This window comes from Duganella sp. P38, from assembly GCF_050859475.1.
Classification (GTDB): Bacteria; Pseudomonadota; Gammaproteobacteria; order Burkholderiales; family Burkholderiaceae_D; genus Rugamonas.
On sequence record NZ_CP193936.1, the window covers coordinates 4,529,367 to 4,585,742 of the forward strand.

At 62.2% G+C, this 56,376-nt stretch carries 48 protein-coding genes, 3 tRNA genes and 5 pseudogenes (2 of these 56 running past the window's edge); 15 read left to right on the forward strand and 41 right to left on the reverse strand.

All coding sequences use genetic code 11. The annotated features are described in order from the left end of the window. The 4 genes and pseudogenes from ACRQ5J_RS21050 to ACRQ5J_RS21065 all read right to left on the reverse strand — a co-directional run. Positions 1-86 (reverse strand): annotated as a pseudogene (locus ACRQ5J_RS21050) (Hcp family type VI secretion system effector) (it extends 407 nt beyond the left edge of the window). A gap of 28 nt (positions 87-114) precedes the next feature. Beyond that, on the reverse strand, positions 115-1,599 hold the full coding sequence (tssC, locus tag ACRQ5J_RS21055; RefSeq protein ID WP_432379507.1) for a type VI secretion system contractile sheath large subunit: 1,485 nt from the start codon (positions 1,597-1,599) through the stop codon (positions 115-117). Between the two features lies 1 nt (position 1,600). Continuing rightward, the gene (tssB, locus tag ACRQ5J_RS21060) at positions 1,601-2,101 is read right to left on the reverse strand and encodes a type VI secretion system contractile sheath small subunit (RefSeq protein WP_432379509.1); all 501 of its coding nucleotides are present in this window, start codon (positions 2,099-2,101) and stop codon (positions 1,601-1,603) included. A 9-nt stretch (positions 2,102-2,110) separates the two neighbouring features. Continuing rightward, entirely contained in the window at positions 2,111-2,692 is a 582-nt protein-coding gene (locus ACRQ5J_RS21065) for a tetratricopeptide repeat protein (protein ID WP_432379511.1), read from the reverse strand. Positions 2,693-2,726: 34 nt separating this feature from the next. On the opposite strand from ACRQ5J_RS21065, the gene tssJ reads away from it, so the two are divergent. The 3 genes from tssJ to icmH are packed head-to-tail and all read left to right on the forward strand — an operon-like array spanning position 2,727 to position 5,489. After that, positions 2,727-3,350 carry a type VI secretion system lipoprotein TssJ gene (gene tssJ / locus ACRQ5J_RS21070; RefSeq protein WP_432379513.1) on the forward strand — a complete coding sequence of 208 codons (624 nt, stop codon included), beginning with the start codon at positions 2,727-2,729 and terminating at the stop codon, positions 3,348-3,350. 13 nt (positions 3,351-3,363) lie between these two features. Beyond that, the gene (tssK, locus tag ACRQ5J_RS21075) at positions 3,364-4,710 is read left to right on the forward strand and encodes a type VI secretion system baseplate subunit TssK (RefSeq protein WP_432379515.1); all 1,347 of its coding nucleotides are present in this window, start codon (positions 3,364-3,366) and stop codon (positions 4,708-4,710) included. Further along, a complete protein-coding gene (gene icmH / locus ACRQ5J_RS21080; RefSeq protein ID WP_432379517.1) occupies positions 4,707-5,489 on the forward strand; it encodes a type IVB secretion system protein IcmH/DotU in 783 nt (260 codons plus the stop codon). Before tssK ends, icmH begins: the two co-directional genes overlap by 4 nt. On the opposite strand, the gene ACRQ5J_RS21085 is transcribed toward icmH, so the two are convergent. From ACRQ5J_RS21085 to ACRQ5J_RS21100, 4 genes are all read right to left on the reverse strand, one after another. Next, entirely contained in the window at positions 5,490-6,245 is a 756-nt protein-coding gene (locus tag ACRQ5J_RS21085; RefSeq protein WP_432379519.1) for an OmpA family protein, read from the reverse strand. A gap of 12 nt (positions 6,246-6,257) precedes the next feature. After that, a complete protein-coding gene (gene tagF / locus ACRQ5J_RS21090) occupies positions 6,258-7,226 on the reverse strand; it encodes a type VI secretion system-associated protein TagF (RefSeq protein ID WP_432379521.1) in 969 nt (322 codons plus the stop codon). After that, positions 7,223-10,981, reverse strand: a complete 3,759-nt coding sequence (tssM, locus tag ACRQ5J_RS21095; RefSeq protein ID WP_432383702.1) for a type VI secretion system membrane subunit TssM — start codon at positions 10,979-10,981, stop codon at positions 7,223-7,225. Before tssM ends, tagF begins: the two co-directional genes overlap by 4 nt. A 102-nt stretch (positions 10,982-11,083) precedes the next feature. Then, positions 11,084-11,923, reverse strand: coding sequence for a M15 family metallopeptidase (locus ACRQ5J_RS21100; RefSeq protein WP_432379523.1), 840 nt, complete (start codon positions 11,921-11,923; stop codon positions 11,084-11,086). Positions 11,924-12,024: 101 nt separating this feature from the next. Here ACRQ5J_RS21100 and ACRQ5J_RS21105 point away from each other — a divergent pair, with 101 nt between their 5' ends. After that, a complete protein-coding gene (locus ACRQ5J_RS21105) occupies positions 12,025-12,780 on the forward strand; it encodes a hypothetical protein (protein ID WP_432379524.1) in 756 nt (251 codons plus the stop codon). A 1-nt stretch (position 12,781) separates the two neighbouring features. Here ACRQ5J_RS21105 and ACRQ5J_RS21110 read toward each other — a convergent pair whose 3' ends face one another. Next, positions 12,782-13,486 carry a glutathione S-transferase N-terminal domain-containing protein gene (locus tag ACRQ5J_RS21110; RefSeq protein WP_432379526.1) on the reverse strand — a complete coding sequence of 235 codons (705 nt, stop codon included), beginning with the start codon at positions 13,484-13,486 and terminating at the stop codon, positions 12,782-12,784. Positions 13,487-13,691: 205 nt separating this feature from the next. Here ACRQ5J_RS21110 and ACRQ5J_RS21115 point away from each other — a divergent pair, with 205 nt between their 5' ends. Both ACRQ5J_RS21115 and ACRQ5J_RS21120 read left to right on the forward strand, forming a co-directional pair. Continuing rightward, complete coding sequence (locus tag ACRQ5J_RS21115) at positions 13,692-15,179, forward strand: MFS transporter (protein WP_432379528.1); 1,488 nt, start codon at positions 13,692-13,694, stop codon at positions 15,177-15,179. Between the two features lie 12 nt (positions 15,180-15,191). Next, the gene (locus ACRQ5J_RS21120) at positions 15,192-16,205 is read left to right on the forward strand and encodes a glycoside hydrolase family 43 protein (protein ID WP_432379530.1); all 1,014 of its coding nucleotides are present in this window, start codon (positions 15,192-15,194) and stop codon (positions 16,203-16,205) included. Positions 16,206-16,215: 10 nt separating this feature from the next. Here ACRQ5J_RS21120 and ACRQ5J_RS21125 read toward each other — a convergent pair whose 3' ends face one another. Then, the gene (locus ACRQ5J_RS21125) at positions 16,216-17,094 is read right to left on the reverse strand and encodes a class I SAM-dependent methyltransferase (protein WP_432379532.1); all 879 of its coding nucleotides are present in this window, start codon (positions 17,092-17,094) and stop codon (positions 16,216-16,218) included. Between the two features lie 194 nt (positions 17,095-17,288). Here ACRQ5J_RS21125 and ACRQ5J_RS21130 point away from each other — a divergent pair, with 194 nt between their 5' ends. After that, positions 17,289-17,843, forward strand: coding sequence for a flavodoxin family protein (locus ACRQ5J_RS21130; RefSeq protein ID WP_432379534.1), 555 nt, complete (start codon positions 17,289-17,291; stop codon positions 17,841-17,843). A gap of 125 nt (positions 17,844-17,968) precedes the next feature. Further along, the gene (locus tag ACRQ5J_RS21135; protein WP_432379536.1) at positions 17,969-18,298 is read left to right on the forward strand and encodes a DUF2322 family protein; all 330 of its coding nucleotides are present in this window, start codon (positions 17,969-17,971) and stop codon (positions 18,296-18,298) included. A gap of 50 nt (positions 18,299-18,348) precedes the next feature. Here the strand turns inward: ACRQ5J_RS21135 and ACRQ5J_RS21140 are convergent, their stop codons facing one another. The 5 genes from ACRQ5J_RS21140 to ACRQ5J_RS21160 all read right to left on the reverse strand — a co-directional run bounded on the left by ACRQ5J_RS21140 (position 18,349) and on the right by ACRQ5J_RS21160 (position 23,729). Then, positions 18,349-19,593, reverse strand: a complete 1,245-nt coding sequence (locus tag ACRQ5J_RS21140) for a hypothetical protein (RefSeq protein ID WP_432379537.1) — start codon at positions 19,591-19,593, stop codon at positions 18,349-18,351. A 67-nt stretch (positions 19,594-19,660) separates the two neighbouring features. Continuing rightward, positions 19,661-19,736: transfer RNA gene (locus ACRQ5J_RS21145), tRNA-Asn, on the reverse strand. A gap of 57 nt (positions 19,737-19,793) precedes the next feature. Then, positions 19,794-20,213, reverse strand: a complete 420-nt coding sequence (locus ACRQ5J_RS21150) for a hypothetical protein (protein ID WP_432379539.1) — start codon at positions 20,211-20,213, stop codon at positions 19,794-19,796. A gap of 225 nt (positions 20,214-20,438) precedes the next feature. Continuing rightward, positions 20,439-22,628 (reverse strand): TonB-dependent receptor, encoded by a 2,190-nt coding sequence (locus ACRQ5J_RS21155; RefSeq protein WP_432379541.1) that lies wholly within the window; start codon positions 22,626-22,628, stop codon positions 20,439-20,441. Between the two features lie 408 nt (positions 22,629-23,036). Continuing rightward, entirely contained in the window at positions 23,037-23,729 is a 693-nt protein-coding gene (locus ACRQ5J_RS21160; RefSeq protein ID WP_432379543.1) for a DUF3334 family protein, read from the reverse strand. A gap of 429 nt (positions 23,730-24,158) precedes the next feature. Between ACRQ5J_RS21160 and ACRQ5J_RS21165 the strand changes: the two genes are divergently transcribed. The 4 genes and pseudogenes from ACRQ5J_RS21165 to ACRQ5J_RS21180 all read left to right on the forward strand — a co-directional run. Beyond that, entirely contained in the window at positions 24,159-26,744 is a 2,586-nt protein-coding gene (locus ACRQ5J_RS21165) for a hypothetical protein (RefSeq protein WP_432379545.1), read from the forward strand. Between the two features lie 5 nt (positions 26,745-26,749). Beyond that, the gene (locus ACRQ5J_RS21170) at positions 26,750-26,995 is read left to right on the forward strand and encodes a hypothetical protein (RefSeq protein WP_432379546.1); all 246 of its coding nucleotides are present in this window, start codon (positions 26,750-26,752) and stop codon (positions 26,993-26,995) included. Between the two features lie 319 nt (positions 26,996-27,314). After that, a pseudogene (locus ACRQ5J_RS21175) lies at positions 27,315-28,464 on the forward strand (IS3 family transposase). Between the two features lie 18 nt (positions 28,465-28,482). Beyond that, positions 28,483-28,671, forward strand: a pseudogene (locus tag ACRQ5J_RS21180) (transposase); the annotation flags it as partial. An 87-nt stretch (positions 28,672-28,758) separates the two neighbouring features. Here the strand turns inward: ACRQ5J_RS21180 and ACRQ5J_RS21185 are convergent. The 3 genes from ACRQ5J_RS21185 to ACRQ5J_RS21195 all read right to left on the reverse strand — a co-directional run bounded on the left by ACRQ5J_RS21185 (position 28,759) and on the right by ACRQ5J_RS21195 (position 30,340). Further along, positions 28,759-28,834, reverse strand: a tRNA-Asn gene (locus ACRQ5J_RS21185). A gap of 127 nt (positions 28,835-28,961) precedes the next feature. Further along, positions 28,962-29,037: transfer RNA gene (locus ACRQ5J_RS21190), tRNA-Asn, on the reverse strand. Positions 29,038-29,143: 106 nt separating this feature from the next. Beyond that, complete coding sequence (locus ACRQ5J_RS21195) at positions 29,144-30,340, reverse strand: aromatic amino acid transaminase (RefSeq protein ID WP_432379548.1); 1,197 nt, start codon at positions 30,338-30,340, stop codon at positions 29,144-29,146. 114 nt (positions 30,341-30,454) lie between these two features. On the opposite strand from ACRQ5J_RS21195, the gene uvrB reads away from it, so the two are divergent. Continuing rightward, positions 30,455-32,527: an excinuclease ABC subunit UvrB gene (uvrB, locus tag ACRQ5J_RS21200; RefSeq protein WP_432379550.1), complete on the forward strand. Its 2,073-nt coding sequence runs from the start codon at positions 30,455-30,457 to the stop codon at positions 32,525-32,527. 107 nt (positions 32,528-32,634) lie between these two features. Here uvrB and ACRQ5J_RS21205 read toward each other — a convergent pair whose 3' ends face one another. From ACRQ5J_RS21205 to hfq, 11 genes and pseudogenes are all read right to left on the reverse strand, one after another. Then, positions 32,635-33,576, reverse strand: a complete 942-nt coding sequence (locus tag ACRQ5J_RS21205; RefSeq protein ID WP_432379552.1) for an alpha/beta hydrolase — start codon at positions 33,574-33,576, stop codon at positions 32,635-32,637. After that, positions 33,465-34,220: an SdpI family protein gene (locus ACRQ5J_RS21210; protein ID WP_432379554.1), complete on the reverse strand. Its 756-nt coding sequence runs from the start codon at positions 34,218-34,220 to the stop codon at positions 33,465-33,467. Before ACRQ5J_RS21210 ends, ACRQ5J_RS21205 begins: the two co-directional genes overlap by 112 nt. 88 nt (positions 34,221-34,308) lie before the next feature. Then, a pseudogene (locus tag ACRQ5J_RS21215) lies at positions 34,309-34,503 on the reverse strand (metalloregulator ArsR/SmtB family transcription factor); the annotation flags it as partial. 162 nt (positions 34,504-34,665) lie between these two features. Continuing rightward, a complete protein-coding gene (locus tag ACRQ5J_RS21220; RefSeq protein WP_315261389.1) occupies positions 34,666-35,262 on the reverse strand; it encodes a MarC family protein in 597 nt (198 codons plus the stop codon). Positions 35,263-35,316: 54 nt separating this feature from the next. After that, positions 35,317-35,869 (reverse strand): annotated as a pseudogene (locus ACRQ5J_RS21225) (phosphoribosyltransferase). Between the two features lie 12 nt (positions 35,870-35,881). Further along, complete coding sequence (locus tag ACRQ5J_RS21230; RefSeq protein WP_432379556.1) at positions 35,882-37,192, reverse strand: adenylosuccinate synthase; 1,311 nt, start codon at positions 37,190-37,192, stop codon at positions 35,882-35,884. A gap of 4 nt (positions 37,193-37,196) precedes the next feature. Continuing rightward, positions 37,197-38,357, reverse strand: coding sequence for an ATP phosphoribosyltransferase regulatory subunit (locus tag ACRQ5J_RS21235; protein ID WP_432379558.1), 1,161 nt, complete (start codon positions 38,355-38,357; stop codon positions 37,197-37,199). Positions 38,358-38,566: 209 nt separating this feature from the next. After that, a complete protein-coding gene (gene hflC / locus ACRQ5J_RS21240) occupies positions 38,567-39,475 on the reverse strand; it encodes a protease modulator HflC (protein WP_432379560.1) in 909 nt (302 codons plus the stop codon). Further along, complete coding sequence (hflK, locus tag ACRQ5J_RS21245; RefSeq protein WP_432379561.1) at positions 39,475-40,779, reverse strand: FtsH protease activity modulator HflK; 1,305 nt, start codon at positions 40,777-40,779, stop codon at positions 39,475-39,477. The genes hflC and hflK overlap by 1 nt, the downstream gene beginning before the upstream one ends. A 17-nt stretch (positions 40,780-40,796) precedes the next feature. After that, positions 40,797-41,966, reverse strand: coding sequence for a GTPase HflX (gene hflX, locus ACRQ5J_RS21250; protein ID WP_432379563.1), 1,170 nt, complete (start codon positions 41,964-41,966; stop codon positions 40,797-40,799). A 42-nt stretch (positions 41,967-42,008) separates the two neighbouring features. Beyond that, a complete protein-coding gene (gene hfq, locus ACRQ5J_RS21255; protein ID WP_072780809.1) occupies positions 42,009-42,245 on the reverse strand; it encodes an RNA chaperone Hfq in 237 nt (78 codons plus the stop codon). 60 nt (positions 42,246-42,305) lie between these two features. On the opposite strand from hfq, the gene ACRQ5J_RS21260 reads away from it, so the two are divergent. Further along, positions 42,306-42,620 (forward strand): hypothetical protein, encoded by a 315-nt coding sequence (locus ACRQ5J_RS21260; RefSeq protein ID WP_432379566.1) that lies wholly within the window; start codon positions 42,306-42,308, stop codon positions 42,618-42,620. A gap of 112 nt (positions 42,621-42,732) precedes the next feature. On the opposite strand, the gene der is transcribed toward ACRQ5J_RS21260, so the two are convergent. The 9 genes from der to ndk form a co-directional block, all read right to left on the reverse strand. Continuing rightward, a complete protein-coding gene (gene der / locus ACRQ5J_RS21265) occupies positions 42,733-44,079 on the reverse strand; it encodes a ribosome biogenesis GTPase Der (RefSeq protein ID WP_432379568.1) in 1,347 nt (448 codons plus the stop codon). Positions 44,080-44,083: 4 nt separating this feature from the next. Beyond that, positions 44,084-45,223: an outer membrane protein assembly factor BamB gene (gene bamB / locus ACRQ5J_RS21270; RefSeq protein WP_432379570.1), complete on the reverse strand. Its 1,140-nt coding sequence runs from the start codon at positions 45,221-45,223 to the stop codon at positions 44,084-44,086. Between the two features lie 94 nt (positions 45,224-45,317). Next, a complete protein-coding gene (locus ACRQ5J_RS21275) occupies positions 45,318-45,971 on the reverse strand; it encodes a YfgM family protein (RefSeq protein ID WP_432379572.1) in 654 nt (217 codons plus the stop codon). A 34-nt stretch (positions 45,972-46,005) separates the two neighbouring features. Continuing rightward, the gene (hisS, locus tag ACRQ5J_RS21280) at positions 46,006-47,358 is read right to left on the reverse strand and encodes a histidine--tRNA ligase (protein WP_432379574.1); all 1,353 of its coding nucleotides are present in this window, start codon (positions 47,356-47,358) and stop codon (positions 46,006-46,008) included. Positions 47,359-47,423: 65 nt separating this feature from the next. Next, positions 47,424-48,686 carry a flavodoxin-dependent (E)-4-hydroxy-3-methylbut-2-enyl-diphosphate synthase gene (gene ispG, locus ACRQ5J_RS21285; protein ID WP_432379576.1) on the reverse strand — a complete coding sequence of 421 codons (1,263 nt, stop codon included), beginning with the start codon at positions 48,684-48,686 and terminating at the stop codon, positions 47,424-47,426. Next, positions 48,683-49,732, reverse strand: coding sequence for a helix-turn-helix domain-containing protein (locus ACRQ5J_RS21290; RefSeq protein ID WP_432379578.1), 1,050 nt, complete (start codon positions 49,730-49,732; stop codon positions 48,683-48,685). The genes ispG and ACRQ5J_RS21290 overlap by 4 nt, the downstream gene beginning before the upstream one ends. 13 nt (positions 49,733-49,745) lie before the next feature. Continuing rightward, positions 49,746-50,549, reverse strand: coding sequence for a type IV pilus biogenesis/stability protein PilW (pilW, locus tag ACRQ5J_RS21295; protein ID WP_432379580.1), 804 nt, complete (start codon positions 50,547-50,549; stop codon positions 49,746-49,748). Next, positions 50,549-51,721, reverse strand: a complete 1,173-nt coding sequence (gene rlmN / locus ACRQ5J_RS21300; protein ID WP_432379582.1) for a 23S rRNA (adenine(2503)-C(2))-methyltransferase RlmN — start codon at positions 51,719-51,721, stop codon at positions 50,549-50,551. Before rlmN ends, pilW begins: the two co-directional genes overlap by 1 nt. Positions 51,722-51,793: 72 nt before the next feature. After that, a complete protein-coding gene (gene ndk, locus ACRQ5J_RS21305) occupies positions 51,794-52,201 on the reverse strand; it encodes a nucleoside-diphosphate kinase (protein WP_161012909.1) in 408 nt (135 codons plus the stop codon). Positions 52,202-52,450: 249 nt separating this feature from the next. Here ndk and ACRQ5J_RS21310 point away from each other — a divergent pair, with 249 nt between their 5' ends. After that, entirely contained in the window at positions 52,451-53,131 is a 681-nt protein-coding gene (locus ACRQ5J_RS21310) for a Bax inhibitor-1/YccA family protein (RefSeq protein ID WP_432379584.1), read from the forward strand. Between the two features lie 56 nt (positions 53,132-53,187). Here the strand turns inward: ACRQ5J_RS21310 and rlmD are convergent, their stop codons facing one another. From rlmD to ACRQ5J_RS21325, 3 genes are all read right to left on the reverse strand, one after another. Continuing rightward, complete coding sequence (gene rlmD, locus ACRQ5J_RS21315) at positions 53,188-54,531, reverse strand: 23S rRNA (uracil(1939)-C(5))-methyltransferase RlmD (RefSeq protein WP_432379586.1); 1,344 nt, start codon at positions 54,529-54,531, stop codon at positions 53,188-53,190. 77 nt (positions 54,532-54,608) lie between these two features. Next, positions 54,609-55,613 (reverse strand): RNA polymerase sigma factor RpoS, encoded by a 1,005-nt coding sequence (rpoS, locus tag ACRQ5J_RS21320; protein ID WP_432379587.1) that lies wholly within the window; start codon positions 55,611-55,613, stop codon positions 54,609-54,611. Between the two features lie 20 nt (positions 55,614-55,633). Beyond that, positions 55,634-56,376 carry the 3' portion of a peptidoglycan DD-metalloendopeptidase family protein gene (locus ACRQ5J_RS21325; RefSeq protein WP_432379588.1) on the reverse strand. 184 nt of this gene lie beyond the right edge of the window, so only the last 743 of its 927 coding nucleotides appear in the window; its start codon lies beyond the right edge, outside the window; the stop codon is at positions 55,634-55,636.

The following is a 56,376-nucleotide window of genomic DNA, read 5'->3' on the forward strand; positions in this document are numbered from 1 at the left end:
GATTTGCATTCGATCCAGTCCTTGTGGCGGTCATCGTTGGATTCGCCCTTGATGCCATCAATGTACAGATATACGTCGATTGCCATTGCATGCTCCTCTTGGTTTGTTGGGGGATCAGTAATTGGTCGATTGCGGCAGCTCCGCGACCAGACGGAGTGAAACGGACAATTCATCCAGCTGGAAGTGCGGACGCAGGAAGGACACCGCGCGGTACACGCCGGGCCGGCCGGCGACTTCATGCACCTGCACCGATGCCTCGCGTAGCGGGAACTGCGCCTTTTGCTCCTGGCTGGCGTTATCGTCCAGCAGCACATACTTCATCAGCCAGCGGTTGAGGAAGTCTTCCACGCTGGACGCGGAGGCAAAGCTGCCCACCTTGTCGCGCATCATGGCCTTCATGTAATGTGCGATGCGCGACACCGCGAAGATGTATTGCAGCTGCGACGACAGCACGGCGTTGGCGTTCGCGGCATCGCTGGTGTATTTCTTCGCCTTTTGCGCCGACTGCGCGCCGAAGAAAGCCGCATAGGCAGTGTTCTTGCAGTGAACCAGCGAGATGAAACCGAGGTCGCTCAGCTCCTTCTCGCGCCGGTCGGTAATGGCCACTTCGGTGGGGCACTTCAGCGCCACCTCGCCCTCGCCGGTCTTGAAGGTATGAGTGGGCAGGTCGTCCACCAGGCCGCCGCCCTCCACGCCACGGATCGCCGCGCACCAGCCAAAATCGTCGAAGGCCTTGGTCAGCTTGGCGCCAAAGGCGTAAGCGGCGTTACACCACAGGTATTTCTGGTGGTCGCTGCCATCTACCTCTTCGACAAAGTTGAAGCCTTCCACCGTGGTGCCGTCCACCGGATTGAATGGCAGGCGGCCGAGGAAACGCGGCAGCGTCAGGCCAACATAGCGCGCGTCTTCGGATTCGCGGAAGGCCTTCCACTTGGCGTATTCCACGGTATCGAATACTTTCGACAGGTCGCGCGGCTTGGCCAGGTCGCCATGGCTGTCAAGCCCGAACAGTTCCGGCGCGGCGGCGGCGATGAACGGCGCGTGCGAGGCTGCGGCCACGTGCGACATCTGCTCGATGAAATACATATCCTCCGGCTGGCGCGAGATTTCAAAATCGCCCAGCAGCGCGGCATACGGCGCGCCGCCGAAGGTACCGAATTCCTCCTCATAGATTTTCTTGAACATCGTACTCTGGTCGAATTCCAGCGCGGACTGGAAATCCTTCACCAGTTCGCGTTTGGTCGCATTGAGCATGCGGATCTTCAGTCCCTGGCCGCTGGCGGAATTCTTCACAAGGTAATGCAGGCCGGTCCAGCTTTGCTCCAGCTTCTGGAAGGCGGGTGCGTGCATGATGGCGCTCAGCTGCGTGGAGATCAGCCGGTCCAGCTCCGCAACGCGCGCATCGATAGTGGCAGACAGGTTGTTGGACACCACCACAGTCCCCTCCAACACCTGATTCACCAGTTCCGTGATGATGTCCTTGGCGCGCTCGTGCTCCACGCTGGATTTGGCCACTTTGCTTTGCTCGACGATCTGGTCCAGCAAGCTCTCGGCCTCCACCATCCCGGTTTGCGCCATCGGGTTCAGTTGTGCCGACATGTCACTCTCCCTTTCCGGCCTGGATGCTGGCCAGCTTGTCGGTGTTCTGTAGCACCTCGCTGAGGATGTCCTCCAGCTTGTCGTTTCCCGCCAGCTTGTTGCGCAGATCCGCCAGCTTGCCGCGCGCCTCCAGCAACTGCGCCAGTGGTGGCACCTGTCGCACCACCGACTCCGGGCGAAAATCATCCATCGACTTGAAGCGCAATTCGACATTGAAGCTGGTGTCGTCGTCCTTGAGCTGATTTGGCACCTGGAAGCGCGCCACCGGCTCCACGCCGCCCAGCACCTCGTCGAAATTGTCGCTGTCGATGCTGACGAACTTGCGGTCCTTCAGGCGTTTTTTTTCCACATCCGAATTGCCGCCGAAATCACCGATCACGCCCACCACGAAAGGCAGCTCCTTGTTTTCCATTGCGTCGCCAATCTCCACGTCATAGGTCATCTGCACACGTGGCGGGCGCACCTTGGTCAGGCGCTTCTGAATGCTGTCACCGTTAGCCATACAAGCTCCTTATTTCAATCCGCCGAAGGGATCGTTGATTGAGTTGTTGTTCTTTGCGGGGGCGCCCTTCTTCGACGGGGCAGGCGCCACCGGCTTGTTGCGGGCGGTATTTGCTGGCGGCACCAGCACCTCTTCGCCAAGACTGGTGCGCAACAGCCTGGCCAGATCCTGTGCCTCGGAACGAAGCGAGCCACTCAGGTTGTTTTGCCGGCTCAGGTCCGTCAGCGCCTTGGTTGACAGACGCAAGCCGCTAACGGCGACGATGCTGTTCCCCAGCTTGTCGGCAGGGTCGCGTTGCAGGGCTTCCTGCGCGTTCAGGATCGCCTCGCCGTAGTTGGCGCGATCAAACTTGATCTGCGCGATTTGCAGCCACGGCGCTTTATCGGCTGGATAATTGGCAGCGGCGCTTTTCAGGATGCTTTGTGCCTTATCCGTCTGGCCGGCAGCCAGCGCTGCATCCGCATCCGCCAGCGCACGATCCAGCGTAGGTGACTGGGTCCTGTCAGCACGTACGCTGGCGCCATCCGTCGCGCAGGCCGTTAGCAACAGCAGGCTGGCTACACAGGACAGTATTGATCTTGCATCACTCATCGGTTCCTCCTTTCGCGTCACCGGTTGAGAAGAGATGGCCAGTATTCATGAAATGCGCGGATTGGCGATTGCGCTTACTCAAGCGCCGTCTTCTTTTCTCTTTGCTTGCGCCTTCGCAAAAAGTAGCGCCACCGCTTTCGCTCTAATGGATGGATCGCCTGGAGACGCCATGAAATTCATCCTGATCGCGGCACTGCTTGTGCTGCAAGGCTGTGCAAGCCAACGCCTGCCGGAAAGCCAGAAGCCAGCTCGCAATGTGGCGATACGCCTGCATGCAGGCCCAAATCTGAACGCCGGCGATGGCCGGCAGCCCTACGCGCTGGCCGTGCGCATCTACAAACTACGCCAACCGGCGGCGTTCCAGCGGATGAACTCCGACAGCTTTCTCAGCCAGCACAGCGAACGCCAGATGCTCGGCGACGATCTGCTGGAAGTAAAGGAAGTGATGCTGATACCCGGCCAGCGCTACGAAATCACCGAGAAGGTGACGCGCGAGGCTTCCCACATCGGCGTGGTGGCGCTGTTCCGCGCACCAGCGCCCAATCGCTGGCGGACCGTCATTGCCGCCGCAGACGCCGAGAGGAATGGCGTCACGATAGGTCTGCATGCCTGCGCCATCAGCACAGGCGAGTCATTGGCGCCAGTGCGCTGCAATTGAACGAGGAGACAGCATGAGCATTCCATCCAAGGTGCTGTGGGGCGAGGGACTGTTCCTCCGTCCGCAGCACTTCCAGCAGCAAGACCAGTACCACGAGGCCCGCCTGCTGCATACCGTGCAGGCCATGCATCCGTATGGTTGGGGCGTGCGCGAGATCAGCTGGGATTTCGACGCGCTCAAGGCCGGCAAGCTGCGACTCGAATCGTTGTCGCTGATGTTCCGCGATGGCGAGATCATCGACGCGCCATCCAGCACACCGCTGCCGCCGGCAATCGACCTCGCGCGCATTCCTGCCAGCGTAATGGATATCACCTGGTACGCAGCCCTGCCCTCGCTGTCGCCCGCAGGCGGTAACGCGGCATCCATTGGCGAGCAGCATGGCGGCGCGCGCTACGGCCAGTCCAGCCGCCAGATGGCGGACCTGTACACCCAGGCGGTCGGCGCCGACGTCATCTTTCTGAAGAGCGCGGTGCGCCTGCTGTCCGACCTGGAGCCGCTGGGCGCCTTCGAGTGCGTACCGGTGATACGTTTGCGGCGCACTGTCACCGGCGGATTTGAGGCCGATCCGTCGTTCATTCCACCCGGCCTCTCGATCGCTAGCGCACCCGCCCTCAGGGCCATGCTGGACCGGCTGCTGGAAGCCTTGCAGGCGAAGGTCCAGTCGCTGCAAGGCCATATGCGCGAGCCTAGCCGCAATGTGATCGAGTTCCGCTCGGGCGATGTTTCGTCTTTCTGGCTGCTGCACACTGTCAGCACCTCGGCGGCGGCGCTGATGCACTACGCGCGACATCCCGAACTGCATCCGGAACGGCTGTTCGAGGCGCTGCTCGCACTGGCCGGCGCCATGATGACCTACTCGAAACAGTATGCGCTGATCGACCTGCCCAGCTACCAGCACGAAGATCCCGCGTCTTGCTTCTCCGCGCTGGACGACATCATCCGAGACCTGCTGGACACCGTCATCTCGACAAAATATTTTTCCATCTCGCTCACCGAAGAAAAGCCCAGCTACCATCTGGGCAAGCTCGATTCCGGCAAGATTGACCAGCGCACCACGCTGTACCTGGCAGTGGGCGCGGCGCTGCCGGCGTTGGAACTGGTGGAGGTAGTACCGCTGCGCGTCAAGGTCGGCGCGCCGGACGACGTTGAGAAATGCGTGTTGTCGGCCATGCCGGGGGTGAAACTCACGCACGCGCCACAAGTGCCGGCCGCGATTCCGATCCAGCCGGACACTTACTACTTCGCACTGGAGGGCAAAGGCATGTTGTATGAACAGATGCTCAAAGCGCAGTCTATATCGATCTACGTGCCGGCCGGCATACGCGATCTGCGCCTCAACCTGATCGCGGTGACAGCATGACGCCGCAGGTGGAACGCCGCGCCAACCCAACGCTGATGGGTGGCCAGCGCAAGCAAATCCAGCCTGGTTATGGCCACGTGCATACATTGCTCGACTTGCTGCAGGAGGGCTTCTACATGCTGTTCATGCTGAAGAACGGCAGCGTGCCGCCGGGTGAAGCACCGTTCCTCGACACCGTTACCGCCTACCTGGCGGAATTCGACCGCGAAGCGCGCAAGCTGCGCGCGCAGGGAGAAGACATCGACGCCGCCAAGTACGCGTTCTGCGCGGCGCTGGACGAAATCATCCTGTCGTCGCAGTTTCCGATGCGGATGGCGTGGGAACGCCGCCCGTTGCAGCTGGTGATCTTCGGCGACCAATTGGCGGGCGAACACTTCTTCGATCGCCTCGAAGCCCTGCGTAGCGCCGGCGGTTCACGGCTGCCGGCACTACAGGTCTTCCATATGTGCCTGCTCATCGGCTTTCGCGGCAAATACGCATTGGATGCCAGCGACAAGCTGGCCTACCTGACCGCCCGCCTCGGCGACGAGATTGCGCACATGCAGGGCAAGAGCAAAGGCTTCGCGCCGCAGGCCGAGCGTCCCGACCAGATCGTGCACAAGCTGCGCTCCAACACGCCATTGTGGGCAGTTTCGGCGGTGTTCAGCGTGATTGCGCTGGGCGCGTTCATCGGCCTTGAGGCCTCGCTGTCCCGCTCCACGCAGGAATCGCTGGCGGCGTATGCGGACCTGGTCAAGCTGGCTCCGCGTCCCGCCTACGTCACGATCACACTGCCATGACTACTGCGCCACGCGGAACTCGATGCGGCGGTTGCGCGCCCGCCCTTCCGCCGTGCTGTTTTCGGCCACCGGGCGATCCGGTCCCTGGCCGGACACCATCACCATGTCCTGGCTGACGCCCTTGCCGGACAGGTAGGTGCGCACCGCCTCGGCACGCGCCTGGCTCAGGGCCAGATTGCTGTCGCGCAGGCCTACGTTGTCGGTGTGGCCGATGACCTCCACCCTTTTACCCTTGACCTTTTGCAGCGCGGCCGCCATTTCATCGAGAATGGCCTGGCCAGATGGCGTCAGCGTCGCCTTGCCGCTATCGAATTCGATGATGCGCTTGGCCAGCGTGTCGTCGAGCAGATTCTGTTCGGCGGCGCTGACGCGTAGGCCATTGTTGACGGTATAGCTGGGATTGAGGCTGGTGGCGATGTCGCTGGCGATCTGTTGGCGCTGCGCCTCGTTCGCCACCTCGCCGCGCAAGGTGACGTTGGTGCCGTCGATCTTCAGCTCTCCCTTGCTGATCAATTTCAGGTTCGGCGCGATCAGCTTTTGCGCATAGGTGTTCCAGTTGGGCGGCAGCGATACCTGGGCTATGCTGATCTGGTCCACCACGCGCTCTGCGCCGTACAGCGCCCGCACATTAGCCAGCAAGGCCGCCTTGCTGGCTTCATCCGGCACCGCGCCAGTGACGACGATCTGCCCCGGCGTCTGGGCCGCGCTTCCCCCGCTGGCTAGCAGCAGCGCAATCAGCAGCGTTTTCCTGGACATGGCGTGCCCCTTTCAAACAAAGGTTTCATGGAAGAGCGCTTGCACCGAGCGCAAGGAGAGCTGGGTTTGCTCAAGATAGGCGGCGAGCTTTTGCACATTCGGATCGCAGGCGATTAGCTCATCGACCCACCCGGCATAATCAAAGCTGATCTGCTGCTCGGCGCTGCATTGCGGGTCGATGATGGCGGCTAGCGTTTCCGGCGCGGCGCCGCCGAAGCCGATGATCAACGATGGCCGTTCGCCGACGTCCGCGAGAAACAGGCCAAGTTCAAAATCCGCCTGCTGGAGGAAGGGCATGATCAGGTCCAGCCAGAAGGCTGCGACCAGGCAGCGTTGGCGCCCGGCCTGCGGCAACGGCAGGACCAGGCTTTTGTCCAGCCGTTCGGCGCCGCTGCGGCGCACCGGCTGCAACAGCAGACCGATTGCCAACACCGTGCGGCGCACGCAGGCGCTGGAGAGCATCGCTTCCAGCGCGCCGATGTTGTGACGATCAAGGAATTCGAGAAAGTCCGCCTCATGTTGTTCGCTGGCTGGATCGATGTCAACGCGGGCCACGGATAACGCTTGCAGCGCGGCGTCCGGATCTGCGGCGGCTTGCACTTCCGCGCCAAGCGCGCTCAGTTCTTCCCACAGGGGAGCGAGAACCAGCGGGCTGCGGGGAATAAAGGCTGCCGGCGCACCGACTTCGATGGCGCTCATGGTAAGAAACGGATAGCGGCGCTGCGAACTGTCGCTGCTGGCGGCGAGATGGCCGGCGATAGCGCGCCGGCTGCGGGTGCCGACAAAGGCGAAGCTCAGCGGTTCCATGGCGTCGTAGCTAAGCTTCCAGCGCGGGCTCGCGCTGAGAATATTCATTACGTCGGCCAGCCAGTCGTCGAGCAAGGCAGCCAAAGCGACGTTGTCTGCGGCCTTGATAAAGTCGGCGTAAGCGGGCAGCTTGCCGAAGTAGCCGATGCGTGTGGCCTGTGGTCCACGCTTCATTGGGCCGCTCCGGTCATCGCCCCGACAGCGGGCGCTAAAGGAGCCGCCACCGCCGGCGATGCGGCCGCGGAAGTCCCCATCGCGCCAGCGGCGTCGGGCGAGGCGCCAACGATGGTTTCAGGCAGCCGCATGCCACGGAAGCCCTGGTCGTGCGGTGCATTGGCGGTAGCGCTGCTATCCGGACTGCTGACTATCTTCAGGCCCATGGCCACCGTAATCGCTCCACTGGTCCAGCGCAGCTCGAAGGCGCCGCCGTCCTTTTTCTGCTTGACCGCCGCGTCGATCATGCGCTTCAGGCCAAACTGCCCCGGCTCATTGAACACATCGATACTGCGGCCGTCGAAGGCGACGGCGGTGATGCGCGCACCCGGAGCGCCTTGCGGACCGGGGTGCACCATGTTCGCCCATTGCGCCGGCGTATTCCGGTAGCGCAGCTGCTGGCCGTCTATCTCCACCGTATATTCCAGCGTTCCCGGCGCCGGCATCGGCTGGATCTGAAACACCGTCTGCGCGGCGGAGCCGGACGCCACGCCGCCGGCACCGATCGGCGCAATCCACGCCGGGAAGCGCTGTATCGTCTGCGGCGACAGCGTGATACCCATATCCGCCCACGTGCGCGGCGCCAGCACATCGCCACGCCGCAGCACCAAGGGCCCCAGCGTACCAGTGGCAAATTTGGCCACCAGGCCATCCGGACCGAAGAACTGCGCGATCTCCGAACTGGCCGCCTCAATGCGTGCATTCGGCGCGAACGGATACTTGTTGGCCAGCGTCTGCTGGAACGGTTCGTAGACCTGCGCCAGCCAGGTCTTGTTGATCTCCGCCTCGGCTGGCCCGATCAGCACCGCAAAGGTCTGCATCAGCGGCCGCACCAGAATCGGCCGCATGGCCTGCTTCTGCGCGTCCGTCATCCCGGCCAGCATCTGCTCATCGACATGACGCAGCGCGTCGGCCAGTTCCGAGCCGCTGCCTTCCAGGGTCTGCTGCATGAACTGCCGCGCACCGGGTCCGGGGTCGCCCTGGTTTTTCAATTGATTGAGTCGGCTACGCAGCCGGGATAGCACCTCCATATAGGCCCGCATCAGCGACGCATCCTTGTCCTTGACCGCCACCAGCCTGCCGATGCCCGCGAACTCCCGTCCCACCGGTCCAAGCCCGCCGCCCGGGCGTTCCGCCGGCAGATTGATATTGATCTGCGCCGGGGACCGGCGCAACACGCTGTACTTGATCCAGTTGATGAAGCCCGTCTGCGCCTCCCTCACCTGCGCGCTTGCCACCGTGGGATTGTCCCACGAGGTTTGCTGGTGGATCTCCGCAAGAACTTTCGACAACGGAGATGACTGCGGATCGCCAAGCCGGTTCATCGCCGTCACTGCCGCGTCGAAGCCGCCCAGATTGGCGATACTGACACCCTGCACAAACTTGTGCCACTCGCGCACGTAGTCGGTCCGGTACAGATCGGACAATCCTTTCTGAATCTGCTCCGGACTTCCTTCCAGCGTAAGGTCGTCGCGCGCGGCGCTCTTCAGCACCCAGTCGGTGCTTTGCAACTCGCGGTTGGCCGCGTCGCGGAAGGCTTCCTGCACAAACTTCTCCCATGCCTCGCGCGTGTAGGCGCCAGGCACCGCGTGGCTGCCGGTGACCAGGGCCTGATCCTGTTCCCCCACCATGCGCGCCACTGTCATTGCGGCGAAGCGCGTATTGGCACGGGCGCGAATGTCGGCGTACACGCGCTCCCGCGCGGGCATGCCGCGCACCACGCGGCGCAGGTTCTCGCGCGACTGGTCCACCAGCGCCAGCTTCAGGTCGATACGCGGCCAGGCCGGATCGGGAATCTGCGCCAGATAGAACGACATCAGGCGCTCGGCGCTCTGGATCATCTGCTCGCGCGGCATGGCGCCCCGGTTCTGTTCCAGCCATGCGCGCCAATGGCGTGGCAACTGGTCGTTCAGGTGGCTCGCTTCCGCGTGCGATTTATCGGCCAGCATCAGGTAGCTTTTGAGGGCGTTATAGCCATCGTCCACATTGGTGGGCGACGCTTGCTGGAACTGCCCGCCCTGCGCAGGACGCGGCGTACCGGAGGGTTGCAGCTCGCTGGCGTGCGCGTTCATTTCAGACAGCAGCGTTTCCAGATTCTCGACCACGGGCGTCACCATCACGTTTTTCACGCCGGCGAAATATTCTTCGCGCAGCTTGCGCTCCAGCGCCTCTCCCTGGTAAAGCCCCATGCGCAGCGACCAGGGACGCGCCTCGCGGTACTTCTCCAGCTGGCCGATGCGGTCCTGGATAATCTCCAGCGCTTCCAGCCGCGATTGCAGGTCCAGCCGCCTGGCCTGGAGCTTGATGACCTTATCCAGGTCCGCTTGCACATTGCTCACCAGCTGACGGTTGCTCATATAAGACCAGGTCCATCCACTAAGCGATGCGCCCAGCAGCAGTACCGCACCGAAGAAGGCCGCATAGCGCAACCGCACCTTGTTCTTGCTGGCGTATTGGGAAACCAGATCCTTGTCGGCAAAGATTACCTTGCGAAACAGATGCAGCAGGAAGAAGCCGGAGTGTCCCGCCACGCCGGCCGGCGCGGCAACAGGGCTCGCTAGGGCGAAGCGCTTCGCCACACGCTGCGATTGTTCGCTCAGCGGCACCCCCTCCTGCAATGCGCTGGTGAAGTAAAAGCCGCGGAACACGGGCTTGAACTGAAATGGATTCTCTTCAAACAGCGTCACGAGGAAGGAGCGTAGCGCCGTGCGGATCGTCGAGAATTCCAGCGGAAAGGTGAACACCCCAGGCTCCATGCGTTCGCGCCGCTGTTGGCCCATGGTAGCGATACTCATCGCCTTAAGGCCGTCGCATAGCTCATCGAAGGCGTGGTCGAAGAAGGCCATCACTTGCTGGCTGCTCGTCTTGCGCTGATACGGCATGGTGGCGCCCCATACGCGCTCGCGCTCCGCGCGTTCGGACTGCGCGAAGAACTCGCCGAAGCCGGCAATCAGGTCAGCCTTGGTGAACACCACGTACACCGGCGCAAACACCTCCAGCCTTTCGATCAGGTCCTGAACACGCTTGCGCAAGCTGCGCGCCAGCTTGATGCCGGCTTCGGGATCGTCGCCGCGCAGCTCCGCAATGCTGACCGCGATGATGATGCCGTTGATCGGCGCGCGACGGCGGTACTTCTTCAGCAAATCCAGAAAGCCGTACCACTCGGCTCGGTGTTCATCCAGCACCGAGTAACGGCCAGCCGTGTCAAGCAGAATGCCTTCGGTCGTGAAGAACCAATCGCAGTTGCGCGTGCCGCCCACGCCTTGCAGCACCTTGCCATCCGCGAAAGGAAATTGCAGGCCGGAGTTGGTGATCGCCGTGCTTTTTCCTGCAGCCGGATTCCCGATGATCATGTACCAGGGCAGTTCGTACAAGGCGCGTGTGCCGGCCACAATGCCCAGCTTGGATCCCTTGATGGTATCAATCGCCTTCAACATGCTGTCGCGGATCGCATTGACCTCGGCCACAGACGGATCGGCCACCGGCTCCGGCTGGCTGATCGCCTGCCCGAGTTGCCCGGACTCGCGCCGGGCGCGCCAGCGGCGCCAACCCCACACCGCGCCCGCCAGCGCCAGCATGACGGCGGTGGCGATCAGTGCCCAGATCAACGCCAGCTCCAGCACTTGCGCGCCCAGATAAAACAGGGCCGCCATCGCCGCCAGGCCCATGATGGTAAGGTTGCGACTATCGGTCAGAAAGCTCCAGATTCTGCGCATCATAGATGGTGTCCGGCGAAGACGACGACGCCCAGGCAGCAGGCGGACCGGTCAATGGTGCCACCAACAAAGCCTGCTTTTCTTGCGCAAGAACAATGGCGCTTACTTATTCAACGTGCCCGGCACGCGCAGCTCGGCGTGGCCGAAATCCATCATGGTCCAGCGACCGCCCCAGGTAAGGCCGGCCGCCTCGGCCGCCGCGCCGTACAACTGGTAACCCCGCATGGCCCAGGGATCTTTTTCGGAAATCACCAGCTTGCCGCCGCGCAGGAAGGCGCAATCGGCGGCCAGGCCGAACTGGTGATAGCTCTGGAACGCCCTGGCGTTGGTCACGCTCGGACCGGCCGCCGCCAGCGTGTTCTGCCGTTCCGGGCTGCGATAACCTTCGAGGATCGCCATGTCGTAGCCGTGACGCTCCTTCATGATCTTGAAGACCAGCAGCAGGCGCTGCGCAAAAGCGGGATCGAGCAGTTGCCAGTTGCGGTTGGCGCTGTCGAGCATCGGCCGCACCAGCGTCACTTCAGCGGTGGTGAAGACCAGCGGCGGCGGTGGCGTCGGCGCCATCAGCTGCTCGCCTTGCAGCAGGCCGGCGATCTGGTCGTTGATGGCTTGCGTGTCGCTGTCGTACGCGGAAAGCATGTCGCGGCCGCTGAGTAGCAAGGCCAGCAACGGCGGCACGGTCAGCAGCACCGAGGCGGCCAGCAGCAGCGGCCAGCGCCGCTTGAGCAAGCTGGCACTGCGGCGCAGCGCGCCGCCAGCGTCCCGCCCCAGCCCTGCCGCCTGCCTCGCGCCAAGGCGGGCGCCACCGCGCACCCGCTGGCCAACGCGGCGACCGGCCATGCCAAGCGCGTGCGTCATCGCCTCGCGGCCGGCTGGAAAAAGCAACAGCCATGCGCAAAAGCATGTCAATACGAAGAACAGCAGCATAGAAACGAGAAACATGGTGCGCTCCATCAAAACGGGCTGACGCCGCAGACACGACACTTCATCGTAGGCCGTTCGCAGCACAGCGATACCGGCCAGATCAAATACGAGGGGGAAATGTGGAAACGTCGAAGCCTGATCTGATGAGCGCGTCGCCGCGCGTCCAAGGCAAGCGCATTCTGGCGCAACTGGAACATGGCCCGCGCGCGCCGGCAGTAGCGGTGCGCGCAGCCGGCTGGACCATCGATGGGTGGAGCATCAGCCTGTGCGCGCTGCTTTTATTAATGTGCGTGGCGGCCTGGCTGCTGCACGACCAGCGGATTACGCCGGAGACGTTCCGGCCAGGCCCGGCCTACACGACAACACGGGCCACGACATCGCCGGCCAGGGCGGCCAGCATCGCGCATCCGCAGGCTCGGGAACAAGCCGCCGCGATCATCAACGAACCAGGGGAAACTGCCGGGCCGGCCACGGTGCGAGCAGGCGCAGCGCCCACAGGCGTGGCGCCGACACCTACCGCAGTCACCGCCGCGATTGCCAACGCCGCAGCAGCGCAGGCGTCGCCGCGCGTGGTGCAGTACAAGCCGGGCCCGACACGCCCCGCGTCGGCCGCGCCATCAACGACCGCGGCCGCGGGCGACACGGACGTCACCCTGCTGACCGCGCTGGTCGCGCACGCTGGCCAGTCGGCGCCGGTGACGTCAGAGCGCAGTCGTGACGTCGTCGAACGTCAGGACGGCGACACCACGGAGCAACTGCTGGCGCGCTGCAGGCAGCTGGGCATGATAGAAGGGATGCTGTGCCGCTCGCGCATCTGCTCCGGCAGGTGGGAGGCCGACGCCGCCTGCCGCGCGCCGGCGCAAGGCCATCACTGAGTCAGCCGCGCTTGGGAATCTCCAGCCCCCTGGCCACCGCAGGACGCGCGACGAAAGCCGCCAGCACGCGCTGCACATTGCTAAACTTGCTAAACTCCACCAGATCGCCGGCGCCGTAGAAGCCCACCAGATTGCGCACCCACGGCCAGATGGCGATATCGGCGATGGTGTACTCATCGCCCATGATCCATTGGCGCCCTTCGAGCCGCTGCTCCAGCACGCCCAGCAGGCGCTTCGATTCATTGACATAGCGGTCGCGCGGACGCTTGTCCTCATACTCCTTGCCCGCAAACTTGTGGAAGAAGCCCAGCTGGCCGAACATCGGCCCCACGCCGCCCATCTGGAACATCACCCACTGGATGGTCTCGTAGCGCGCGGCCGCATCCTTGGGTATCAGCTGGCCGGTCTTGTCGGCGAGGTACAGCAGGATCGCGCCCGATTCGAACAGCGCCAGCGGCTTGCCGCCCGGACCGTCCGGATCGAGGATCGCGGGAATTTTGTTGTTCGGGTTGAGCGACAGGAATTCCGGCGACATCTGGTCGCTGGTGTCGAAGCTGACCAGGTGCGGCTCATACGCCAGGCCAGTCTCTTCCAGCGCGATCGACACCTTCACGCCATTCGGCGTCGGCAGCGAATACAGCTGAATGCGCTCAGGATGAAGGGCCGGCCACTTGCCGGTGATGGGAAATGCGGACAGGTCTGCCATGGTGCGAATACTTTCAAAATGAACGATTTGCTGATTATGTACCAAGCGCGGCAAACCTGCTGACGGCCGTACATTAATCCGCTTGACGTTGGTTGCCGGAAAAGTCACAATGAAATGGTTGCGCTATTCATTTTGCGCATCGCAACATGGTAATACCATGAAAAGCGCCGTGGAGACCCGGCCGAACACAACAATATCGGACATCATGACCAACGCCACCCCTAGCCCAGCGGGCAAACTCTCGGTCACGGAAAAGATCGGCTACAGCCTGGGCGACCTGGCCGCCAACCTGATCTTCCAGACCTTGCTCACCTTCATCGCGTTTTTCTACACGGACGTCTACAAGATTCCGGCCAACGCCGCCGCTACCATCATCTTCGTCGGCGGCCTGGCGGGCGCCTGCTTCAATCCGCTGATGGGCCTACTTGCCGACCGCACCAGCACGCGCTGGGGCAAGTTCCGCCCTTGGCTGCTGTGGACCGCCATCCCGTTCGGCCTGATCGCCATCCTTGCCTTCAGCACGCCGGACCTGGGCGAGCGCGGCAAGATCATCTACGCCACCCTCACCTATTTGATGCTGATGCTGGTGTACTCGGCCAACAACCTGCCGTACTCGGCGCTTAGCGGCGTGCTCACCGGCAGCATGCAGGAGCGCAACAGCCTGTCGGCCTACCGCTTCGTCGCGGTGATGATCGCCCAGCTGATCATCCAGGTGCTGCTGCTGCCGCTGGTACTGATCCTCGGCGGCGGCGACAAGGTGGCCGGCTTCCAGAACACCATGATCATCTTCGCGGTGGCCGGCACCATCTGTTTCCTGATCACCTTCTTCACCACGCGCGAACGCATCGTGCCAACCGCCGCGCAGCGCTCCAGCGTACGCCAGGACATCGTCGACCTGTTCGGCAACAAGCCGTGGGTGGTGATGCTGCTGCTGACCATCCTGGTGTTCATCACGCTGGCGCTCAAGGGCGGCCTGTACATCTATTACTTCAAGGACTACCTGCAACAGGCGGCGCTGGCGCAGTTCCTCGACGACATCGGTTTCAACGGCTTCATCGTGCACCTGAACGCGGCGCTGAACGGCGTCGGCCTGACCAGGTTCCAGTGGCCCGAGGACCCGGCGACCTCGGCCTTCAGCCTGTTCAACGGCGCCGGCATCGTCTGCATGATCATTGGCATCGGCTTTTCAAAATCGCTGGCCGACCGCTTCGGCAAGCGCGACGTGTACGCCGCCACGCTGTTCGCCTCCACCATGTTCATGCTGGTGTTCTACGGCTTCGCACCGACCTCGATCGGCCTGATCTTCGGCGCGCAGATCCTGCACGGCTTCTTCTATGGCATCACCATCCCGCTGCTGTGGGCGATGATCGCCGACGTGGCCGACTATTCGGAATGGAAGAACAACCGCCGCGCCACGGCGCTGCTGTTCTCGGCGATGATCTTCGGCCTCAAGGCCGGCCTCAGCATCGGCGGCGCGCTGGTCGCCGCGCTGCTGTCGAGCTACGGCTACGACGGCACGCTGGCGCAGCAGGCGCCGGCGGTGGCCGACGGCATCCGCGTTTCGATCAGCGTCTACGCCTCGATCCCGTTCCTGCTGGGCACCGCGATCCTCTACTTCTACCACATCAACAAGGCCACCGAGCGCACCATCGAGCAAGACCTGTTTGCCCGCCGCGCCGCCGCCACCCACTAAGAAGGTCACCCCATGTCCGAACAACTGACGCCGGCCGAAGAACAGGCCCTGCAACACGCTATCTCGCAACCGCTGGTCAAGCACATCTACACCGCCGACCCGTCGGCGCACGTGTTCGACGGCAAGCTGTACATCTACCCATCGCACGACATCGAAGCCGGCATTCCGTTCAATGACAACGGCGACCACTTCGGCATGGAGGACTACCACGTGCTGTCGCAGGAAACGCCGGACGGCCCCGCCACCGACCACGGCGTGGCGTTGCATGTGAAGGACGTGCCGTGGGCCGCGCGCCAGATGTGGGCGCCGGACGCTGCGCGCAAGGACGGCAAATACTATCTGTACTTCCCGGCCAAGAAGGCGGACGGCATCTTCCAGATCGGCGTGGCCGTGGGCGACAAGCCGACCGGCCCGTTCACGCCGGAAGCGACGCCGATCGCAGGCAGCTACTCGATCGACCCGGCGGTATTCGAGGACAACGGCGAGTTCTACATCTACTTCGGCGGCATCTGGGGCGGCCAGCTGCAAAAGTACCGCGACAATGTCTACGCCGACGGCAACGAGGAACCGGCGGCCGACCAGCCGGCGCTGACCGCGCGCGTGGCGCGCCTGTCGGCCGACATGAAATCGCTGGCCGAGGCGCCGCGCGCGGTGGAGATTCTGGACGAGCACGGCAAGCCGCTGCTGACCGGCGACCACGACCGCCGTTACTTCGAAGGCCCGTGGATGCACAAGTACAATGGCAAGTATTACTTCTCTTACTCGACCGGCGATACCCACTTCCTGTGCTACGCCACCGGCGACAACCCGTATGGCCCGTTCACCTACCAGGGCCAGATCCTGACGCCGGTGATCGGCTGGACCACGCACCACTCGATCGTCGAATTCGATGGACGCTGGTTCCTCTACTACCACGACAGCAGCCTGTCCAAAGGCATCACCCACCTGCGCTCGGTGAAGGTGACCGAGCTGTTCTACGACGAGCAGGGCAACATCAAAACCATCTCGCCATACGGCGGCAAGTAGGCTCGCCTCGTCAGACGATCAGCGAGCGCGACGGCTTTTGCACGCGCTGCTTCTCCAGCACCACGACCGAATCGTGGATGTGTATGCCAGGGCAGGAGTTGCTCACTTCCGGCACCTTCTGCCCATCGATGTGATACCAGTGGTGCAGGTCATCCATCAAGTCCTGCACGATGGTGCTGAAGAAGTTGTGCGGCGAGCGGTAGCCGCCGCCAAAGGTTTCCCAATAGGCCGTATGCAAATCCTCGATCATGTACAGGCCGCCCTCGCTGACCTTGGGGAACAAGGCCTTCAGCGTCACCGGAATATGCGCCATCTGATGGCTGCCGTCATCGAGCACGATATCGACGCCGCCCATTTCCTCGACCACCGCAGCAAGAAAATCGACATCGTCCTGCGACCCGATGCGCACCTGGCCGGCGATGCCATTTAGCTGCGCGCACTCGGGATTGATGTCGACACCATAGATAACCGCCTGCTCGCCAAAATACTTGCGCCACATCTGCAGGCTGCCGCCCTTGCTGACGCCGATCTCCAGAAAGCGGACCGGCTTGCCGCGATAAGCGCCGAAGTAGCGCTCGTACAGCGGAATATAGTGGTGCCACTTGTGCACCAGATAGCCCTTGTTCTCGGCGTAGATGCGCGCCAGATCGCCTTCAAAGTTGTACTTGCTCCGGATGTCGTGTTCAACGCCCAACTGCTGGTCGTAGCCAAACTGGTTGATATCGACCAAGGGGATGCGGTTCTGCCCCAGCAGCCAGGGCAGTTGATCCTTGGCGAGGCCCAACTGGGTGTGCACGATGTCATACACCGCCGGCAACAGGTTGGGATGGTTGGCCAGCAAGTGATTCAGGGATTCCAGGATGGTGACTTCAATGTTTTTCTGACTCATGCGCGATCCCTTGGTGAATAGGTAGCAAAATCATACTCCACCGCCAACCGTCGACACCAGGTTGGCAAACAACAGATGTCGCAACATCGCTCCTTCTTGCGGGATAGTCCCGCCACTAACCTTTTGGTACGTACTTACCAGACAGATAGCGAATCCCTTACACTGCAAATTCCCACAATTTACCAGGAGCATTTATGAGCAAGGTCATTATTGTCTACCACTCGGGTTACGGCCACACCAAGCGCGTGGCTGAATACGTTGGCGAAGGCGCGGGCGGCGAGCTGCTGGCCATCGACGCCGAAGGCAACCTGCCGGAAGGCGGCTGGGACAAGCTGGCGGCGGCCGACGCCATCATCTTCGGCGCGCCGACCTATATGGGCAGCCCGAGCTGGCAGTTCAAAAAATTCGCCGACGCCACCTCCAAGGTCTGGTTCACCCGCGGCTGGCAGGACAAAGTGTTCGGCGGCTTCTCGAACAGCGCCAGCTTCAACGGCGACAAGCAAGTGTCGCTGATCGCGCTGCAAACCTTGGCCTCGCAACATGGCGGCATCTGGGTCAGCCTGGGCCTGGCGCCGGCCAACACCAAGGCTGCCCAGCGCACCGACCTGAACAACCTCGGCGGCTCGGTCGGCCTGCTGGTGCAATCGCCATCCGACGCCAGCGTCGACGAAATCCCGCAAGGCGACCTGGACACCGCAAAAGCCTACGGCAAGCGCGTGGCCGAAGTGGCCGCCCGCCTGGCGAAGTAAGCACCAGCCCGAAGCCCCGTGAATGCTCACGGGCGCTTCACTGACAGGCATGCCTGATACTTCCTCTCAGCGAAACGGCATATGTGCCAAAATACCGCTTTTAACCGCCCACTTGTCAGAGTCCCATGCAACTACCAAACTTCAGCGATAAATTTTCCGATAACCTGGCCCTGCTTCCTGTTACCGATGCGGTCGCGGCAATCGAATTGCTCGACCAATCAGGCACGCCAGTGGCAACGCTTGAAAACAAGCCAGGCCAGGCCGGATCGCTGCGCGTCTACTCCTGGCTGGCCGACACCTTCGGCGCGATCACCGCGGAGGCGGCAGAATTGGGCCTGAAGATTTACGCTGAACACACGCAAGATGCGCGCGCCAATCCGGGCAAACATCCCAACATCGACCGGCTGTTCAATATTCAATCGGCAGCGCAGACTCTGCAAGTGAAAAGCCTGTAAACGGGCCGTGGCGGCCGGCGCGCGCCCGGCTGCCGCAAACCAGAGCCGACCTACCTGGCAAGCTCCAGATAGTTGACAGCGCCCGCCGTGAATAACCATATCTTGCGGCCGGCCAATCGCATTACGCCGCCAAGGAGTTCTGCGGGAACATCACGAATCTGCCAGGTTGTCCCACCATCGAGGCTATAGTGAATTTGCTCCGCAAATCGCCTGCCGGTGATCATGGACTTGGGATTCCAGGTCCTGATGGCAATAACGCCTTCCGACGATTGAACGTCGCCGATCATCACGCCCTTAACCTCCCAGATTAATCTGGCGGCCGCAGCCTGCCCTGCCGAAGGCACGAGGAACATTCCGAAATGGTCTGGCGTCACTTTATCGCTGGCGGCATTCAGACGTACCAGATAGCCGCCCTCCACGGCCAAGACTTGAGCGTCGAAACGCGGACTCCAAGCGCGCGTGCTGATATCTGTGGCGAGTTCCTCGGCCTTGTTCTCCGCTGGATTAAAGCGGGACAGCATGACGAATTCCGCCGACTCTGCTTGCACACTGACAAAAGCGTCAGCAGCGTAGGATACCGCGCCCGGATCGCTAATCCCCTTCCACTTTTCCATCAACAGCTTCCACGACTTGCCGCCATCGGTCGTGCCATGGATGGCGATATCCGCAAACGCGTCATCTGCGAGCTGGGTAGACAGCAGAAAATAGCTCGATGCATTCTGCGGAATCAATCTGCACCAGGTGCCAAGCTGGCCACAGGACACCGGAGTATTGATCCGGCCCCAGCTTTTCCCCTTGTCGTGACTGAGCACGAAATCCGATTGGCCTGGGTTGAGATCTCCGGGTGCAAAGTTGTCACGTTCAGCAATAATGCTCTGCGCGTCGGCCCACAGCGGTTGCAGCACGTGCTGTGTCGCAACGGCCGACATTTCCGCACAAGTCCCCTTGTCCTTTGATTGGCAGATCAAAACAGGATTGCTGCACAGCGTATTCCCCAACCGGCGCATGTTCAGGCCGATCAGTGCGGAATCTCCCTGAACAAAGGGGCGGACCAGTTCTTTAGGAGACGCATCATCGAAGAAGGATTTCGCCATCTCCGTCCAAGCCGAGGCCGGTAATCCTCGCGCCTGAAACAGCTGCTTCATTTGCGCCAGAGCGAGGTTGTCGCAACCGGCGTAGGTTGGAGAAAAATGCGGGAATTGATAAGCACTCTTCCATGAGTCCGGTTCGCCAGCCCTCAAACTCGATGACACCAGCAGACAAACGGCGGCCATTACAGCATAAAATTTTTTCATGACATTCCCGTACCGATAATAGAAAAAAGGCCTACGTACCGAAGCACGTAAGCCTTTTTCTGTATTCTGGCTCCCCGACCTGGACTCGAACCAGGGACCTGCGGATTAACAGTCCGTCGCTCTACCGACTGAGCTATCAGGGAAAAGAGGCCGCATTATATACGGCTGCTTTTCAACTGTCCAGTCCGACCCAGCGCAGTTTATTTTTGCGCCTGCGGTGCGATTGCGATCGATACACCGGAGGCTCTTTGTACCGTCTCATAGCGATCGATGTTCAGCACCTCGCCGTCCTCTGTGAAGGTTAGCTTGGCGCCATCCTTGGTCACGAACTCGCCGTCGGCGACGGGAAAAATCTCGACGCCCGGCCTGCCTCGAAGCGATAGGAAATACCGCCTCACCTGATGGCTGAAGCGCACCATGTCACCGTTGCTGAGCACGTATTCATATTCGTAAGGCTGGAAGTCCTGCGGGAGCAGCTTTGTGCGGCGCGCTGTGACGCTCACACTTTCAACCGGCTCCTGATCGGTAGCGCTCATCACAGGCGCTTGTTGTTGAGCATAGACCGGCGCGGCCGACAAGCACGCAACGACCGCAGCAAGACAAGGCAGAGCGATTCTCATGACACCTCCCGCGCAATTGGTAGAAAAATAATATCCTACTGTATTGCGATAGGCAATTATTTTTTCTACTCGTGATGGGAAAGTTATGCCGGCACAGCGCGACTCGCTGACGGCGGGTGACTTGCATGGCGTGAATCGGCCGAGGACCGACGTCCCGCAAACCGAATGTTGCGGGACGTGGCCTTTCAACATCGGCCCGATTTAAATCCCAGGCCGGTTTGTTTCTTAGAAACCGCCGCGGAACTGCACGCCAAACTGGCGTGGCTCGTTGACGAAGCCGGTCAGGTTGTTGAAGTCGATGCCGCCGATGATGCGCTGGGTGTTGGTGATGTTGCGCGCGAAACCGGCCAGCTCGTACTTGCCGTCAGCCCAGTTGTAACCGATGCGCAGGCCGCCTTCCAGCATTTCCTTGCCGGTGAACTCCTTCGATTCGTACAAGAAGAAGTTAACCTTGCTGCGGTACGACCAGTCGGTCAGCACGAACAGGTTGCCGTTCGCCAGCGGCCAGTTGTAACGCGCGCTGGCGTTGATGATGTACTTGGCCGCTTGCGGCAGCGGGTTGCCGTTGATCGAAGCCAGGCCGTTGACCATCGGGTCGGTCACGGTGCAGGTGCCGCATACCGCCGCGTACAGGCTCGGGTCCTTGATTTCGGTGTGGTTGTACGAACCGCTCAGGCTGACCTTGAAGTCCGGGGTCACGAAGCCTTCGATCTCGGCTTCGACACCGCGGCCGGCGGTCTTGGCTGCGTTGATCAGCTTGGTGACGTTGGAGGTGCCGCCAACCACGGTCAGCTGCTGGTTCTTGACGTCGTAGTCGTACACGCTCAGCGACGCGCGGGCGCGGCGGTTGAACAGGTCGGCCTTGATGCCGGCTTCCACCGAGGTGATGGTTTCCGCGTCGGCCACGGTGATCGGCACCGACGACGACGCTGCGGCGATCGATGGCGCGCGGAAGCCGGTCGCTACGCGGGCGTAGGCGCTGACATCCTTGTTGATCTTGTAGTTGCCGCTGAGGTCCCAGTTGGCTTTGTTCTTGCTCACGTCAGCCGACTTCGGGCCGACCTGGCTGACATTGCCCCAGATGTTGACGGTGCGGAATTCCTTCTCGTCGTGCGTGTAGCGCAGGCCGCCACGCAGCGTGAAATCGCTGGTCACGTCATACGTCAGCGAGCCGAAGGCCGCGTAGGCTTCGTTCTTCTGCTGGCTGGTGATGTCCGAGGTTTGCGCCTGGGTGGTGCTGTCGAAGTTGTCGCTGAAGCCGGTGCCGTTTTCCTTGAAGTAGTACACGCCGGTCTGCCAGTTCAGCGGGCCAGCGTTCTTCGATTCAACACGGAATTCCTGGCTGTACTGCGACAGTTGCTTGATGCCGCCGGCAGTCTGCACCGGGAAGCGCGGCGGGTTGGCCGGCGAGCCGCCGTCGATGTCGCCACGGGTGTAGTAGTTGTCGATGCCTTCGTAGCCGGTGATCGAGAACAGCTTGACCGAACCCAGGTCCCAGGTCAGGCGGGCGTTGGCGCCGTTGGTGGTCAGGTTCTGGAAGTTCAGGCCGTCGGTCGAGATCTTGGTGAAGTCGTAGCCGTCGGCGAAGTCGTTGGTGCCCTTCTTGATCAGGTTGGCGCGGAACAGGCGCGCGCTGCCAGTGGTCGAGCGCGCGTGCACGTTGAACAGCGCGTTGAAGGTGGTGCTTGGCTGGTACAGGAACTGCACGCGCTCGGCGTGTTCGTTGTAGCCTTCCAGCGAATCGTTCTGCTTGGTCCAGGTGTTGTCGACGAAGTCGTCGCGGTGCTGGCGCAGCGTCGAAACGCGCATCGCCCACTCGCTCGACAGCGGAATGTTGGCGGCCGCTTCAACGCTGGAGGTCATGTGGGTAGCGATCGAGGCGCTGTAGTAGCCCTCGATCTTGTCCAGGTTAGGCTTGGCCGATTCGAACTTGACCACGCCGGCAGGCGTATTGCGGCCGAACAGCGTGCCCTGCGGGCCGCGCAGCACTTCCACGCCGGCCACGTCGAACACCGGGAAACCTTTCAGGATGCCGTTCTCTTGCACTACGTCGTCGTACACCAGCGATACCGGCTGCGATGCGAAGGTCGAAAAGTCGGTATTGCCGTAGCCGCGGATGTAAAAGCGCGGGAAGGTACGGCCGTTCGACGATTCCACGTTCAGCGACGGCACTTTGCCGGCCAGGAAACGGATGTCCTGGCCGCCGGACAGCAGCACGTCCAGTTTTTCAGCTTTCAGCATCGTCACGGAAACCGGCACATCCTTGATGTTTTCCGCGCGGCGCTGCGCGGTCACGGTCACGGTTTCCAGCTGCGGCTGGGTGGTGGCTGCGTCAGTCTGGGCCAAGGCCGAGCCGATAGGCAGGATCGCGCTCAGCGCCAGTACGCGCTTGTGCATCTTCGACAGTTTGATCATTCAATTTCCCGATTTAAATGTAGTGCAAAGAGTTAGAAACAGTGTGTCTCCTGCTTTCTCTTTTTGTAGGTCACTACCCGCTCATCTGTCGTGATCGTGGCAGCGTAACGGCCTGTACGCCCTGCTGTAGCTAGCAATAGTGCACTGACTTTTTTGAAAGGCGATATTTTCATTGATTGATACCATGTATTGCAAGCTGAATATATCTGAAACCGATTTAACTGATAGAAATTCGGTTAAGCATATGCAAATACTGAATAATCAGTGGCTTGGGTGTGTCGGCCATCCGACAGTGTGGTGAGATCGATAAGCTTGCCAGGACGGCGGGAAGCGCAAAGTGTTGCGCGGATGCTGTAGAAAAAAAGCCACAAAAGCAACACGGCCAGCGCGAGGCTGGCCGTGGAAGTGTTACATGCCGAGCGATTTAAGCAGCTCGTCGGCGTCGTCATCGACCACCGAGGCGGCCGGCGCGCTGGCGGCCTGGTGCGTGCCGCGCTCCTGTTCGAGCAGCGCGTCCGGGTCGTCGATCTCGCTGGCGTCGAAGTCGCTCACGCGGATGAATTCGGTACGGTCGATCGCCAGTTCCAGGTAGAAGATGTTGCTCTTCTCGGTGTAGAAACTGACGCGGCGCATTTCCGGGCGGTCCAGCGGGGTGTCGACGCTGAGCACGATCTGCTTGTTCAGCACCAGCATCTTCGGCTGGTTTTGCGTGATATTGGTTTGCAGTTCGCGGCGGATCTTACCGGTGAAATCGCCGACGATCTGGTTCATCAGCTCGCCCAGGATGTTGGACACTTCGTCGGAGGTATGCGAACCGGCCAGTTCGGACTTCGGCATGCCCATGTGCAGCATGTAGCGCTCGTAAATCTCCATCGCCGTGTCGGCGGCAAAGTTCAGCACCACCAGGCCGGTGAAGCCGCCATCGAACAGCACGAAGCAGCCGATGTCCGGTTTCAGGCCGACCTTGGTTATGCGTTGCACCATGCCGGAGTAATGCACCTTGCTTTGCGTTGCCACGTTCAGCACCCGGGTCACCGAGTTGCACAGACTTACCAGCAGGTCTTCCGTGCCGTAGACAATCGCTTCGTTTTCGCCGCTCATATCTTCTACCTCTTACTTATTTTTTAAGATGAAACCTTCATTTCCCGATCCAAGGCGCGACGAAAAATGACTACCTCATCTTCCAACAGCTGATGCTGATCGACCTTCTGGCCGGAAACAGGTTTCAGAATACCCACGTGCAAGATTCTCGTCCACCGGATTCGTATAATTTCATGAATTATACGTAGCAATATGCAAAATTAACCACCGTGTGCGCCAGCCGCGAAACATATCGCCGCGCAGCGCGATGTCAGCCGCCGTCGCCCGCCGTTACAAAAACACAAGACCTGTAGCGCTTCCGACAGCGACTTATGGCAGAGACCACACTTTACAAAAAGAAATTAAATTCCGGTAGCATAAATGCTGACTTTTTAGTCAATGGCCGCTGCCCCGGCAGCCTGCTTTTTCACCCTTTTATCCGGAACAGTCATGAACGATTTTCGACAACGCCTGCGCCTGACCTGCGCCGCGACGCTGGCCGCCCTGCTTGCGGCCTGCGGCGGCGGCGACGGCAAGGCCCCACCCGTCAGCGACAGGCAAGCCGCAAGCCTCGCCACCACGGTCAGCAGCAGCGCGGGACTCACCCTGCCGCTGGAAGTGCTGGGCGACGGCTCCCCTGCCCGGCCGGTCATCGCCGAAGCGCAACTGAGCCTGCCCACCGATAAACTCGGCAGCGCCGCGCAACTGTGGTTCCAGTGCCACCGCTGCGGCTTCTACTCGGCGCCCGAGTTTGAAGCCACCAGCACGCTGCCCACCAAAATCAAGGCCAGCGTCCGCATACTCGGCGGCGACGGCGACGACAGCAACGCGCCATGGATCGACGTCACCGACGCCAACGTCAAACTGGCCGACGACGAACGGCTTCACGGCGGCATCAACGGTGGCTTCTACACCACCCGCATCACGCTGCCGCTGGACGCGGCCGCCAAGGCGCGCCTGGTGGCACTGCCGCGCACCAACCGCATCCAGTTCCGCTTCAACGGCACCGACGGCGAATCCAACGGCTACCGCATACTCAACCTGCAATTGCAGGACGGCGGCGCAGCGCAGGTGGACAGCACCGTAGTCCAGCGCTTCGATCCGCTGAGCGAGCGCGGCGTCACCGGCATTGCCGCAGCGGATGTGGCCGCCGGCAAGGCGCTGTGGTATGCGCAGGGCAAGTTGGCCAAGTCGACCATCGTCAGCCGCAAACTGCAAGCGGCGTGCGCCTCGTGCCACGCGGAAGACGCGCGCGACCTGCAATACTTCAATTACTCCAACAATTCCATCGTGCAGCGCAGCCGCTTCCACGGCCTGAGCGAAACCGAAGGCAAACAGATCGCCGCCTTCATCCGGTCGTCGCTGCAAAACGTCGCCTACGTCGACAAAGCGCGACCGTGGAATCCGCCGTACCAGCCCGGCCCCGGCCTCGACTGCGACACAGCCGAATGCGCCACACGCTGGGCCGCCGGCGCCGGCCTGGAAGCCGTGCTGAACACACCGGCGCAAGCGGTCAATGCGCTGTTCGGCAAGCCGATCAACGCGCCGCTGGCGCTGACGCAGGCGGACATCGACAAAGTCATGAATCCCAACGCCACGATGAACGTGCGCGAAACCGCGATCGCCATGCAGTTCCCCGACTGGAACGCGTGGCTGCCGACCATCCACCCGCTCGACGTCTGGCCGACACAGGCGGACGGCAGCGGCTTCGTCAATGGCATCCAGCACCCGACCAACGGCTGGCAGAACCCGAACGGCCGCTACCTGGCGCTGATCGAATGGTTCAACAAGAATAAAAATCCGAACGGCAACATGGCCGACTGGAGCCACCTGATACCCGACCTGCGGGTACAGATCAACGCCATGATGACCTTCACCGGCTGGGACGCCTACACCTTCCTCGGCGGCGGTCGCGGCAACCACATCGCCGACAACGGCACCTTCGGCGCGCAACTGGGCGCAGCGCACCTGAAGTCGCTGGCGTCGACCGCCACCATGGCGGCCGGCAAGCCCGGCGCCTTCACCACCAACGCCTTCATCGAGCGCTCGGTGGCCAGCATGCTGCACTGGAACGCGATCAAGCAATGGGAATTGGCGCAGCAATATTCGCTGGAAGGCAACCAGACCTGGTTCATCGGCGACAAGGACCAGGCCACCGGCAAATGGAAAGGCCGCGGCGAGGCGCATGGCTGGCCGTTCAACACCGTCAGCCTGTTCTTCCTGGCGCCGCACATGGTGTACCAGGAGGACAAAAACGCCGCCGGCAACATCACCCGCGAGTGGTACACCGCATGGGAGGCCGACAACATCGTCGCCTCCTACTACCGCAGCAACCAGTGGTATCAGTTGCAGATGACCGTCAATCCCGGCGGCCAGAGCGACTGGGTGAACTACCCGATGGACTGGCCGTACCTGACCGAGTTCGACAAATATGTCGCCATCAAGGTCGGCTCGGACACGCCGGCGGCCGCCGCGCTGCAGGACAGCCACTACGTGCGGCTGCTGCAGGCGCGCATCAAATCGGCGCAATACGTCAACAACGACATCCCGCTGTATGACCCGAACCAGCCCGACCTGTTCGCCAATCGCGGACGCTACGGCCGCGGCCAGACGCTCAAGCACCTGACAGTCGCCAACTTCCTCGACAATGCCAACCGCGATGGCGTGGCGCCGTCGAACTACCGCTTCCTCGACGGGCTGCAGCCGGGGCTGTACCTGAAAGTGGTGAACGGCGCGATCCAGCAATTCAACACGCTGTACGCGCAGCAACCGATCAGCGCCTGGCGCCGCTGCGACCCGAACAACACGCAGCTGGGCGAGCCGGAAAACTTCGCCGGCTTCCGCTACTGCCTGGATCAGGCCAAGACCCCGCTGGGTGTCTACAGCAACGGCAGCTACTACATGACGTCGAATGCGCTCTACCAGACGCCTACCGAGCAAACCGAACAGTACGGCATCTGGAAGGCCACCCAACTGGGCGCCGAGCCGGCCCGCCTGAAAGTATGGAGCGACTGGGCCGCCGCAGCCTGGCAGTAAGCACAATGCAAGAGGCCGCATCGCTGCGGCCTTTTTCTGCGTTTGATCTGGATTTTCAGGACTGCAATCAGTATTCATTTCGAGTGCAAATTCAAGAAGCCAGCCCTGCGGGGTGGCAATCTGCGGATATTCCTTTAAAGCAATATGTTATGCTGCAAACAGCAACGAGCATCTGCTCAATTAACTCACTGCTGTACCGCATCAGCCTCCAGATGACGCTGACGGGGCGTGACAGGAAAGTCGATGAATAGCGCGATGCCTGCATTAGATAGACTCGTCCGTCCCTAGCAATGAATCACGGGGTCAGCATCTTGGTCCTGAGTGAATTAAGCACGCATCTGCCGCGGCCGTATGCTCCATGGAAAGCTAAACGCAGCAGGCCCAAGTTGGCTGTAGCTAGGCGGCCAGATGCGGACCTCCATGTTTTTAATTCTGTGAGTGCATGTGATGATGTCGTATTCAGAAAGAACTGGAAGAAAGTCTTCGTTTGAGGTCTTGTATCGGTTTTTGACTGAATCGCCACGACCATTGTAGACACTCCTGAGCCATAATCTAGGCAAAGGAGAAATCATGAGTGGGAAGCGTTACACGGAAGAATTTAAGGTCGCTGCAGTCAAGCAGGTTGTTGAGCGCGGGCACCCGGCAGCCGAGGTCGCTGAGCGGCTTGGCGTCAGTCTCCACAGCATCTATGCATGGACAAAGCGGTATGGCGTGCCCGAAGTTGAACGCAAGGCCCAGGATGCCCAATCCGACGAGATGCGGCGACTGAAGGCCGAATTGAAACGCGTTACCGAGGAGCGCGACATCTTGAAAAAGGCCGCGGTGTACTTTGCCAAGACGTCCGGGTAAGGTACGCCTTCATTCAGGAAGTACAGGACGAATTTCCGGTGCGGCGCTTATGCAAGATGATGGGCGTTCACCCCAGTGGTTCTATGCGTGGTGCGTTCAGCCTGAAAGCCAGCGAGCCAAGGAAGACAAGCGCCTGCTCGGTCACATTAAGCAGTCATGGCTGGAAAGCGGCGCGGTGTATGGCTACCGCAAGGTATCGGATGACCTGCGCGACCTCGGAGAGCGATGCGGCATCAATCGGGTTCACCGCATCATGCGCTCAGCGGGCCTGCGCTCGCAGACTGGATATGGCAAGCGCAAGTGGAAAGGCAGCGGCGTGCCATCGGTGGTGGCGCCGAATCATCTGCAGCGGCAATTTGACGTACTTGAGCCAAACCGGGTCTGGGTGACGGACATCACCTACATTCGAACCTATGAAGGCTGGCTGTACCTGGCAGTTGTAATCGACTTGTTTTCGCGTCAGGTTGTCGGGTGGTCGATGAGTTCACGGATTGATACGGCGCTGGCGATGAATGCGCTGCTGATGGCGGTTTGGCGACGCAAGCCGGTCGAGCCTGTGATGGTTCATTCGGATCAGGGCTCGCACTTCACCAGCAAGGACTGGCGCGATTTCTTGACGGCGCATCGGCTGGAGCCAAGCATGAGCCGGCGTGGAAACTGTCACGACAATGCTGTAGCTGAGAGCTTCTTCCTGCTTTTAAAGCGCGAGCGCATCAAGCGCAAGACCTATGCAACCAGGGATGGTGCCAGGCAGGACATCTTCGACTACATCGAGATGTTCTACAATCCGAAGCGCCGCCACGGATTTAATGACAGGCTTTCGCCAGCAGAGTATGAGCGAAGGCATTTTGAACGGCTCGCGGGTGTCTAGCAGACTCGTGGCGATTCAGCGACCGATATCCAAGTCTACTTCTGCGATCCGCAGAACCCTTGGCAACGTGGTTCCAATGAAAACACCAACGGCTTGCTTCGGCAGTATTTCCCCAAGGGGATTGATCTGTCAGGCCTACCCTCACGTCCCAGTCCAGTCATCGACCAGCCAACAGCGTGCCCGCCTGTGCAGCGCGAGGCAACCTGAGGCGGAGTCGATCTCCTCGCGCAAACGGCCCCGCAATGCAAAACCCAGCCGGGTTAGGGCTGGGTTCTTGGCATGCTGCTGAATTCTTGGCTCCCCGACCTGGACTCGAACCAGGGACCTGCGGATTAACAGTCCGTCGCTCTACCGACTGAGCTATCAGGGAATTGAGGCCAGAATTATATCTGGCGTTCTCGGTTTTGACCAGTGCTAAGTGCAATCTTTTCAGAATCACCAGCATAGGCTTTCACTAATGAAAAAGGCCACGTTTTACAACGTGGCCTTTTGTATTCTGGCTCCCCGACCTGGACTCGAACCAGGGACCTGCGGATTAACAGTCCGTCGCTCTACCGACTGAGCTATCAGGGATTAGCGGCAACATTCTACACTGTTTCTTTCGTATCAGCAAGACTACGATGTACTGCGGTATGTTCTGCTGCCTTTTCTTCGCAACACAGCGCGAAGAAACAAGAGTTTAGAGGACTTTGGCGATGGCGTCAATAACGATATCGATATTGCGCGAGTTCAACGCTGCCACGCAAATGCGGCCGGTATCCACGGCGTAGATCGACTCGGCGCGCAGCTGCTCTACTTGCGCCTTGCTCAGGCCCGAGTACGAGAACATGCCGATCTGGTCGCGCACGAAGGCGAAGTCGTGGCCTTTGGCGGCCAGCTTGAGCACGAACGCCTCGCGCATTTCCTTGATGCGCACGCGCATGCCGGCCAGCTCGTCTTCCCACAGCTGGCGCAGTTCCGGCGTGGTCAGCACGGTGGCGACGACCTTGCCGCCGTGCACTGGCGGGTTGGAGTAGTTGGTGCGCACCACGCGTTTCAGTTGCGACATCAGGCGCGCGGCCTCCTCGCCCGAGGCGGCCACTACGCTCAGCGCGCCCACGCGCTCGCCGTACAGCGAGAACGATTTGGAGAACGAGTTCGATACCAGCAGCGGGCCGCCGGCGTCTGCGAAGCGGCGCACCACGGCGCCGTCTTCCGCGATGCCCGCGCCAAAGCCCTGGTAAGCCATGTCGAGGAACGGCACCAGGCCGCCGGCGGTGATGGCGGCGATCACTTCGGTCCATTGGTCCGAGGTCAGGTCGGCGCCGGTCGGGTTGTGGCAGCAGGCGTGCAACAGGACGATGGAGCCGCGCGGCATGGCCTTGATGTCGGCGAGCATGCCGGCGAAGTTGACGCCGTGGGTGGCGGCGTCGAAGTACGCGTAGTTGTTGACTTTGAAGCCGGCGCTTTCAAACAGCGCGCGGTGGTTTTCCCAGCTTGGGTCGCTGATGTACACCTCTGCATCCGGCGCGAAGCGCTTGAGGAAGTCGGCGCCGATTTTCAGGGCGCCGGTGCCGCCGATGGCTTGCACGGTGACTGCACGCTTCTCTTGAATTACTGCGCTGTCGGCACCAAATACCAGCTCTTGCACCGCCTTGTCATAGGCCGCCAGACCTTCGATCGGCAGGTAGGTGCGTGGCGCTGGCGCCGCGATCAGGATTTCTTCCGCTTTCTGTACGCACGATAGCAGCGGCACCTTACCGTTGTCGTCATAATAAACGCCAACGCCCAGATTGATTTTCTGTGGATTCTGGTCGGCGTTGAAGGCTTCGGTAATACCCAGGATAGGGTCGCGTGGTGCCATGTCGATGGCGCTGAACAAGCTAGGATTCGTCATGATAAGATTGGATTCAAATGGAAGCGGTTCGCAGCAGAGATGTATAGACAGCGCCCTTAAAATAACGACTTCAGGCCGCTGGCAGGCCATTATTCTAACAAAGGTCTGAGCAAGATGGCTGATTTACCTACCGCAGAAACCCAGAAGGCAACGGTGGTTACGTTCCCCGATTCGCCGTTCAAATTACACCAGCCCTTCCCGCCCGCCGGCGACCAGCCGGCCGCGATCGACCAGCTGTGCGAGGGCATTAATGACGGCCTGTTTTTCCAGACGCTGCTCGGTGTGACCGGCTCCGGCAAGACCTATACCATGGCCAATGTGATCGCGCGCCAGGGCCGCCCGGCCATCGTGTTCGCGCCGAACAAAACGCTGGCAGCCCAGCTGTATTCGGAGTTCCGCGAATTCTTCCCGGAGAACGCGGTCGAGTACTTTGTCTCCTACTACGATTACTATCAGCCGGAAGCTTACGTGCCGCAGCGCGACCTGTTCATTGAAAAGGATTCGTCCATCAATGAGCACATCGAGCAGATGCGCCTGTCGTGCACCAAGTCGCTGATGGAACGGCGCGATGTGGTGATCGTGGCGACTGTCTCGGCCATCTATGGTATCGGTAATCCGAACGAATACCACCAAATGATTCTGACCTTGCGCCAGAAGGACCGCGTGGCGCAGCGCGACATCATCGCGCGCCTGATCCAGATGCAGTACACGCGCAATGAAGTGGACTTCGGCCGCGGCACCTTCCGCGTGCGCGGCGATACGCTGGACATTTTCCCGGCCGAGAATGCGGACCTCGCGGTGCGCCTGGAGCTGTGGGACGACGAGCTGGAGTCGATCCAGCTGTTCGATCCGCTGACCGGCCGCGTCAAGCAGAAGATCCCGCGCTTCACCGTCTACCCGGGTTCGCACTACGTGACGCCGCGCTCCACCGTGCTGCGCGCCATCGAAACCATCAAGGCCGAGCTGCGCGACCGCCTGGAGTTCTTCCGCAAGGAGAACAAGCTGATTGAGGAACAGCGCCTCGAACAGCGCACCCGCTTCGATCTGGAGATGATGGCGGAAATCGGCTTCACCAAGGGCATCGAGAACTACTCGCGTCACCTCAGCGGCGCCATGCCGGGCGAGCCGCCGCCAACGCTGGTGGATTACCTGCCGAAGGACGCGCTGATGTTCCTCGACGAGTCGCACGTGCTGGTCGGCCAGCTGAGCGCCATGTACAACGGCGACCGTTCGCGCAAGACCAATCTGGTGGACTACGGCTTCCGCCTGCCGTCCGCGCTGGACAACCGCCCGCTGAAATTCGAGGAGTTCGAGCGCAAGATGCGGCAGACGGTGTTCGTCTCGGCCACGCCGGCGGAATACGAGAAGCAGCACGCGGACCAGGTGGTGGAGCAGGTGGTGCGGCCGACCGGCCTGGTGGACCCGCAGGTGATCGTGCGCCCTGCCCTGTCACAGGTCGACGACCTGATGTCGGAGATCACCGACCGCGTGGCCAAGAACGAGCGCGTGCTGGTGACTACGCTGACCAAGCGCATGTCCGAGCAGTTGACCGAGTACCTGGCGGACCACGGCATCAAGGTGCGCTACCTGCACAGCGATATCGAAACCGTGGAGCGCGTGGAGCTGCTGCGCGACCTGCGTATCGGCACCTTCGATGTGCTGGTCGGGATCAACCTGCTGCGCGAGGGCCTGGACTTGCCCGAGGTGTCGCTGGTGGCGATTCTGGACGCCGACAAGGAAGGCTTCCTGCGTTCCGAGCGCTCGCTAATCCAGACCATCGGCCGCGCCGCGCGTAACCTCAACGGCGTGGCGCTGCTGTACGCCGACCGCATGACGGAGTCGATGGAACGCGCCATCGGCGAGACCGAACGTCGCCGCGCCAAGCAGATCGCCTTCAATGAAGCCAACGGCATTACGCCGCGCGGCGTGAAGAAGATCATCAAGGACCTGATCGACGGTGTCTACAGCGAGAAAGGGGCGAAGGAGGAACTGGCGGTGGCGCAGGAGACGGCCAAGTACGAATCCATGAGCGAGAAGCAGATCAGCAAGGAGATCAAGCGCCTCGAAAAAGCCATGCTGGATCATGCCAAAAATCTGGAGTTCGAGAAGGCTGCGCAGGTGCGCGACCAGCTGCATCACCTCAAGCAGCAGCTGTTCGGCGCCCCCGGCGCCGATAACATCGCCTGACCCCGTCGTTCCCGCGCAGGCGGGAACCCATGGACAGCGCGCGGTCTACTCAGCATGGATTCCCGCCTGCGCGGGAATGACGGGCGGTGGCGGCGGCAGCCTGTCACTCACGGAGTCTTAACGAAACCGCTCAAGGCGTCGATCAATTGCGGCGCGACCGGCAGGCCGGGCGTGAAATAGGATTTCTGCTGCAAGGCCTGGTCGTCGCCAACGATTTTCAGCACGTGGTTCATGCCATCGATGATCACCAGCTTGCCCCTCGGTGCGGCAGCGGACAGCAAGCGGGCATCCTCCTCCTGCACCTGCATATCCTTCGTGCCCTGCACGATCAGCACCGGCATCTTCAACGCGGCGACTGCTTTGCGCGGATCGTGTTGCAGCAGCGAGATCAGATACGGCTGCACGTCCGGGCGATACAGCGACATCAGCGGCTGCGGGATTTTATCGGTGGTCTGGCCTTGCTTGAGGCTTTCCAGTATGCGATCGCTTTCCGCCATCAGTGGCGGCGGCAGCTTGTCCTTCAACTGCTCGCGCAGCAGCTCCTCCAGCGGACGCCCGCCGCCGGCTATGAGGACGCAGGCATCCGCGCCGCCTTGCGGACAAGCCTCGGAGGCGATCAATGCGCCTTCGCTATGCCCCGCCATCACCACGCGCGAGAAGCGGCTATCCGTGCGCAGTTTCTTCAGCCATGCGGCAGCATCGCCGATGTAGTCGTCGAGGCGCAGCTCCGCCTCCTTCCACACCGGCAGCGCGCTGGCGCCGATGCCGCGCTTGTCGTAGCGGATCGAGGCGATGCCGTTTTTCGCCAGGCCTTCGGCCAGCAGCTTCAGCGAGTCGTTAGGGCCTGGCAGCATGGTGCTGTTGCCATCGCGGTCGGTGGGGCCGGAGCCAGCGTGCAGCAGCACCACCGGTACCTTGCCCTTGACGCCGTCCGGCGTCAGCTCGGTGCCGTAGATGGCGCCGCCGTCAACTTCCAGCGACACCGGCCGCTGCGCGGCGGCGGCGGACAGGGAAACCAGCAACAGGGGCAGCATGAGTTTAATGCGCATACTTTTCTCCAATCAGTGAGGAAGACGTTTGTACAGCAGCGAGTAGCCGGCAGCCAGCGGCGCCACGCCAGTATCAGCGGCATCAGCACCCAGGGCGACGCATTCAGGCACACCGCCATGAGCGCCAGCAGGCCGCTGGCGACCATCAGCTTCGCGGCCATGCGGTGAGTGCGATACCAGACCGCCTCGCTGGCTATCGTCCACGGTGTGCGGATGCCGAGGAAGAAATTGCGCCGCACCTTGCCCATCGGGTTGCCGGCCAGGACCAGCAACACCGCTATGCCGGCAGGCACCGCGCGCTCAATCGCCACGCCGCCATGCACCGCCTGCGCCAGCATCAGCGCGTACCCATAGCCCATCATGGCGACAATCACCGTGCCGATGTAGGAAAAGGTGCTGGCGAAGGAATCGACTTCATAGCGGCGCGGCGACAGGCGCGGGGCTATCCAGAACGCCGCCAAAGCCAGCAGCATCACCCCTGGCCCCAGCGCGAAGTAGCTCCAGCGCTGGCCGAAGCGATCGGCTTCGCCGTGGGCGTTCCAGTGCACCGGCAGCACCTCCGGCAGCAGCGGCCAGTAGTAGACGGTGGCCGCGCAGGCGGCGGCGATCATCAGCAGGCAAATCATCAGATGCGGCTTCTTCATTTTTCCTTCCTTTGGTTTCGGGCCCGGCCAGGTCCATCATCCACGCCAGTACGTCTTGCAGCACGGTGGTGTTGAGGCCATACCAGATGGCCTGCCCTTCGCGCCGGCGCGTGATGAGGTCCGCTTCCGCCAGTACCGCGAAGTGATGCGACATGGTCGGCTTGCTCATGTCGAAATGCTGCGCCAGTTCGCCGGCCGTCATCTCGCCGCCGCGCAGCAGGCGCAGTATCTCGCGCCGCGCGGGATCGGCTATGGCTTTGAAGGCGCTGTTGGTGGCGGTCATTAGGCAATCGTCTAATTAGATAGTTATCTAAATATAGGGGCAAAAAGAACGGGCGTCAAGCGCCCGCCAACCTCCGTCACTCCCGCGCAGGCGGGAGTCTATACAACGCTTGAAGCGCCAGCTCGGCATGGATTCCCGCCTGCGCGGGAATGACGGTGGGGGCTACAGGGATTTAACGAACTCGCGTATCCCGCCCAGCAGCATCTCGATCGACATCGCCGTCAGGATCAGACCCATAAGACGCTCGAACGCCGTCATCACCTGCGGGCCCAGCACCTTCTGCAGCTTCTCGGCGCTGAGGAACACCGCCAGCCACACCACGCCGACCGCCGCCAGCGCCGCCACGTGCACCAGCACCTCGCCGGTGCTGTCGCTGGAGAACAGCAGCACCGTCGCCAGCGCCGACGGACCAGCCAGCGCCGGTATCGCCAGCGGCACGATGAACGGCTCGGCGCCGTCGGTGCGGCCCAGTACACCGTCCGGATGCGGGAAGATCATGCGGATCGAAATCAGCAGCAGAATCACCGCGCCGCCGATGCGCAGCGCCACCTCGGACAAATGCAGCGCGCTGAGGAAGTGGCGGCCGAAGAACATGAAAATCAGCAGCAGCAGAAAGGCGATGCCGCATTCGCGGATAACGATGCGCGGACGGCGCGCCACCGGCACCGGGTTGAGCACACTGGCGAACAGCGGCACATTGCCGAAGGGGTCGGTCACCAGCACCAGCAAAATGAAGGTCTGAAAGAAGTCTTGGGTCATGGGCATCTGTGTGGGTTAACGAAAAGGGAGCCGAAGCTCCCTTGCTCGAACGGCTTACGCAGCCGTTTCGCCTTTCTTGATCCATGCCGCCAGCTGATGCGGGCGCAGCGCGTCGTAGTCCTCGAACGGCTGGTGTATCCATGGGTTGTGCGGCAGTTCTTCCATCTGGTAGTCCGGCTTGAAGGCCGAGCTGCCCTTGGTCCAGATTACCGCGGTCTTCACTTCGGTCACGCCGGCGAAGTTCTGCTTCAGGTGGTCCACCACCTTCATCAGGGTCACGCCGGAATCGGCCAGGTCGTCCAGCAGCAGGATCTTGCCGCTCAGCGGGCCCTTGGTCATCGTCATGTATTTGGCGATGTCCAGGTCGCCCTGCACGGTGCCCTTCTCGGCGCGGTAGGAACTGGTCGACAGGATCGCCAGCGGCACGTCGAAGATGCGCGAGAACACGTCGCCAGGACGCACGCCGCCGCGCGCCGAGGCACAGCACCATGTCAAACTGCCAGCCGGATTCGTGCACCTTGAGCGCCAGGCGCTCGATCAGGCGGTGGTATTCGTCCCAGGATACCCAGAGGTGTTTTTCGTTCGATTGTGGGGTGGTGGTGGTCATAAAATTCCTTGATTACGCGAACGGATGACGCAGGACGATGGTTTCTTCGCGGTCCGGGCCGGTCGATACCATATCAACCGGCACGCCGACCAGTTCTTCGATACGCTTGATGTAGTTGCGGGCGGCAACCGGCAGCGCGTCCATCGACTTGGCGCCGACGGTGCTGTCTTTCCAGCCCGGCATTTCCTCGTACACCGGCACGCAGCGCGCGGCTTCCTCGGCGCCCGACGGGAAGATGTCCACGGCTTCGCCGTCGATGGTGTAGCCGGTGCACAGCTTCAGCGTTTCCAGGCCGTCCAGCACGTCCAGCTTGGTGATGCACATGCCGGTCACGCCGTTGATCTGGACCGAGCGGCGCAGCAGCGCGGCGTCGAACCAGCCGCAGCGACGGGCGCGGCCGGTCACGGTGCCGAACTCGTGGCCCACTTGCGCCAGGTGGTGGCCCACGCCGGCGTCGGTTGGCAGTTCCGACGGGAACGGACCCGAACCCACGCGGGTGGTGTAGGCCTTGGTGATGCCCATCACGTAGTGCAGCATGCTCGGGCCGACGCCGGCGCCGGCGGCGGCATTGCCGGCCACGCAGTTCGACGAGGTGACGAACGGATAGGTGCCGTGGTCGACGTCCAGCAGCGAGCCTTGCGCGCCTTCGAACAGCAGGTTGGCGCCGGCCTTGTGCGCCTTGTACAGCGCGCTCGAGACGTCGGTGACCATCGGGCGCAGGCGCGGCACGTAGGCCAGCGCGTCGTCCAGGGTCTTCTGGTAATCGACCTTCGGCGCCTTCAGGTAGTTTTCCAGCACGAAGTTGTGGTAGTCCAGGTTTTCCTTCAGCTTTTCAGCCAGGCGGTTTTCGTTCAGCAGGTCGGCGATACGGATAGCGCGACGGGCCACCTTGTCTTCGTAGGCCGGGCCGATGCCCTTGCCGGTGGTGCCGATCTTGGCTTCGCCACGGGCCGCTTCGCGGGCCAGGTCGAGCGCCGAGTGGTATGGCAGGATCACAGGGGCCGCGTCCGACACTTTCAGGCGCGAGGCGACTTCCACGCCGACCGCTTCCAGCTTGTCGATTTCGCGCAGCACGTCCGGCACCGACACCACCACACCGTTACCGATGTAGCAGGCCACGCCTGGACGCATGATGCCCGAAGGGATCAGCTGCAGCGCAGTTTTGACGCCGCCGATGACCAGCGTGTGGCCGGCGTTGTGGCCGCCCTGGAAGCGCACCACGCCCTGGGCGTGGTCGGTCAGCCAGTCGACAATTTTGCCTTTGCCTTCATCGCCCCATTGGGTACCGATGACGACGACGTTTTTTGCGTTTTTGTTTGACATCACATTAACCTAAGTTTTTAAGAATCCAGTTACTACCATTCTCGTCGAGGACCAGCGCGCGATCGCACTCGAACTCGTCCAGCTCGTGACTGTGACCCGGCATACTCTGGATCACCACTTCGCCGGACTTGCGCAGTTCGGCGATTTTTTCCTTCAATTCCGGCGCGTTGCCCCACGGCGCGCGGATCGAATGCTTGCGCTCCGCGGTCGGCAACAGGCGCGCCAGTTCGCGCAGGTCGAGCGAGAAGCCGGTGGCGGGACGCGCCCTTCCGAAGGCCTCGCCTACGTGATCGTAACGGCCGCCGCGCGCCACCGCGTTCGGCAAGCCCGGCACATACAGCGCGAACATCGCGCCGCTTTCGTATTGGTATCCGCGCAGGTCGGCGAGGTCGATCGCCACTTGCGCGCGGCCCAGCGCCGAAGCCGCCAGCGCGGCCAGTTCGGCCAGCGCCTTGGCGATGCCCGGCAGGTCCGGCAGCACCTCGCGCGCTTTCGCCAGCACGTCGATGTCGCCGTACAGCGATGGCAGCGCCAGCAAGGCGTCGCGCACCACCGGGTCGTAATTGACGGCCAGCGCCTGCAGGTCCGGCACGTCCTTGGCGCGCAGCGCGGCGTGGATTTTCGCCTGGTCGCGCTGGGCGGCCGGGCAAGTGTCCAGCAGCGCGCGCAGCACGCCCACGTGCGTCAGGTCCAGCCGCACTTCAGTGAAACCGGCCAGCGCCAGCGAGGCCAGCGCCAGCTCCTGGATTTCAGCGTCGGCTTCAAGGCCGGCGTGGCCGTACATCTCGCAGCCGATCTGCAGCGGCTCGCGGGTGGCGTGCAGGCCCGATGGACGGGTATGCAGCACGCTGCCGGCGTAGCACAGGCGCGTGACCGAGGCGCGGTTCAGCAGGTGGGCGTCGATGCGCGCCACCTGCGTGGTCATGTCCGGGCGCAGGCCGAGCATGCGGCCTGACAGCTGGTCCACCAGCTTGAAGGTGCGCAGGTCGGTGTCTTCGCCGGCGCCGGTCAGCAGCGACTCCAGGTACTCCAGCAGCGGCGGCATTACCAGCTCGTAGCCGTACAGGCGGAAATTATCCAGCATCAGGCGACGCAGCTCTTCAATCTTGCGCGCTTCCGACGGCAAAACGTCGGCGATATTCTCGGGCAGCAGCCAATTCGGCATGGGACTATTTAATTAAGAAATGAACAATGCGGCACGCAGGCCACGGCCAACCAACTGGAAGGCCGAACCTGATATTTTACGCGAAAATGCGTTAAAGGAGGGGAAAAGTGCCGCCGTCGTTCCCGCGCAGGCGGGAACCCATGGAACGCTGGCTTAGCCTGCGCCGTATGGATTCCCGCCTGCGCGGGAATGACGGACGGTGGTGGCGCTTACTTCTTGGCTGGAGCGGCCGAGCCGGCGCCGCCGCTGCCCTTGAAGTACTTGAAGAAGTCCGAGCTGGAATCCATCACCATCACGTCGCCATGGTTCTTGAAGGTGGCGCGATAAGCTTCCAGGCTGCGGTAGAACTTATAGAACTCCGGATTCTTGCCAAACGCCTCGGCGTAAATGGCCGACGCTTTCGCATCCCCCTCGCCGCGAATCTGCTCGGCGTCACGATAGGCCTCGGCCAGGATCACGGCGCGCTGACGGTCGGCATCGGCGCGGATTTTCTCGGATTCCGCCGAACCGGTCGAACGCAGCTCGTTGGCCACGCGGGTACGCTCGGCCTTCATGCGCTCGTACACCGAGTTGTTGATCTGCTCAACGTACTCCACGCGCTTGAGGCGCACGTCGATGATCTCGACGCCGATCTGCGCGGCCTCGGTCACCACCTTGGTGCGGATGCCTTCCATCACCTTGCCGCGCTGGCCGGAGATCACTTCGGCGACGGTGCGCTTGGTGATTTCCTCGTTCAGCGCCGCCTTGATGATCTGCGACATGCGGTCACGCGCGCGGCTCTCGTCGCCGCCGAAGGTGACGTAGTAGAGCTTGGGCTGATTCTCGTTGCGGCCGATGCGCCATTTGACGAAGCTGTCCACCAGAATATTCATCTTCTCGGCGGTGATGAAACGCTCGGCGTCCGGCGATTCGATCGTCATGATGCGGTTATCCAGGAACACCACATTCTGGAATGGCGGCGGCAATTTGAAGTGCAGGCCCGGCTCGCGGATCACTTCCTTGATCTGGCCCAGTGCGAACACGATCGCATATTTGCGCTGGTCGACCACGAACACGGTCGACGACAGCAGCATCAGCGCGATGAACGCCAGGACGACGGTACTAGCTATGCGATTCATTAACGGCTCTCCCGGTCACGAGACGTATCACGCGAGCGCGGATCGCGCTGGCGATTGACTTCCACCGACGGCATCAGGTCCGCCGGCAGCGTGGTATTGGCTGGCACTCCGCCGGCAGCTTGCGCGGCGCGCGCCGCAGCCGCTTGCGCGTCGGTGGCCGCCGCCTGGGCGATCAGCTTATCCAGCGGCAGGTACAGCAGATTGCTGCCCGACTTGGCGTCGACCATGACCTTGGAGGCGCTGGAGAAGATCTGCTGCATGGTTTCCAGGTACATGCGGTCGCGGGTCACGCCCGGCGCCTTCTGGTACTCGACCAGCACCTGCTTGAAGCGCGAAGCGTTACCGGTGGCGTTTTCCACCACCATCGAGCGATAGCCCTCCGCTTCCTGCATCAGGCGCGACGCAGTGCCGCGCGCTTTCGGAATCACGTCGTTGGCGTACGCCTGGCCTTCGTTCTTCTGGCGCTCGCGGTCCTGTCCTGCCTTGACGGCATCGTCAAAGGCGATCTGCACCTGCTCCGGCGGCTGCACCGCCTGCAGCGTGACGTTCGACACCAGCACGCCGGAGGCGTAGCGGTCGAGAATCTGCTGCATCAGCTGCTGCGTTTCAAAGGCGACCTTGTCGCGGCCCTCGTACAGCACGAAGTCCATCTTGTTTTTGCCGACGATTTCGCGGATCGAGGTTTCAGCGACCTGGCGGACGGTGTCTTCCTCGTCGCGGTTGTTCATCAGCCAGGCCACCGGGTCTTTCAGCTTGAACTGCACGGCGAACTGGATGTCGATGATGTTCTCGTCATCGGTCAGCATCAGCGATTCGCGCGCCTGCTTGTTCTTGATATTGCCGCGGTAGCCGATTTCCACCATGCGCATCTGCGACACCTTGACCGTTTCATTGGTCTGGAACGGATACGGCCAGCGCCAGTTGAAACCGGAGCCGGTGGTGTGGCTTACCTTGCCGAAGGTGTAGACGATGCCGGTCTGGCCCTCCTGCACGATGAACGAGCCGCTGGCGAGCCAGATCAGCGCGACCACCGCGCCGACCGCGCCGGCCGTGGCGCGCATGCCGCCGCTGAAGTCGGGGCGGTTGCCGCCGCCGTCACCGCCGCCGTTGTTGTCGCCGTTGTTATTGTTGTTGGGCCGCTTCTGGCCGAACAGATTGTTCAGGCGCTGATTGAAGTCGCGCCACAGTTGTTCCATGTCTGGCGGACCGCCCTCGCCGGGCTTCTTGCCTTCATTGGCTTGCGGCTTATCGTCCTTCCCCCAGCGAGGGTCGTTCAGCGACAGCTTCAAGCCGAGTCGTTTCATAAGTGAGGAGACACGCATTAGTGTGATCCAACGTCAAGGTGGGTGGAATTGCTCTCTACTTCTAATTCTTCTTCTGGTTCCGCATCGACCTGGTACGGCTGCTGCAGGCGCGCGCCCGGCGCGTCCTTGGCCCATTCGGTGATGGCGCCGCGCAGCAGGTCGAGGCCTTCGCCGGTGCGCGCACTGACGAAGACTCGGGAAATCTTATCATATTCATCCCGCTCAACCGACGGTTCCAGCCCGGCCGCATCGATCTTATTCCACACCAGAATCTGCGGAATATGATCGGCGCCGATTTCCTGCAACACCAGGTTGACCTGCTCGATCTGTTCCATGCGCACCGGCGACGCGGCGTCGACGACGTGCAGCAGCAGATCGGCGTGGATCGTCTCTTCCAGCGTGGCGCGGAAGGCCGCCACCAGCTGGTGCGGCAGCTCGCGCACGAAGCCAACGGTGTCCGACAGCACCACGTGGCCGACTTCCTCGTTCATGTAGACGCGGCGCGAGGTCGTGTCCAGCGTGGCGAACAACTGGTCGGCCGCGTAGACGCCGGCCTTGGTCACGCTGTTGAACAGGGTCGACTTGCCGGCATTGGTGTAACCGACCAGCGAGATCGAGAAAGTCTGGGTACGGTTGCGCGAACGGCGCTGGGTCTCGTGCTGCTTGCGCAGCTTGGCCAGGCGCGCACGCAGTGCCTTGACGCGTTCGCCGATCAGGCGGCGGTCGGTCTCCAGCTGCGTTTCACCGGGACCGCGCAAGCCGATACCGCCCTTCTGCCGCTCCAGGTGGGTCCAGCCGCGGATCAGGCGCGTGGCCAGATGCTGCAACTGCGCCAGCTCGACCTGCAGCTTGCCCTCGTGGCTTTTGGCACGCTGGGCGAAGATATCGAGAATGAGACTGGTCCGGTCCAGCACACGGATGTTCAGGCGCTTTTCCAGATTGCGTTGCTGCGCCGGCGACAGCGCGTGGTTGAAGATGACGATTTCGACGCGGTCCGCCAGCACGGCCTGGCCGATTTCGTCGGCCTTGCCGCTGCCGACGAAATACGCCGCATCCGGGGCGGAGCGCTTGGCCGTGATGACCGTCACCGGTTCCGCACCTGCCGAACGGGCCAACAGGTTCAGTTCCTCGACGCTGGCGGCAAAGTCGCCCTGGCCGAAATCGATACCGACTAGAGCTGCGCGCATACGACGGTCAGGCTGGATGGGAAGAAGCGATGCTGCAAATGCTTATTCCGCTTCGTTTTCGATATTGAGGTTGACGGCGCGTGCCGGCACCACGGTGGAGATGGCGTGTTTGTAGACCATCTGGGTCACGGTGTTACGCAGCAAAACGACGTACTGGTCGAACGATTCGATATGGCCTTGCAGCTTGATGCCGTTGACCAGATAGATCGAGACAGGAACGTGCTCTTTACGCAAAGCGTTCAGGAATGGGTCTTGTAACAGTTGCCCTTTATTGCTCATAACAGCTCCATTTTATGTTGTTGTGTTGGAAGTGGAGGCGAAACGCTTGAATTCAAGGTCGTGGCCCAGCGAAAAGTCATAAAAAGTCAAACTATTTTCGCTGAAACACCGCTCGCCACGTCAAAAGTGGTGCTTCTAAGCCACTGTACCTTGTTTTTGCATTTTTTGCAGGGTGTTCCTGTAAAAAAACGCGAAAAATATTGCGTCATTCCCGCGAAGGCGGGAATCCATACGGCGCACGCCGAAGCCACCGCTCCATGGATTGCCGCCTGCGCGGCAATGACGCTCGACCGCCCCGTCATTCCCGCGAAGGCGGGAATCCATACGGTGCAAGCCGAAGCCACCGCTCCATGGATTGCCGCTGCGCGGCAATGACGTTCGACCACCCCGTCCGTCATTCCCGCGTAGGCGGGAATCCATACGGCACAGGCCGAAGCCACCGCTCCATGGATTGCCGCCTGCGCGGCAATGACGCCGGGCGGCGGGGTTACTTCGCCGGCGTTTTCGCGAACGGGTTTTTACCGGTGCGCAATTCAATCCGCAGCGGCGTACCTATCAGATTGAACGTGTCGCGGAAATGCTTTTCAAGATAGCGCTTGTACGGTTCGCTGATCGCATCCAGCGCATTGCCGTGGATCACGATAACCGGCGGATTCATGCCGCCCTGGTGGGCGTAGCGCATCTTCGGCCGGATCGAGCCCTTGCGCTTCGGCTCCTGCTTCTCCACCGCCTCGATCAGCGCGCGGGTCAGCTTCGGCGTCGACAGGTCGGCGAAGGCGGCGGCGTAAGCCGAGTCCAGCGACTTCATCAGCGGGCCGATGCCCTGCGCCTTCAGCGCCGAGATGAAGTGCATCTTGGCGAAGCCGAGGAAGTCCAGCTTGCGGTCGATGTCGATCTTGATCTCGTCGCGCCGCCACGATTCCAGGCCGTCCCACTTGTTGACGGCGATCACCAGCGCGCGGCCGGTTTCCAGCACGAAGCCGGCGATGTGGGCGTCCTGCTCGGAGATGTCCTGCTGGGCGTCGAGCATCAGCACCACCACATTGGCTTCCGAGATCGACTGCAGCGTCTTCACCACCGAGAACTTCTCGATGGCCTCGAACACCTTGCCACGGCGGCGGATGCCGGCGGTGTCGATCAGCGTGTACTTCTTGCCGTCGCGCTCAAACGGAATCTCGATCGAGTCGCGGGTGGTGCCCGGCATGTCGAAGGCGATCACGCGCTCTTCGCCAACCAGGGTGTTGATCAGCGTCGACTTGCCGACGTTCGGGCGGCCGACCAGCGCGATCTTGACGCCGCGGTCGGTCTTTTCCAGTTCTTCCGGATCTTCCGGACGCTGCGCGAAGGCGGTGTCCAGCGCCAGGTCGACCAGGTCGTGCACGCCGTCGCCGTGTGCCGACGAAATGACAGCCGGTTCGCCCATGCCCAGTTCATAGAAGTCCGCCACCACCGCGTTGTAGCGCATGCCCTCCGCCTTGTTGACCACCAGGATCACCGGACGGCCGCTCTTGCGCAGGAAGTCGGTGATGGTCTTGTCGTGCGGCGTCAGGCCCTGGCGGCCGTCGACCAGGAAGACCACCACGTCGGCTTCGGCCACGGCCTGCTTGGTCTGCTTGGCCATCTGGTGGAGGATGCCTTCCTTGGCGACCGGCTCGAAGCCGCCGGTGTCGATGACGAGGAAGGGACGTTCGCCGACACGGCCCTCGCCATAGTGACGATCGCGCGTCAACCCAGGCAAGTCCGCCACCAGCGCATCGCGCGAGCGGGTCAGACGATTGAACAAGGTCGATTTCCCTACATTGGGTCGACCCACTAGTGCGATTACCGGCTTCATTTTATTATTCGACCGCCAGAGCGGTCACAGTCCCTGATTGGGTTTGGAAAATCAAATTCGTGCCAGCGACGACGGGATCAGCGTTGATCGCGCTGCCGTCGGTCGCCACACGACCTATAAATGCGCCATCTTCCCGCGACAGGAAGTGGATGTATCCCTGGTAGTCGCCCACCGCCACCGCGCGTCCATAGGACACGGGAGTGGACAGCACGCGGTACGACAGCTTGTCGTTCTTCCAGGCGTTGGCGCCGTTTTCACGGCTGTAGGCCGATACCGCGCCTTTGTCGTCGGAGACGAATACGAAACGCTGGTCCACCGCCACGCCCTTGTCGGAGGACGTCGCCTTGCTCCAGTGCGGCGCGCCGGTGGTGGCGTCGAAACAGGCCACGCGGCCTTGGTACGACACGGCGCAGACATCTTTGTCGGACAGCACCGGCGTGCCGGCGATGTCGGTCACGCGTTCCAGCTCGGTGGCGCCGCGCGGCTCGCCGACCACCACCTCGAAGCGGGTGGTGCCGAGGGCGGTGTTCAGCACCAGCAGCTTGCCGCCCGGCTGGGCGACGTAGGCGGTCTGGCCGTTGATCACCATGCCCGGCGCGTTGCGCAGCGTCAGCGCCGGCGTGGTGCGGGCCACGTTCCATTTCTTGGCGCCGGTCTTGGCGTCGTAACCGGTGATCATGTTGTCGACGCTGCGCACCACCACCAGGCCGCCGCCGGCTTCCGGCGACGACAGCACCTCGCTCGACGCCTGCGCCTTCCACAGCTGCTTGCCGTCGATGTCGTAGGCGAAGATCTGGCCTTTGACGCCGCCGACCACCACCACTTCGCCATCGGTGCCGACACCGGCCGTCAGGTCGGCGCCGGTTTTGACGCGCCAGATTTCCTTGCCGGTGGCGGCGTTCAGGCGCACCACGGCGCCATCGGCGTCGGCCACGTAGACGCTGTCGCCGGCGTAGGCTGGCGTGAAGACGGCGTTGCCGGCTTTGCCGAGCGAATACTTCCACACCACCTTCGGCACCAGCGAAGGATCTTTCAACTCCACCAGCGGCGCCGGCAGGTTCTTGGTTTCTTTGGAACCGAACAAGGAACAACCGGCCAACATCGCAAACACGCTTGCTGCAACTACTTTTTCGGTGATACGCATAATTTTTAAACCTTGATCGTTAAATCCATCATTCCCGCGTGGGCGGGAATCTATGCTCACTATGGGTTCCCGCCTGCGCGGGAACGACGACATGTCAGGCTGCGCCCTTATCGGCAGGCACGCTGCCGCCAATCGCCTCCAGCTTCATCTGGATCAGCTGGCGGCCAGGGTTGTTCTTGTCGGTGGCCTTGTAGGCTGCCTCGTAGGCGGTGCGCGCCTCGGCCAGCTTGTTCTGCGCGGCCAGCACGTCGCCCTTGCGGTCGGCCACGGCGCCGGCGAACTGCGCCGGCACATCGCCTTCCAGCGCCTTCAGCGCCTCAGGATACGCCTTCTCGTCGAGCAGCACGCCGGCCAGGCGGATCTTCGCAACCGCCTTGAATTCCTCGGCGCCGTGATCGGCCGCCCATTGCAGCTGCGCCTTGGCCGACTTCAGGTCCTTGGCGTCGAAGGCGCTCTTGGCGGCCACCAGCGCGGCCATCGGCGCGTAGGCGGTGCTGGCGTACTTGCTTTCCATGTCGCCGGCGGCGCGCAGCACCTTGGCGTTGTCCTTGGCTTCGACGGCCGTCTGCAGCTCGGCGTACAGCGCCGATGCTTCATTGGCCTCGCCGCGCTGATGGAACTTCCAGTAGGTGTAGCCCGAGTACGCGGCCAGACCGGCGATCAGCACCCAGGTCGCCACGTTGCCGTACTTGTCCCACCATGCTTTGAGGGACGCGAGTTGTTCTTGTTCTTCAAGATCGTATGCCATGGTATTCGTCTGCCGTTATAGTTGAATGGAATGCTTAGTGATTGCAGTGCTCATCGTGCACGTGGTGGTGGTGATCGCCGCTGTCGGTGATCTGGTCCACCACGAAGTCCACCACGTCGTCGAACGGCACGGTGGTTTGCTGCTGTTCGCCTTCGGCCGCGCGCATCGCCTTGACGGCGGCGGTGTTGTTGGCCACTTCGTCTTCGCCGATGATGACGGCAAAGGCGGCGCCGCTGCCGTCGGCCTTCTTCATCTGCGACTTGAAGCTGCCAGGACCGGCGGCGGTGGAGCCGTGCATGATCACATCCAGGCCCGCGTCGCGCAGGCGCTCGCCCAGCACGAAGGCTTGCAGCTGCGCCGCCTCGCCCTGGTGCACCAGGTAGACGTCGCACTGGTTAGGCGCGTCCGGCTCGCCGGCTTCTTTCATCAGTTCCAGCAGGCGCTCGATGCCCATGGCGAAACCGACGGCGGGCGTCGGCTTGCCGCCGAACGAGGCAATCAGCGGATCGTAGCGGCCGCCGGCGCACACCGTGCCTTGCGAACCCAGTGCGTCGGTCACCCATTCGAACACGGTGCGGTTGTAGTAATCCAGGCCGCGCACCAGGCGCGTGTTGATTACGTACTGCACGTTGGCGTGGTCGAGAATCTTGCGCACGCCGTTGAAGTGGGCCAGCGACTCTTCGCCGAGGTAGTCCATCAGCTTCGGCGCGGCGTTGACCAGGTCCTGCAGCGCGGGGTTCTTGGTGTCGAGGATGCGCAGCGGGTTGCTGTGCAGGCGGCGTTTGGCTTCGGCGTCGAGAATGTCTTCGTGCTTTTCCAGGTAGGCGATCAGGTCGACGCGGTGGCGCGCGCGCTCTTCTGCGTCGCCGATCGAGTTGATCTCCAGGCGGATTTCCGGCAGGCCCAGGTCATCCCACAGGCGGCGGCACATGATGATCATTTCCGCGTCCACGTCCGGGCCCGAGAAGCCGACGGCCTCGCAACCGAACTGGTAGAACTGGCGGTAGCGGCCGCGCTGAGGACGCTCGTGGCGGAACATCGGGCCGGTGTACCACAGGCGTTTCGGGCCTTCGTAGACCAGGTTGTGCTCGATGACAGCGCGCACCGCGCCGGCTGTGCCTTCAGGGCGCAGCGTCAGCTGGTCGCCGTTCATGGAGTCTTCGAAGGAGTACATTTCCTTCTCGACGATGTCGGTGACGGCGCCGATGGCGCGCTTGAACAGCGCGGTGTCTTCCACGATCGGCGTGCGGATCTGCTGGAAGCCATAGCTCTGCACCACCGACTGCGCGGTGTTTTCGAACAGCTGCCACAGGTGCGAGTCCTGCGGCAGGATGTCGTTCATGCCTTTGACGGCGACGATTTTTTCGGTTTTTTTATTCTCGGACATTTAGCTTCTTTCACTCGTCGTCATTCCCGCGCAGGCGGGAATCCATACTGAGCATGGGTTCCCGCCTACGCGGGAACGACGGGTTGGTAGTTCTTCTTCACGTAATTCAGTACGATTTCCTGGAATTCCTCGACGATGCGCTCACCGCGCAGCGTGGCCACCTTGGCGCCATCGACAAACACCGGCGCCGCCGGCGATTCGCCGGTGCCCGGCAAACTGATGCCGATGTTGGCGTGCTTCGATTCGCCCGGGCCGTTGACGATGCAGCCCATCACGGCCACGTTCATCGCCTCCACGCCCGGATAGGTCTTTTTCCATTCCGGCATCTGGTCGCGCAGGAAGGTCTGGATATTATCCGCCAGCTCCTGGAAGGTGGTCGACGTGGTGCGGCCGCAGCCCGGGCACGCGATCACCATCGGCGTGAACTTGCGCAGGCCCATGGTCTGCAAAATCTCCTGGCCGACCACCACTTCCTTGGTGCGGTCGCCACCCGGCTCCGGCGTCAGCGAGATGCGGATGGTGTCGCCAATGCCTTCCTGCAGCAGCACCGACAGCGCCGCCGTCGAGGCGACAATGCCCTTGCTGCCCATGCCGGCCTCGGTCAGGCCGAGGTGCAGCGGATAGTCGCAGCGCTTGCCCAGTTCGCGGTACACGGCGATCAGATCCTGCACGCCCGAGACTTTGCACGACAGGATAATCTTGTCGCGGCCCAGGCCGAGTTCTTCGGCGCGCTGCGCGTTCTCGATGGCCGAGGTAATCAGCGCCTCGTACATCACCTGCTGCGCGGTCCACGGATTGGCGCGCACGGCGTTTTCGTCCATGATGCGCGCCAGCAGCGCCTGATCCAGGCTGCCCCAGTTGACGCCGATGCGCACCGGCTTGTCGTAGCGCGCGGCCACTTCGATCATCTGCGCGAACTGCGTATCGCGCTTGGCGCCCTTGCCGACGTTGCCCGGGTTGATGCGGTACTTGGACAGCGCCTTGGCGCACGCCGGATAGTCCTGCAGCAGCGTGTGGCCGTTGTAGTGGAAGTCGCCCACCAGCGGCACGTCGACGTCCATCTTGTCCAGCTGTTCGCGGATGTAGGGAATCGCCTCGGCCGATTCCGGGCGGTCGACGGTCAGGCGCACCAGTTCCGAGCCGGCGCGCGCCAGGTCGCGGATCTGGATCGCGGTTTCGATGGCGTTGGCGGTGTCGGTATTGGTCATCGACTGCACCACGACCGGCGCGTCGCCGCCAACCCAGATTTTACGCTCGCCGTGCGAGATCAACACCCGGCGGCTGGCGCGGCGATCGGTGGGTCCCGAGGGAATAGCAGTTTGCGTCATGGTTCTTTAACTCTGTCTTCGTACTTGTTGCTTACTTGATGTTTTACGCGCGAAATCGTACCGCCCGGAACACTCGGCAGCGGCAGCGGCGCGCCGCCCAGCGTCGCCTGCACGCCCGACGGCTTGCCGATGATCAGCAGCGCCGGGTCCTTGATATCAAAGGTTTCAGTGCTGCCGGCTTTCACCAGGCGCGAAATCAGCGGCGTCGTGCCTGGGCGACGGATTTCCACCCACGAATCTTCGGTCAGCTTCAGCACCAGCTGATGGCCGACGCCGTTCGCCGTTGCCGGTGCAGCAGCGGCGGGCGCCGCCGATGGGGCGGCGGCGACCTGCGCTGGCGCCGGCGTCGGCGTTGGCGTCGTCACGGTGGCCGGCGGCGTCACCGCAGCGGCCGGCGCGGCTGGCGCGGCTGGCGCGGCTGGCGCGGCTTCAGCCGATGCCGTCTGCTCGCCTTGCGGCGGCACCGAAATCAGCGGCACATTCTTCTGTTGCACCGGGGCAGCCTCCTCGCCCGGCTTGACCAGCGTGGTCTCCAGCTCCGGCGCGGCGTCGGCCACCTTGACCTCTTCGGCCTTGCGCTCGAACAGCGAGGCCGGGATCAGGCCGGACTGATAGGCATAGGCGGCCGCACCGCCCGCCGCCACCACCACCGCCAACCCCACCAGCCAGCCGGTGGCGCCGGACGAGCGCCCCGTCATCGACGGAAAGCGCGATTCGGAGAACGAGGCCGACAAATCCTTGCGCGGCACGATGGGTTCGGCGGGCGTTGGCGACTCCACCTCGATCATCGCCACCAGCGGCGCCGCATCCATCTTCAATACCTTGGCGTAAGCGCGCACGAAGCCGCGCGTGACCGCCATGTTGGGGAGCGCGGCGTAGTCGCCAGCTTCCAATGCCTTCACCTGGCGCGCGGCCAGCTTCAGTTGATCCGCAATCTGTTCGACCGTCCAGCCCATCGCCTCGCGCTGGGCCGCCAGCAATGCGCCGGGCGTCGCCTTGGCGGTACTGCCCTGCTCCTTCGGCGCCTCTGCCCACTCAGAATTCATTGGTACCCCTGTTTCACTCATCAAACGCCCCACGTTGATAAGCAGCATACTCGGCCGAACCGGAGTGGTGACGGCGCAGTTGCGTCGCCCAGCCAGCTTCCGCATCCGTATCGCCCAGCTTATGCTGCACCTTAATCGCGAGCCACAGCACATCGGCCGTCAGGCTCTCCATCTTTGCCACCTTGTTCAACCGGGCGAGAAAGAAATTGGCGCGCACATAATCGCCCTTTTCATAATAAACCCGCGCCAGATTGGCGTTGGTGGCCGGCAGGTCGGGCGTCAACTGCAAGGCTTGCAGCAGATAACGCTCCGCGCTGGCGTAATCCTTGATCTTCAATGCGCAGGAACCGGCGTTGTTCGCGGCGCTGGCCGGCGAACGGTAGGCACGGTTGCCCAGGGCCGCATCAAACAGCGGCAGCGCTTCCTTTACCCGGCCAGCCTGGCACAGGAAGGAACCGTAGTTGTTGGCCAGCTCCGGACTGGCCGGGGCCAGCTTGCGGGCGCGGACGAAGCTCTCTTCGGCCAGCGCGGTCTCGCCCAGCTGCTGGTAAATCAGGCCGCGCATGCCGTAGGCGTCGGCATGGTCGGGGTCGGCCGCCAGCGCCAGCTTCACTTCGTCCAGCGCCACCGTGTACTGGCCCTGCTGGAAGTAGCCGCTGGCCAGCTGCATGCGGATATCGACCTTGCGCTGCGCGGCGCCGGCGTCGGCTGCCGCCTTGCTGCCGCGCGGCGCTTCCGGCGAGGCGCAACCGGCCAGCATCCCCGCCGCGCACAGGGCGACGAGAGCGAGCCGGTTGCGCTGCGCCAGGACCGTCATCAGGAATGGATCTCCACAATCTTGCCGAAATTGGCGCCAAACTTTTGCTGGTACTCGGCCATCTTTTCCATGCGCTGCTGGACCTTGGTACGGTCCTGCACCTCGCCGGCAAGCTGGCCGCAGGCGGCGTCGATATCGTCGCCGCGGGTTTTACGGATGGTGGTGACGATGCCGGCATCGACCAGGATTTGCGCGAAGGCCTTGATGCGCGGGTTCTTCGAGCGCAGCAGGCCCGATTCCGGGAAGGGGTTGAACGGAATCAGGTTGAATTTGCAGTTGACGCCGAATTCGCGGTCGGTCACCAGCGCGATCAGCTCGCGCGCGTGCTCGTCGCTGTCGTTGACGCCGTCCAGCATGCAGTACTCGAAGGTGATGAAGTCGCGCGGCGCGAATTCCAGGTAGCGCTTGCAGGCGGCCATCAGCTCCTTCAGCGGGTACTTTTTGTTGAGCGGAATCAGGCCGTTGCGCAGCTCGTCGTTGGACGCGTGCAGCGAGACGGCCAGCGCCACCGGCACTTCCTGCGACAGCTTGTCGATCATCGGCACCACGCCCGAGGTGGACAGCGTGACGCGGCGGCGCGACAGGCCGTAGGCGTTATCGTCGAGCATCAGTTTCAGCGCGGTGGCGGTCGGCTCGAAGTTCAGCAGCGGCTCGCCCATGCCCATCATCACCACATTGGTGATCTGGCGTTCGCCCTTCGGGCCCGGCTCGATGCCCTTGGTGCGGCGCAGTTCGAACTCGGCCATCCACAGCTGGCCGATGATTTCGCCGACCGACAGGTTGCGGCTGAAGCCCTGCTTGCCGGTCGAGCAGAAGCGGCAGTTGACGGCGCAGCCGGCCTGGGTGGAGATGCACAGCGTGCCGCGGTTTTCTTCCGGGATGTACACGGTTTCCACGGCGTTGCCGTTGCCGACGTCGACCAGCCATTTGCGGGTGCCGTCGGCCGAGGTGTGGTCGCTGATGATGGCCGGCGCGACGATCTGCGCGCGGGTTTTCAGTTTGTCGCGCAGCGACTTGGCCAGGTCCGTCATGGCGTCGAAGTCCGACGCGCCGAATTGATGGATCCAGCGCTGCAGTTGCTTGGCGCGGAACGGCTTCTCCCCCAACTCGGCGCAATACGCGATGAGCTGCGCGGGATCGAAGTCCAGCAGGTTGGTCAGAGGAGCGTTCATATTCTGGTTCAAATCAGTACTAATCATTTATCCCGTTTCCGCACCGCAGTGCGGAAGCGGAATCCTCACAAATTACTTACCGAAGAAGTAAGCGATTTCAACAGCAGCGGCTTCGACAGCGTCGGAGCCGTGAACGGCGTTGGCGTCGATCGAATCAGCGAAGTCAGCACGGATGGTGCCTTTGTCGGCTTTCTTAGGATCGGTGGCGCCCATCAGTTCGCGGTTTTTCAGGACGGCGTTTTCGCCTTCCAGCGCTTGAATCATGACTGGACCCGAAACCATGAAGTCCACCAGGTCCTTGAAGAAGCCGCGCTCTTTGTGGGCGGCGTAGAAGCCTTCAGCCTCTTCGCGGGTCAGCTGCTTCATTTGCGCGGCAACGATCTTCAGGCCGGCTTCTTCGAAGCGGGTGTAGATTTTGCCGATCACGTTTTTTGCAACTGCGTCTGGTTTGATGATCGACAGGGTGCGTTCGATTGCCATTTGAAAAACTCCAATAAAAAGAAAGGTTTAAAACGAAATTGATAATCCAATCAACCTTTGATTTTACCATAGAACACCCCATATTCCAGAATGCAGGCGGCATATAAACTTGCAACGGGAACATAATTACCGACATTAACCCGGTTTAAGCCAGCTTTAAGTGCTTTTTTGACATGTTTTTACTTATTCTTACCCCGACGTGCTATTCTTGAACCAAAGTAGTTCTGAAAATCCTTTACTGGAGGCAATATGATCAACATGCAAAAAACTTACGACCTGGCCGGTAGCCGCCAGGCCGTGCAGCACCGGGTGCTGCGCAACACCTACTGGCTGCTGGCCTTGTCGATGGTGCCGACCGTCATCGGCGCGGCCATCGGCGTCTCGCTGCACCTGCCGCTCGGCGGCGGCCTGATGGCACTGGTGTTCCTGGCGGTGGCCTTCGGCTTCATCTGGGGCATCGAAAAGAACAAGGATTCCGGCGTGGGCGTGGCCCTGCTGCTGGGCTTCACCTTCTTCATGGGCCTGATGCTGACGCCGCTGCTGTCGCGCATCCTCGGCTTCGCCAATGGCGGCTTCCTGATCATGACCGCGTTCGGCGGCACGGCGGCGGTGTTCGCGGTGCTGGCGTCGGTGGCCACGGTCTCGAAACGTGATTTCTCGGGCATGGGCACCTGGTTGTTTGCCGGCGTCATCATCCTGATGCTGGCCTCGATCGCCAACATCTTCCTGCACATCCCGGCGCTGGCGATCGTCATCTCGGTGGTAGCGATCGGCATCTTCTCGGCCTACATCCTGTACGACGTGCAGCAGATCGTTAACGGCGGCGAGACCAACTACATCCGCGCCACGCTGAGCCTGTACCTGGACGTCTACAACATCTTCACCAGCCTGCTGCACCTGCTGGGCATCTTCGGCGGCGACCGCGAATAAGCGCCCCGCCCCAACAAAAAAGCCGGCTCGCGCCGGCTTTTTTATGCCCGTTCCGCTCAGACCAGATCGAACACCGCCATCGATTCGACGTGCGAGGTGTGCGGGAACATATTGACCACGCCAGCCTTGTCCAGCTTGTAGCCGGCCAGATTGACCAGCACATTGGCGTCGCGCGCCAGCGTCGACGGGCTGCACGAGACGTAGACGATGCGCTTCGGCAGCAATTCCGGGTGGGTCTTGCGCAATTCGCCGAGCGCCAGCGACAAGGCCATGGCGCCGTCGCGCGGCGGGTCGATCAGCATGCGGTCGAACTTGCCCAGGTCGATCAGGTCCTGCGGCGTCACCTCGAACAGGTTGCGGTTGTAGAAGGTGGTCTTGCCGTCCAGCCCGTTGGCCTTGGCGTTGCTCAGCGAGCGGTCGGTCAGCGCCTGGCTGCCCTCGATGCCAACCACTTCGCGCGCCTGCGTCGCCAGCGGCAGCGTGAAGTTGCCGAGGCCGCAGAACAGGTCGGCCACACGGTCTTCCGGCTGCACCTCCAGCAAGCGCAGCGCCTTGTGCACCAGCACGCGGTTGATGTGGTGGTTGACCTGGGTGAAGTCGACCGGCTTGAACGGCATGCGCACGCCGAATTCCGGCAGCAGGTAATGCAGTTGCGGCTCCAGCGGGTAGAACGGCGCGGCGGTTTCCGGGCCCTTGGTTTGCAGCCAGAACTGCACGTTGTACTGGTCGGCGAACGCCTTGATCTTGGTTTCGTCGTCGGCGTTCAGCGCGTCCATGATGCGCAGCACCAGCACGGTGACATCCTGGCCGATGGCCAGTTCGATCTGCGGAATCTGGTTGTACAGGCTCAGCGAGCCGACCAGCGCGCGCAGCGGCATGAACATGTCCGACACGTGCTTCGGCAGGATCTGGCAGCTCTTGATATCGGCCACGAAGATCGATTTCTTTTCCTTGAAGCCGACCAGCACCGTGCCCTTCTTTTCCACCCAGCGCACCGACAGGCGCGCGCGGTAGCGGTAGCCCCAGGTCGGGCCGTACATCGGGCGCATGATGTTGTCGGCGGTGACTTTGCCGATGTGCCACAGATTATCTTCCAGCACGCGCTGCTTGATCGCCACCTGCGCGCTCGGCTCGATGTGCTGCATCGAGCAGCCGCCGCAGTAGTCGAAGTGCTCGCACTTCGGCTGCACCCGCATCGACGATTCGCGGTGCAGCGCGGTCATGCGCGCGGCTTCCCAGTTTTTCTTCTTCTTGAACGTTTCAAAGCTGACGCGCTCGCCCGGCAGCGCGCCTTCCACGAACACCACTTTGCCCGGCGTGCCGTCTTCATTGTCCTGCATGTGGCCGACGCCGCGGGCGTCCATGTCGAGCGATTTGATGTCGATGGTATTTTCTTGCATAGCGTTCAATCTTGAGTGAAAAAGGCAGGCGCACGCCGCCTGGTGCAGGGGCGACATGATACCAGAACAGGCAGGGACTACAGCAGGGAATCGCGCACCACGCCGCGCGCGGCCATGGCGCGCTTGAGTTTGACCAGCGCCTCCTGCTGGATCTGGCGCACGCGCTCGCGCGTCACGCCCATTTCCTCGGCCAGCGTTTCCAGCGTGGCCGGATCGTCGTTGTCGAGGCCGAAACGGCGCATGATGACGATGCGCTGCTTGTCCGGCAGCTTGGTCAGCCAGTCGCGCACCAGCACCGTCATTTCGTGATGCTCGGCGCGGGCGTCGGGACTGTCGTCGCTGTCGCCGGGCAGCATGTCCATCAGCGACGATTGCGGATCGTTGTCGAGCGGCGCGTCGAGCGAGGTGGCGTGTTCGGACAAGGCCAGGATGTCCTGCACCTCCTCCACCGGCCGCCCGACCAGCTCGGCGATGTCCTCGGCGGTGGCGTCCTTGCCGTTGTGGTGCTGCGCCTCGAGGTGGTATTTGCCGCGCAGGATCTGGTTCAGCTCGCGCACCATGTGCACCGGCAGCCGCACCGTGCGCGCCTGGTTCATGATGGCGCGCTCGATGCTCTGGCGTATCCACCAGGTGGCGTAGGTCGAAAAACGGAAGCCGCGCTCGGGTTCGAACTTGTCGATGGCGCGCATCAGGCCGATGTTGCCTTCTTCGATCATGTCCAGCAGCACCACGCCGCGGTTGATGTAGTGCTTGGCGATCGACACCACCAGCCGCAGATTGTGCTCGATCATGGTCTGCCGCGCGGAGAAGTCGCCGGCCTTGGCCAGCGTGGCGTAGTGCACCTCCTGCTGCGCGGTCAGCAGCGGCCGGGTGCCGATCTGGTTCAGGTAGTGCTGGGTGGTGTCGGTCGACAGCTCGGCGGCCAGCACCTTCTTCAGCTCGTCGACGCTTTCCAGCACCGCGCCGGCTTCCGGCACGTCGCCGTCGCCCGCCCTGTCCACCGCGCCCTCATCGCTCGCGTCGTCCCGGAAATCATCCGGCAGCGAGTCGTCATCCATCTGATCGTGCGGCGTCGAGGTCATGGGCGTTTTACATGGCTCAGCTAGCGGTTAGGCAGGAAACGGGACGGATCGACCGGTTTGCCCTGCTGCCGTATTTCAAAGTGCAGCTTGACGGAGTCGGTATCGGAATCGCCCATTTCCGCGATCATCTGCCCCTTGTTCACGCTCTGGCCTTCCTTCACCAGGATGGTCCGGTTGTGCGCGTAGGCAGACAACAAGTTATTACTGTGCTTCACAATAACGAGATTACCATATCCGCGGATGCCGCTGCCGGCATACATCACTTTTCCGGCGCCGGCGGCCACGACCTGCTGGCCAGCCTTGCCGGCGATGTCGACGCCCTTGTTCTTGCCTTCGTCGAAGGTGGCGACCACCTTGCCTTCGGCTGGCCACATCCAGGTCAGGCTGGCGTCGTCGGCGGCCATGGCCGGCGCGGCCGGGGCGGCTGGCGCCGGCGGACGGGCGGCGGCGGCCGGCGCCGGCGCGGCGCCGTCCCTGCCGTTATCGGCGCGCTGCAACTCGGCCAGGTTGGCGTCGGTGTACGGCTTCTTGTCGCCTTTCGGCCCGGTCTTCTTCACCGCCGGCGCCGGCGCCGGATTCTTGTCCGACGGCGGCATGATGACGGCAGCCGTCTCCACGCCCGGGCTGTTCGGCGCGCTGTCCGGCGGCAGCACGCGCAACACCTGGTCGACCTTGATGTCATTCGGGTTGGCCAGGTTGTTCCAGGTCACCAGATCGCGGTAGTTCTGGCCGAACTCGAGCGCGATGCGCAGCAGCGTATCGC

Coding starts and splice junctions, on each gene's coding strand:
- tssC (WP_432379507.1), bottom strand. CDS start 1,599: ATGTCGGCACAACTGAACCCGATGGCGCAAACCGGGATGGTGGAGGCC.
- tssB (WP_432379509.1), bottom strand. CDS start 2,101: ATGGCTAACGGTGACAGCATTCAGAAGCGCCTGACCAAGGTGCGCCCG.
- ACRQ5J_RS21065 (WP_432379511.1), bottom strand. CDS start 2,692: ATGAGTGATGCAAGATCAATACTGTCCTGTGTAGCCAGCCTGCTGTTG.
- tssJ (WP_432379513.1), top strand. CDS start 2,727: ATGGCCAGTATTCATGAAATGCGCGGATTGGCGATTGCGCTTACTCAA.
- tssK (WP_432379515.1), top strand. CDS start 3,364: ATGAGCATTCCATCCAAGGTGCTGTGGGGCGAGGGACTGTTCCTCCGT.
- icmH (WP_432379517.1), top strand. CDS start 4,707: ATGACGCCGCAGGTGGAACGCCGCGCCAACCCAACGCTGATGGGTGGC.
- ACRQ5J_RS21085 (WP_432379519.1), bottom strand. CDS start 6,245: ATGTCCAGGAAAACGCTGCTGATTGCGCTGCTGCTAGCCAGCGGGGGA.
- tagF (WP_432379521.1), bottom strand. CDS start 7,226: ATGAAGCGTGGACCACAGGCCACACGCATCGGCTACTTCGGCAAGCTG.
- tssM (WP_432383702.1), bottom strand. CDS start 10,981: ATGCGCAGAATCTGGAGCTTTCTGACCGATAGTCGCAACCTTACCATC.
- ACRQ5J_RS21100 (WP_432379523.1), bottom strand. CDS start 11,923: ATGTTTCTCGTTTCTATGCTGCTGTTCTTCGTATTGACATGCTTTTGC.
- ACRQ5J_RS21110 (WP_432379526.1), bottom strand. CDS start 13,486: ATGGCAGACCTGTCCGCATTTCCCATCACCGGCAAGTGGCCGGCCCTT.
- ACRQ5J_RS21115 (WP_432379528.1), top strand. CDS start 13,692: ATGACCAACGCCACCCCTAGCCCAGCGGGCAAACTCTCGGTCACGGAA.
- ACRQ5J_RS21120 (WP_432379530.1), top strand. CDS start 15,192: ATGTCCGAACAACTGACGCCGGCCGAAGAACAGGCCCTGCAACACGCT.
- ACRQ5J_RS21125 (WP_432379532.1), bottom strand. CDS start 17,094: ATGAGTCAGAAAAACATTGAAGTCACCATCCTGGAATCCCTGAATCAC.
- ACRQ5J_RS21130 (WP_432379534.1), top strand. CDS start 17,289: ATGAGCAAGGTCATTATTGTCTACCACTCGGGTTACGGCCACACCAAG.
- ACRQ5J_RS21135 (WP_432379536.1), top strand. CDS start 17,969: ATGCAACTACCAAACTTCAGCGATAAATTTTCCGATAACCTGGCCCTG.
- ACRQ5J_RS21140 (WP_432379537.1), bottom strand. CDS start 19,593: ATGAAAAAATTTTATGCTGTAATGGCCGCCGTTTGTCTGCTGGTGTCA.
- ACRQ5J_RS21150 (WP_432379539.1), bottom strand. CDS start 20,213: ATGAGAATCGCTCTGCCTTGTCTTGCTGCGGTCGTTGCGTGCTTGTCG.
- ACRQ5J_RS21155 (WP_432379541.1), bottom strand. CDS start 22,628: ATGATCAAACTGTCGAAGATGCACAAGCGCGTACTGGCGCTGAGCGCG.
- ACRQ5J_RS21160 (WP_432379543.1), bottom strand. CDS start 23,729: ATGAGCGGCGAAAACGAAGCGATTGTCTACGGCACGGAAGACCTGCTG.
- ACRQ5J_RS21165 (WP_432379545.1), top strand. CDS start 24,159: ATGAACGATTTTCGACAACGCCTGCGCCTGACCTGCGCCGCGACGCTG.
- ACRQ5J_RS21170 (WP_432379546.1), top strand. CDS start 26,750: ATGCAAGAGGCCGCATCGCTGCGGCCTTTTTCTGCGTTTGATCTGGAT.
- ACRQ5J_RS21195 (WP_432379548.1), bottom strand. CDS start 30,340: ATGACGAATCCTAGCTTGTTCAGCGCCATCGACATGGCACCACGCGAC.
- uvrB (WP_432379550.1), top strand. CDS start 30,455: ATGGCTGATTTACCTACCGCAGAAACCCAGAAGGCAACGGTGGTTACG.
- ACRQ5J_RS21205 (WP_432379552.1), bottom strand. CDS start 33,576: ATGCGCATTAAACTCATGCTGCCCCTGTTGCTGGTTTCCCTGTCCGCC.
- ACRQ5J_RS21210 (WP_432379554.1), bottom strand. CDS start 34,220: ATGAAGAAGCCGCATCTGATGATTTGCCTGCTGATGATCGCCGCCGCC.
- ACRQ5J_RS21220 (WP_315261389.1), bottom strand. CDS start 35,262: ATGACCCAAGACTTCTTTCAGACCTTCATTTTGCTGGTGCTGGTGACC.
- ACRQ5J_RS21230 (WP_432379556.1), bottom strand. CDS start 37,192: ATGTCAAACAAAAACGCAAAAAACGTCGTCGTCATCGGTACCCAATGG.
- ACRQ5J_RS21235 (WP_432379558.1), bottom strand. CDS start 38,357: ATGCCGAATTGGCTGCTGCCCGAGAATATCGCCGACGTTTTGCCGTCG.
- hflC (WP_432379560.1), bottom strand. CDS start 39,475: ATGAATCGCATAGCTAGTACCGTCGTCCTGGCGTTCATCGCGCTGATG.
- hflK (WP_432379561.1), bottom strand. CDS start 40,779: ATGAAACGACTCGGCTTGAAGCTGTCGCTGAACGACCCTCGCTGGGGG.
- hflX (WP_432379563.1), bottom strand. CDS start 41,966: ATGCGCGCAGCTCTAGTCGGTATCGATTTCGGCCAGGGCGACTTTGCC.
- hfq (WP_072780809.1), bottom strand. CDS start 42,245: ATGAGCAATAAAGGGCAACTGTTACAAGACCCATTCCTGAACGCTTTG.
- der (WP_432379568.1), bottom strand. CDS start 44,079: ATGAAGCCGGTAATCGCACTAGTGGGTCGACCCAATGTAGGGAAATCG.
- bamB (WP_432379570.1), bottom strand. CDS start 45,223: ATGCGTATCACCGAAAAAGTAGTTGCAGCAAGCGTGTTTGCGATGTTG.
- ACRQ5J_RS21275 (WP_432379572.1), bottom strand. CDS start 45,971: ATGGCATACGATCTTGAAGAACAAGAACAACTCGCGTCCCTCAAAGCA.
- hisS (WP_432379574.1), bottom strand. CDS start 47,358: ATGTCCGAGAATAAAAAAACCGAAAAAATCGTCGCCGTCAAAGGCATG.
- ispG (WP_432379576.1), bottom strand. CDS start 48,686: ATGACGCAAACTGCTATTCCCTCGGGACCCACCGATCGCCGCGCCAGC.
- ACRQ5J_RS21290 (WP_432379578.1), bottom strand. CDS start 49,732: ATGAATTCTGAGTGGGCAGAGGCGCCGAAGGAGCAGGGCAGTACCGCC.
- pilW (WP_432379580.1), bottom strand. CDS start 50,549: ATGACGGTCCTGGCGCAGCGCAACCGGCTCGCTCTCGTCGCCCTGTGC.
- rlmN (WP_432379582.1), bottom strand. CDS start 51,721: ATGAACGCTCCTCTGACCAACCTGCTGGACTTCGATCCCGCGCAGCTC.
- ndk (WP_161012909.1), bottom strand. CDS start 52,201: ATGGCAATCGAACGCACCCTGTCGATCATCAAACCAGACGCAGTTGCA.
- ACRQ5J_RS21310 (WP_432379584.1), top strand. CDS start 52,451: ATGATCAACATGCAAAAAACTTACGACCTGGCCGGTAGCCGCCAGGCC.
- rlmD (WP_432379586.1), bottom strand. CDS start 54,531: ATGCAAGAAAATACCATCGACATCAAATCGCTCGACATGGACGCCCGC.
- rpoS (WP_432379587.1), bottom strand. CDS start 55,613: ATGACCTCGACGCCGCACGATCAGATGGATGACGACTCGCTGCCGGAT.